This window comes from Microbacterium sp. LWH12-1.2 (assembly GCF_040675825.1).
Classification (GTDB): domain Bacteria; phylum Actinomycetota; class Actinomycetes; order Actinomycetales; family Microbacteriaceae; genus Microbacterium.
The window spans coordinates 1186341-1241767 of record NZ_JBEGIJ010000001.1 but is presented as its reverse complement, the minus strand read 5'-3'; the positions used below and the strand labels follow the sequence as shown (position 1 = coordinate 1241767).

Annotated in this window: 54 protein-coding genes, 1 tRNA gene and 1 pseudogene (2 of these 56 cut by a window edge); 27 read left to right on the top strand and 29 right to left on the bottom strand. The window is 67.1% G+C overall.

Annotated elements, in window-relative coordinates:
- A protein-coding gene (gene tkt / locus MRBLWH12_RS05925) for a transketolase (RefSeq protein WP_363547134.1) crosses the window boundary here: on the bottom strand, nucleotides 1-1992 show its 5' portion. It extends 117 nt beyond the left edge of the window; only the first 1992 of its 2109 coding nucleotides appear in the window; its start codon is at nucleotides 1990-1992; the stop codon falls past the left edge of the window.
- Nucleotides 1993-2258: 266 nt separating this feature from the next.
- Here tkt and MRBLWH12_RS05920 point away from each other — a divergent pair, with 266 nt between their 5' ends.
- Entirely contained in the window at nucleotides 2259-3164 is a 906-nt protein-coding gene (locus MRBLWH12_RS05920; RefSeq protein WP_341974525.1) for a heme o synthase, read from the top strand.
- 110 nt (nucleotides 3165-3274) lie between these two features.
- On the opposite strand, the gene MRBLWH12_RS05915 is transcribed toward MRBLWH12_RS05920, so the two are convergent.
- The 3 genes from MRBLWH12_RS05915 to MRBLWH12_RS05905 all read right to left on the bottom strand — a co-directional run bounded on the left by MRBLWH12_RS05915 (nucleotide 3275) and on the right by MRBLWH12_RS05905 (nucleotide 5634).
- Nucleotides 3275-3952 carry an HAD family hydrolase gene (locus MRBLWH12_RS05915; protein WP_363547131.1) on the bottom strand — a complete coding sequence of 226 codons (678 nt, stop codon included), beginning with the start codon at nucleotides 3950-3952 and terminating at the stop codon, nucleotides 3275-3277.
- 55 nt (nucleotides 3953-4007) lie between these two features.
- On the bottom strand, nucleotides 4008-4442 hold the full coding sequence (locus MRBLWH12_RS05910) for a hypothetical protein (protein ID WP_363547128.1): 435 nt from the start codon (nucleotides 4440-4442) through the stop codon (nucleotides 4008-4010).
- A 73-nt stretch (nucleotides 4443-4515) separates the two neighbouring features.
- Nucleotides 4516-5634, bottom strand: a complete 1119-nt coding sequence (locus MRBLWH12_RS05905) for a COX15/CtaA family protein (RefSeq protein WP_363547125.1) — start codon at nucleotides 5632-5634, stop codon at nucleotides 4516-4518.
- Nucleotides 5635-5867: 233 nt separating this feature from the next.
- Between MRBLWH12_RS05905 and sufB the strand changes: the two genes are divergently transcribed.
- Genes sufB through MRBLWH12_RS05870 form a run of 7 tightly spaced genes read left to right on the top strand, consistent with a single transcriptional unit; the run spans nucleotide 5868 to nucleotide 12458 of the window.
- A complete protein-coding gene (sufB, locus tag MRBLWH12_RS05900) occupies nucleotides 5868-7286 on the top strand; it encodes a Fe-S cluster assembly protein SufB (protein ID WP_341974529.1) in 1419 nt (472 codons plus the stop codon).
- Complete coding sequence (gene sufD, locus MRBLWH12_RS05895) at nucleotides 7287-8492, top strand: Fe-S cluster assembly protein SufD (RefSeq protein ID WP_363547121.1); 1206 nt, start codon at nucleotides 7287-7289, stop codon at nucleotides 8490-8492. It abuts the gene before it with no gap.
- On the top strand, nucleotides 8489-8815 hold the full coding sequence (locus MRBLWH12_RS05890) for a non-heme iron oxygenase ferredoxin subunit (protein WP_341974531.1): 327 nt from the start codon (nucleotides 8489-8491) through the stop codon (nucleotides 8813-8815). Before sufD ends, MRBLWH12_RS05890 begins: the two co-directional genes overlap by 4 nt.
- Nucleotides 8816-9586 carry a Fe-S cluster assembly ATPase SufC gene (gene sufC, locus MRBLWH12_RS05885; RefSeq protein WP_341974532.1) on the top strand — a complete coding sequence of 257 codons (771 nt, stop codon included), beginning with the start codon at nucleotides 8816-8818 and terminating at the stop codon, nucleotides 9584-9586.
- Between the two features lie 9 nt (nucleotides 9587-9595).
- On the top strand, nucleotides 9596-9925 hold the full coding sequence (locus MRBLWH12_RS05880) for a metal-sulfur cluster assembly factor (RefSeq protein ID WP_341974533.1): 330 nt from the start codon (nucleotides 9596-9598) through the stop codon (nucleotides 9923-9925).
- A gap of 2 nt (nucleotides 9926-9927) precedes the next feature.
- A complete protein-coding gene (locus MRBLWH12_RS05875) occupies nucleotides 9928-11082 on the top strand; it encodes a MalY/PatB family protein (protein WP_363547117.1) in 1155 nt (384 codons plus the stop codon).
- A complete protein-coding gene (locus MRBLWH12_RS05870; RefSeq protein WP_363547114.1) occupies nucleotides 11079-12458 on the top strand; it encodes an MFS transporter in 1380 nt (459 codons plus the stop codon). The genes MRBLWH12_RS05875 and MRBLWH12_RS05870 overlap by 4 nt, the downstream gene beginning before the upstream one ends.
- Here the strand turns inward: MRBLWH12_RS05870 and MRBLWH12_RS05865 are convergent.
- A complete protein-coding gene (locus MRBLWH12_RS05865) occupies nucleotides 12394-12990 on the bottom strand; it encodes a TetR family transcriptional regulator (protein WP_363547111.1) in 597 nt (198 codons plus the stop codon). The two genes, MRBLWH12_RS05870 and MRBLWH12_RS05865, sit on opposite strands and share 65 nt — an antisense overlap.
- 104 nt (nucleotides 12991-13094) lie before the next feature.
- Here MRBLWH12_RS05865 and MRBLWH12_RS05860 point away from each other — a divergent pair, with 104 nt between their 5' ends.
- The 3 genes from MRBLWH12_RS05860 to MRBLWH12_RS05850 are packed head-to-tail and all read left to right on the top strand — an operon-like array spanning nucleotide 13095 to nucleotide 14954.
- Nucleotides 13095-13682 carry a biotin transporter BioY gene (locus tag MRBLWH12_RS05860; RefSeq protein WP_363547108.1) on the top strand — a complete coding sequence of 196 codons (588 nt, stop codon included), beginning with the start codon at nucleotides 13095-13097 and terminating at the stop codon, nucleotides 13680-13682.
- Complete coding sequence (locus MRBLWH12_RS05855) at nucleotides 13672-14364, top strand: energy-coupling factor ABC transporter ATP-binding protein (RefSeq protein WP_341974538.1); 693 nt, start codon at nucleotides 13672-13674, stop codon at nucleotides 14362-14364. The genes MRBLWH12_RS05860 and MRBLWH12_RS05855 overlap by 11 nt, the downstream gene beginning before the upstream one ends.
- Nucleotides 14361-14954 (top strand): energy-coupling factor transporter transmembrane protein EcfT, encoded by a 594-nt coding sequence (locus tag MRBLWH12_RS05850; RefSeq protein WP_363551309.1) that lies wholly within the window; start codon nucleotides 14361-14363, stop codon nucleotides 14952-14954. The genes MRBLWH12_RS05855 and MRBLWH12_RS05850 overlap by 4 nt, the downstream gene beginning before the upstream one ends.
- A gap of 189 nt (nucleotides 14955-15143) precedes the next feature.
- Here MRBLWH12_RS05850 and MRBLWH12_RS05845 read toward each other — a convergent pair.
- From MRBLWH12_RS05845 to MRBLWH12_RS05825, 5 genes and pseudogenes are all read right to left on the bottom strand, one after another.
- A pseudogene (locus MRBLWH12_RS05845) lies at nucleotides 15144-16223 on the bottom strand (acyltransferase family protein); the annotation flags it as partial.
- Between the two features lie 97 nt (nucleotides 16224-16320).
- Entirely contained in the window at nucleotides 16321-16992 is a 672-nt protein-coding gene (locus tag MRBLWH12_RS05840; protein ID WP_341974539.1) for a response regulator transcription factor, read from the bottom strand.
- Nucleotides 16964-18229, bottom strand: a complete 1266-nt coding sequence (locus tag MRBLWH12_RS05835; protein ID WP_363547105.1) for a sensor histidine kinase — start codon at nucleotides 18227-18229, stop codon at nucleotides 16964-16966. The genes MRBLWH12_RS05840 and MRBLWH12_RS05835 overlap by 29 nt, the downstream gene beginning before the upstream one ends.
- A gap of 5 nt (nucleotides 18230-18234) precedes the next feature.
- Nucleotides 18235-18849, bottom strand: coding sequence for a DedA family protein (locus MRBLWH12_RS05830; protein ID WP_363547103.1), 615 nt, complete (start codon nucleotides 18847-18849; stop codon nucleotides 18235-18237).
- A 57-nt stretch (nucleotides 18850-18906) separates the two neighbouring features.
- Nucleotides 18907-19068, bottom strand: coding sequence for a hypothetical protein (locus MRBLWH12_RS05825; RefSeq protein ID WP_363551405.1), 162 nt, complete (start codon nucleotides 19066-19068; stop codon nucleotides 18907-18909).
- Here MRBLWH12_RS05825 and MRBLWH12_RS05820 point away from each other — a divergent pair.
- The 3 genes from MRBLWH12_RS05820 (at nucleotide 19021) to MRBLWH12_RS05810 (ending at nucleotide 21445) form a co-directional block, all read left to right on the top strand.
- Nucleotides 19021-19263: a hypothetical protein gene (locus MRBLWH12_RS05820; protein WP_363547100.1), complete on the top strand. Its 243-nt coding sequence runs from the start codon at nucleotides 19021-19023 to the stop codon at nucleotides 19261-19263. The two genes, MRBLWH12_RS05825 and MRBLWH12_RS05820, sit on opposite strands and share 48 nt — an antisense overlap.
- A gap of 75 nt (nucleotides 19264-19338) precedes the next feature.
- A complete protein-coding gene (locus MRBLWH12_RS05815) occupies nucleotides 19339-20937 on the top strand; it encodes an ABC-F family ATP-binding cassette domain-containing protein (protein ID WP_363547097.1) in 1599 nt (532 codons plus the stop codon).
- A 79-nt stretch (nucleotides 20938-21016) separates the two neighbouring features.
- Nucleotides 21017-21445: a cupin domain-containing protein gene (locus MRBLWH12_RS05810; protein ID WP_341974544.1), complete on the top strand. Its 429-nt coding sequence runs from the start codon at nucleotides 21017-21019 to the stop codon at nucleotides 21443-21445.
- A 55-nt stretch (nucleotides 21446-21500) separates the two neighbouring features.
- Here the strand turns inward: MRBLWH12_RS05810 and MRBLWH12_RS05805 are convergent, their stop codons facing one another.
- From MRBLWH12_RS05805 to MRBLWH12_RS05790, 4 genes are read right to left on the bottom strand one after another with little or no spacing between them, the layout of a single operon-like run.
- Nucleotides 21501-22319 (bottom strand): SURF1 family protein, encoded by an 819-nt coding sequence (locus tag MRBLWH12_RS05805; RefSeq protein ID WP_363547094.1) that lies wholly within the window; start codon nucleotides 22317-22319, stop codon nucleotides 21501-21503.
- Nucleotides 22316-22525, bottom strand: coding sequence for a hypothetical protein (locus MRBLWH12_RS05800; protein WP_414684936.1), 210 nt, complete (start codon nucleotides 22523-22525; stop codon nucleotides 22316-22318). The genes MRBLWH12_RS05805 and MRBLWH12_RS05800 overlap by 4 nt, the downstream gene beginning before the upstream one ends.
- The gene (locus tag MRBLWH12_RS05795) at nucleotides 22522-22869 is read right to left on the bottom strand and encodes a DUF3099 domain-containing protein (protein ID WP_363547091.1); all 348 of its coding nucleotides are present in this window, start codon (nucleotides 22867-22869) and stop codon (nucleotides 22522-22524) included. Before MRBLWH12_RS05795 ends, MRBLWH12_RS05800 begins: the two co-directional genes overlap by 4 nt.
- A gap of 39 nt (nucleotides 22870-22908) precedes the next feature.
- Nucleotides 22909-23562: a DUF4190 domain-containing protein gene (locus MRBLWH12_RS05790; protein ID WP_363547088.1), complete on the bottom strand. Its 654-nt coding sequence runs from the start codon at nucleotides 23560-23562 to the stop codon at nucleotides 22909-22911.
- A gap of 139 nt (nucleotides 23563-23701) precedes the next feature.
- Between MRBLWH12_RS05790 and MRBLWH12_RS05785 the strand changes: the two genes are divergently transcribed.
- A complete protein-coding gene (locus tag MRBLWH12_RS05785) occupies nucleotides 23702-24412 on the top strand; it encodes a beta-ketoacyl-ACP reductase (protein WP_045280106.1) in 711 nt (236 codons plus the stop codon).
- A gap of 39 nt (nucleotides 24413-24451) precedes the next feature.
- Here MRBLWH12_RS05785 and MRBLWH12_RS05780 read toward each other — a convergent pair whose 3' ends face one another.
- The 4 genes from MRBLWH12_RS05780 to glgC all read right to left on the bottom strand — a co-directional run bounded on the left by MRBLWH12_RS05780 (nucleotide 24452) and on the right by glgC (nucleotide 32851).
- Entirely contained in the window at nucleotides 24452-25147 is a 696-nt protein-coding gene (locus MRBLWH12_RS05780; protein WP_363547084.1) for an alpha/beta fold hydrolase, read from the bottom strand.
- A 22-nt stretch (nucleotides 25148-25169) separates the two neighbouring features.
- On the bottom strand, nucleotides 25170-30659 hold the full coding sequence (locus tag MRBLWH12_RS05775) for a glycosyl hydrolase family 8 (protein ID WP_363547081.1): 5490 nt from the start codon (nucleotides 30657-30659) through the stop codon (nucleotides 25170-25172).
- A gap of 280 nt (nucleotides 30660-30939) precedes the next feature.
- Entirely contained in the window at nucleotides 30940-31575 is a 636-nt protein-coding gene (serB, locus tag MRBLWH12_RS05770) for a phosphoserine phosphatase SerB (protein ID WP_363547078.1), read from the bottom strand.
- Between the two features lie 31 nt (nucleotides 31576-31606).
- A complete protein-coding gene (gene glgC, locus MRBLWH12_RS05765) occupies nucleotides 31607-32851 on the bottom strand; it encodes a glucose-1-phosphate adenylyltransferase (protein ID WP_363547076.1) in 1245 nt (414 codons plus the stop codon).
- 46 nt (nucleotides 32852-32897) lie between these two features.
- On the opposite strand from glgC, the gene glgA reads away from it, so the two are divergent.
- The 3 genes from glgA (at nucleotide 32898) to MRBLWH12_RS05750 (ending at nucleotide 35250) form a co-directional block, all read left to right on the top strand.
- Nucleotides 32898-34082, top strand: coding sequence for a glycogen synthase (gene glgA / locus MRBLWH12_RS05760; protein ID WP_363547073.1), 1185 nt, complete (start codon nucleotides 32898-32900; stop codon nucleotides 34080-34082).
- 17 nt (nucleotides 34083-34099) lie between these two features.
- The gene (locus MRBLWH12_RS05755; RefSeq protein ID WP_341974555.1) at nucleotides 34100-34885 is read left to right on the top strand and encodes an ABC transporter ATP-binding protein; all 786 of its coding nucleotides are present in this window, start codon (nucleotides 34100-34102) and stop codon (nucleotides 34883-34885) included.
- A 110-nt stretch (nucleotides 34886-34995) separates the two neighbouring features.
- Nucleotides 34996-35250: a type B 50S ribosomal protein L31 gene (locus tag MRBLWH12_RS05750; protein WP_341974556.1), complete on the top strand. Its 255-nt coding sequence runs from the start codon at nucleotides 34996-34998 to the stop codon at nucleotides 35248-35250.
- 54 nt (nucleotides 35251-35304) lie between these two features.
- On the opposite strand, the gene MRBLWH12_RS05745 is transcribed toward MRBLWH12_RS05750, so the two are convergent.
- The 3 genes from MRBLWH12_RS05745 to MRBLWH12_RS05735 all read right to left on the bottom strand — a co-directional run bounded on the left by MRBLWH12_RS05745 (nucleotide 35305) and on the right by MRBLWH12_RS05735 (nucleotide 38939).
- A complete protein-coding gene (locus tag MRBLWH12_RS05745; RefSeq protein WP_363547069.1) occupies nucleotides 35305-35586 on the bottom strand; it encodes a hypothetical protein in 282 nt (93 codons plus the stop codon).
- 55 nt (nucleotides 35587-35641) lie between these two features.
- On the bottom strand, nucleotides 35642-36865 hold the full coding sequence (locus MRBLWH12_RS05740; protein ID WP_363551308.1) for an alpha/beta fold hydrolase: 1224 nt from the start codon (nucleotides 36863-36865) through the stop codon (nucleotides 35642-35644).
- A gap of 70 nt (nucleotides 36866-36935) precedes the next feature.
- A complete protein-coding gene (locus MRBLWH12_RS05735; protein WP_363547066.1) occupies nucleotides 36936-38939 on the bottom strand; it encodes a DUF262 domain-containing protein in 2004 nt (667 codons plus the stop codon).
- Between the two features lie 175 nt (nucleotides 38940-39114).
- Between MRBLWH12_RS05735 and MRBLWH12_RS05730 the strand changes: the two genes are divergently transcribed.
- Nucleotides 39115-39888, top strand: coding sequence for a hypothetical protein (locus MRBLWH12_RS05730; protein WP_363547063.1), 774 nt, complete (start codon nucleotides 39115-39117; stop codon nucleotides 39886-39888).
- Nucleotides 39889-40059: 171 nt separating this feature from the next.
- Nucleotides 40060-40563, top strand: coding sequence for a DUF3145 domain-containing protein (locus MRBLWH12_RS05725; protein ID WP_341974560.1), 504 nt, complete (start codon nucleotides 40060-40062; stop codon nucleotides 40561-40563).
- A gap of 153 nt (nucleotides 40564-40716) precedes the next feature.
- Here the strand turns inward: MRBLWH12_RS05725 and MRBLWH12_RS05720 are convergent, their stop codons facing one another.
- Nucleotides 40717-42120 carry a PLP-dependent aminotransferase family protein gene (locus MRBLWH12_RS05720; protein ID WP_363547060.1) on the bottom strand — a complete coding sequence of 468 codons (1404 nt, stop codon included), beginning with the start codon at nucleotides 42118-42120 and terminating at the stop codon, nucleotides 40717-40719.
- A gap of 95 nt (nucleotides 42121-42215) precedes the next feature.
- On the opposite strand from MRBLWH12_RS05720, the gene MRBLWH12_RS05715 reads away from it, so the two are divergent.
- Nucleotides 42216-42881, top strand: a complete 666-nt coding sequence (locus MRBLWH12_RS05715; protein WP_363547057.1) for a YczE/YyaS/YitT family protein — start codon at nucleotides 42216-42218, stop codon at nucleotides 42879-42881.
- Between the two features lie 69 nt (nucleotides 42882-42950).
- Here the strand turns inward: MRBLWH12_RS05715 and MRBLWH12_RS05710 are convergent, their stop codons facing one another.
- From MRBLWH12_RS05710 to aceE, 6 genes are all read right to left on the bottom strand, one after another.
- A complete protein-coding gene (locus MRBLWH12_RS05710) occupies nucleotides 42951-44189 on the bottom strand; it encodes a beta-ketoacyl-[acyl-carrier-protein] synthase family protein (RefSeq protein ID WP_341974564.1) in 1239 nt (412 codons plus the stop codon).
- Nucleotides 44190-44286: 97 nt separating this feature from the next.
- On the bottom strand, nucleotides 44287-44535 hold the full coding sequence (locus MRBLWH12_RS05705; RefSeq protein WP_102192880.1) for an acyl carrier protein: 249 nt from the start codon (nucleotides 44533-44535) through the stop codon (nucleotides 44287-44289).
- Between the two features lie 67 nt (nucleotides 44536-44602).
- A complete protein-coding gene (locus tag MRBLWH12_RS05700; RefSeq protein ID WP_341974566.1) occupies nucleotides 44603-45604 on the bottom strand; it encodes a beta-ketoacyl-ACP synthase III in 1002 nt (333 codons plus the stop codon).
- Entirely contained in the window at nucleotides 45601-46521 is a 921-nt protein-coding gene (locus MRBLWH12_RS05695) for an ACP S-malonyltransferase (RefSeq protein ID WP_363547052.1), read from the bottom strand. Before MRBLWH12_RS05695 ends, MRBLWH12_RS05700 begins: the two co-directional genes overlap by 4 nt.
- 94 nt (nucleotides 46522-46615) lie before the next feature.
- Nucleotides 46616-47818, bottom strand: coding sequence for a PucR family transcriptional regulator (locus MRBLWH12_RS05690; RefSeq protein WP_341978407.1), 1203 nt, complete (start codon nucleotides 47816-47818; stop codon nucleotides 46616-46618).
- A 31-nt stretch (nucleotides 47819-47849) separates the two neighbouring features.
- Nucleotides 47850-50576: a pyruvate dehydrogenase (acetyl-transferring), homodimeric type gene (gene aceE, locus MRBLWH12_RS05685; RefSeq protein WP_363547049.1), complete on the bottom strand. Its 2727-nt coding sequence runs from the start codon at nucleotides 50574-50576 to the stop codon at nucleotides 47850-47852.
- A 153-nt stretch (nucleotides 50577-50729) separates the two neighbouring features.
- Between aceE and MRBLWH12_RS05680 the strand changes: the two genes are divergently transcribed.
- The 3 genes from MRBLWH12_RS05680 (at nucleotide 50730) to MRBLWH12_RS05670 (ending at nucleotide 52352) form a co-directional block, all read left to right on the top strand.
- Nucleotides 50730-50805: transfer RNA gene (locus MRBLWH12_RS05680), tRNA-Val, on the top strand.
- Between the two features lie 73 nt (nucleotides 50806-50878).
- Nucleotides 50879-51445 (top strand): hypothetical protein, encoded by a 567-nt coding sequence (locus MRBLWH12_RS05675; protein WP_363547046.1) that lies wholly within the window; start codon nucleotides 50879-50881, stop codon nucleotides 51443-51445.
- Between the two features lie 19 nt (nucleotides 51446-51464).
- Nucleotides 51465-52352, top strand: coding sequence for a TIGR01777 family oxidoreductase (locus MRBLWH12_RS05670; RefSeq protein ID WP_363547043.1), 888 nt, complete (start codon nucleotides 51465-51467; stop codon nucleotides 52350-52352).
- A 17-nt stretch (nucleotides 52353-52369) separates the two neighbouring features.
- Here MRBLWH12_RS05670 and MRBLWH12_RS05665 read toward each other — a convergent pair whose 3' ends face one another.
- Complete coding sequence (locus tag MRBLWH12_RS05665; RefSeq protein ID WP_363547040.1) at nucleotides 52370-53221, bottom strand: aldo/keto reductase; 852 nt, start codon at nucleotides 53219-53221, stop codon at nucleotides 52370-52372.
- Nucleotides 53222-53264: 43 nt separating this feature from the next.
- Between MRBLWH12_RS05665 and MRBLWH12_RS05660 the strand changes: the two genes are divergently transcribed.
- The 3 genes from MRBLWH12_RS05660 to MRBLWH12_RS05650 all read left to right on the top strand — a co-directional run.
- Nucleotides 53265-53687: a YchJ family protein gene (locus MRBLWH12_RS05660; RefSeq protein WP_363547037.1), complete on the top strand. Its 423-nt coding sequence runs from the start codon at nucleotides 53265-53267 to the stop codon at nucleotides 53685-53687.
- Complete coding sequence (locus MRBLWH12_RS05655) at nucleotides 53684-54415, top strand: zinc ribbon domain-containing protein (RefSeq protein WP_363547034.1); 732 nt, start codon at nucleotides 53684-53686, stop codon at nucleotides 54413-54415. The genes MRBLWH12_RS05660 and MRBLWH12_RS05655 overlap by 4 nt, the downstream gene beginning before the upstream one ends.
- Nucleotides 54416-54485: 70 nt before the next feature.
- A protein-coding gene (locus tag MRBLWH12_RS05650; RefSeq protein ID WP_363547031.1) for a bifunctional 3'-5' exonuclease/DNA polymerase crosses the window boundary here: on the top strand, nucleotides 54486-55427 show its 5' portion. 714 nt of this gene lie beyond the right edge of the window; 942 of the gene's 1656 nt are visible here — the first part of the coding sequence; it begins with the start codon at nucleotides 54486-54488; its stop codon lies beyond the right edge, outside the window.

Below are 55427 nucleotides of genomic sequence, written 5' to 3'. Positions count from 1 at the left end.
GTCGATGCCGACGGAGCGTCCACGGTCTCCGACGATGCCGCGCCAGCTGAGCACGGAACCCGCCTCGACCGACACGCGAGCCGTCACCGATGCCGGGAGCACGCTCTCGCGGTACGCCTCATCCTGTTCGTCGAACCATTCCAGAGACGGAGCGGACACGACGCGGACGTTCACGCCCTCCGCGGCCAGCGCGGTGCGTGCGTTGACGGCGAGCTGGACCTCGGAGCCGGTGGCGATGATGATGACGTCAGGAGTGCCGTTCGGTGCCTCGGCGAGGACATAAGCACCCTTGACGGCGTTGGATGCCGCGGCGAAGGTCTCGCCGGTGGCTGCACCGTTGCCGCGCTCGAAGACCGGGATGTTCTGACGCGTGAGCGCGATGCCCGAGGGCCCCGCCTGACGACGCAGCATCTCGAGCCAGGTGACCGAAGTCTCGTTGGCGTCGGCCGGGCGGACGACCGTGAAGTTCGGGATGGCACGAAGAGTCGCGATCTGCTCGACCGGCTGGTGCGTCGGGCCGTCCTCGCCGAGCGCGACCGAGTCGTGCGTCCAGACGAAGATGCTCGGCACGTTCATCAGAGCCGCGAGGCGCACCGCCGGGCGCATGTAGTCACTGAAGATGAGGAACGTACCACCGAAGGCGCGGGTCGGACCGTGCAGCACGATGCCGTTGATGATCGCGCCCATCGCGTGCTCGCGGATGCCGAAATGCAGCACTCGGCCGTACGGGGAGCCGGACCACTCGTGGGTCGACCACTCCGCAGGGATGAAGGACTTCGAGTCCTTGATCGTGGTGAGGTTCGACTCGGCGAGATCCGCCGATCCACCCCACAGCTCGGGGAGCTGAGCGGCGAGGGCGTTGATGACCTGACCGGATGCGGCGCGAGTGGAGACGTCCTTGCCCGGCTCGAAGACCGGCAGGGCCGAGGTGATGTCGGTGGGCAGCTCGCCCGCCTCCAGGCGGTCCAGCAGTGCCTTGCGCTCGGGGTTCGCGGCGGCCCAGGCGTCGAACGACTCCTCCCAGGCGGCGCGAGCCTCGGCGGCACGGGCGGCGAGACCGCGAGTGTGCGCGATGACGTCGTCGGCGACGGCGAAATGCTCTTCGGGGTTGAAGCCGAGCACCTTCTTGGTCGCGGCGAGTTCGTCGGCGCCGAGAGCGGAGCCGTGGATCTTGCCGGAGTTCTGCTTGCCGGGCGACGGCCATCCGATGATCGTCTTCAGGATGATCAGCGACGGCTTGTCGGTCTCGCCCTTGGCTGCCTCGATCGCCGCGAACAGTTCGGCGACGTCTTCGACGTACTCGCCGGTCTTCTTCCAGTCGACGACCTGGACCTGCCAGCCGTACGACTCGTAGCGCTTCGCGACGTCCTCGGTGAAGGCGACGTTCGTGTCGTCCTCGATCGAGATCTGGTTGGAGTCGTAGATCGCGATGAGGTTGCCGAGCTGCTGGTGACCCGCGAGCGACGAAGCCTCGCTGGTGATGCCCTCCTGCAGGTCGCCGTCGCCGGCGATCACGTAGATGAAGTGGTCGAACGGGCTGGTGCCGGCTGCGGCCTGCGGATCGAACAGACCGCGCTCGTACCGTGCGGCATAGGCGAAGCCCACGGCCGAGGCGAGACCCTGGCCGAGCGGACCCGTCGTGATCTCGACGCCCTTGGTGTGCCCGTACTCCGGGTGACCGGGAGTGAGCGAACCCCAGGTGCGCAGCGACTTGAGATCGTCGAGCTCGAGACCGAAGCCGCCGAGGTAGAGCTCGACGTACTGGGTGAGGGAGGAGTGACCGGCCGAGAGGATGAACCGATCGCGTCCGAGCCAGTCAGTGTCGCTCGGGTCGTGGCGCAGCACGCGCTGGTACAGCAGGTACGCCGCAGGTGCCAGGCTCATCGCGGTGCCGGGGTGGCCGTTTCCGACCTTCTCCACGGCGTCCGCGGCCAGGAGTCGCGCGGTATCCACCGCGCGCCGATCGATCTCATCCCACTGCAATTCCGACACGATGAAGCCCTTCTCCAACAGTTCGAGAGCGCCCGGAAAGCAGAATCGCGGTCCGCATCGTTACGGAGGAGGTGTCATGAGCGCCGGGCGCGCGAGTGGTTTCAGCATAGCGCTGTGCGTCGTTGCGTTACCCCGTCTTACGACGCTTCACAACGATGGAAAGCGCAATGTGAGACGGGTGGCTCGAGGCGGGAAGCGGCCGCCGCGTGCCCTAGACTGAAAGGGCTGTCGTGACGTGTGCGGAGGAGGCGATCGAGATCTCGACGATGTCTGATCAGACCGTGGTGAAGCAGTCCTTCGGTCGCACCGTCAGGGCCTACGTCGCCCTGACAAAGCCGCGTGTGCTCGAGCTGTTGCTGGTCTCCACCGTGCCGGTGATGTTCCTCGCACAGGGCGGACTGCCGAACATGTGGCTCGTGCTCGCCACCGTGATCGGCGGCTCGATGAGCGCCGGATCCGCAGCGGCATTCAACATGTATCTCGATCGCGACATCGACGCGCACATGCATCGCACCGAGAACCGTCCGCTCGTGACCGGCGAGATCTCGCCGCGCGGCGCACTGATCTTCTCGTGGACGCTCGCCGTCGCATCCACCGTTTGGCTCCTGCTCACGACCAACTGGCTCGCGGCGACGCTCTCGGCCGTCGCGATCTTCTTCTATGTCGTCATCTACACGATGATCCTCAAGCGCCGCACCGAGCAGAACATCGTCTGGGGCGGCATCGCCGGCTGCTTCCCCGTCCTCATCGGCTGGTCGGCGGTGACCGGATCTCTGGACTGGCCGGCGTTCGTGCTGTTCCTGCTGATCTTCCTGTGGACGCCGCCGCACTACTGGCCGCTGTCGATGAAGTACAAGGATGACTACGAAGACGTCGACGTCCCGATGCTCGGGGTGACGCGCAACGCTTCGCAGGTCGGGCTGCAGGTCATCCTCTACGCATGGGCGACGGTCGCCTGTTCGCTGCTCCTCGTGCCGATCGCCGACATGGGGCTGGTGTACACCGTCTCGGCGCTGGTGTTCGGCGGCTGGTTCATCTACGAGTCGCACCGTCTCTACAACCGGGCAGTGCACGGGACCGAGCCGCGCCCGATGCGCGTCTTCCATGCCTCGATCACGTACCTGACGTTGATCTTCGTTGCCGTCGCGATCGACCCCCTGCTCCCGTTCTGACCCCCTGCGCTCGCATCGACCTCGCAGATCTGCGTCTTCTTCGCAGGGATTCCCGCGATTCCTGCGAAGAAGTCGCTGTTCTGCGAAGAACCCGCTGAGCAGCGTCCGGGTCAGCGAGTGAATGCGACGTCGTCGAGCGTCTGCACGCGATCGGGAGCGGGATCGTGCCGCCCGTTGCGATCGAGCAGCACGGCGCGCATCCCGGACATCAGCGCTCCCTCGTAGTCGGCCTCATACGAATCACCGATCATGAGTGATGCGCGCGATACGACGCCGAGCTGCTCGAGAACGGTGGCATAGGCGCGCGGATCGGGCTTTCCCGCCGGTAGATCGGAGGAGCAGACGATCAGGTCGATCTCCGCGTCCAGCGCGAACCTGTCCAGCTTCTGCAACTGCTGGGTGCGGTCGCCGTTCGTGAGTACGGCCACCGCCAGCCCGGCGTCTCTCGCCCGCCGTAGAGCCGGGATCGCGTCGTCGAACAACCGCCACCCGGCCTCGTAGCGGCCGAGATAGCCCTCGAAGACGGCGGATGCCTCAGCATCCGTCATCGCCTGTCCCAGGAACTCCCGTACGCGTTCTCGGCGCTGGCCCTGGAAGCTGATCTCGCGCGCCTGCCATCGGCGATAGTGCTTGGTGGCGATCCGCCGCCAGCGCTCGGCGACATCGTCTTCTTGGATGCCGTGATCCGCCGCCCAGGCGATGGATGCCGCATCCGCTGCGGACTCCTGATCGAGGAGCGTCCCGTCCAGGTCGAAGACGGCTGCGGCGAGCGGGGCGAGAGCTGTCACGCGCCTCAGACTAGCGTCGGGGACGGGCGGCGCCTGTCCGGCGCCGCCCGTCGGGTCATCGGGTGACAGCCGGCTCTGCGACCGGGGCCGATTCGGTCTCGGCATCGTCTGCGGAATCTGCGGAATCTGCGGTATCTGCAGCGCCGTCCGCGCTCTCCGCAGCGTCGGCTTCAGGCTCGGAAGCCACGTCGGCTGGTGCAGCGACGTCGACGACTTCAGCGACCGGTGCCGGAGCAGGCAGCAGCGCCTTCGCCGCGGCCAGTACCAGCGCGAGCAGAATGCCGATCACTCCGGCGCCGAGCAGAGCGGCGCCCACGAGGACGATCGACGGTCCGACGTAGACCTCGACGTTCGTCGCTGTGCCATCGAGCAGCCTCGTGGTCATCGTGCCGATCTGCCCGGTGATGAGCCAAGCGCCGATCGCGGCAGAAGCGACGGAGAGGATCAGAAGAAGCCAATAGGCGAGGTTGCGCGTCAGTGATGTGTTCATGACAGCGAGCCTGGCCGACGCTCTGATGTGTCGCGCGTGTGCCGGCTATGTGCCGGCTATGCATCGGATCGTGTTACGCGGCGTCGACCGCCGCTGGTCGCTTGAGACGCAGTACCACGACCGTGTAGGCGGCAGCGGACAGCGACGCGAGCACCATGTGGACGCCCACGAGCAGCGGTGGCAGTCCGTCGCGCGCCTGCCACACGCCGACGCCGACCTGCACCGCGATCGCGATGACGAGCACCAGAAGCCAGCAGCGCGGCTCGAGGCGAAGGACCCACGCGGAGATCGTCAGCACTGTCACCAGCCCGGCCAGGATGTACCCGGGCCAGGAGTGCACATGGGCGAGCACGGTCGCATCGAAGCCGTGGCGCAGCACATCGGCGTCGCCGGAGTGCGGGCCGGACGCGGTGGTGAGAACGCCGAAGAGGATTGTCATCGCCAGCGCGAGCCCGGTCACGTGGCTGAGCACGGCGAACCAGATCGGCACTGCTCGTTCTCGGGGACCCGGGGTCGCGTACATCCGCACCAGGAACGCGGCCGTCGCGCAGACGAGCAGCAACGAGGAGGTGTAGTGGAAGCCGACGATGAACGGATTCAGGCCTGTGAGCACCGTGATGCCGCCGACGAACGCCTGGGCGACCACGCCGACGGCCGTGATCCACGCCAAGGCCACGAGATCGCGTCGTCTTGTCGTGGTGCGGATCGAGAACACCGCCGCCGCGATGCATACGAGAAGAAGGGTGGCGGATGCGGCAGGGAAGGCGGGGAGGTTCAGCGGCGAAGCGATGGCGTAGACCGCGCCGGCGGCGACAAGCCCTCCCGCGGCGAACCACAGCGCGGTGTTGAGGGGGCGCTTTCCGCCGACCGCCTGCAGCACGTAGAGGACGACGGCCACAGCGAGGAGCCCCACGACACCGGTCATCGTGCGGTTGCCGAATTCGATCACCCCGTGGATGCCCTGCTCCGGAGTGGGGACGAGCGAGTCGGGGGTGCACAGCGGCCACTCCGAGCACCCGAGCCCTGAGCCGGTGAGTCGCACAGCGCCGCCGGTGCCGATGATGATGACCTCGGTGAGGAACGACAGCCATGCGAGAACCCGGATTGTCCTGCTGAACGGCACGTGACCGGGTACGGAGTGCGCATCCCGGCTCGTTGCGTCCGTGGCACGGGGGGTCGTGGTCTCGGGCATAAGTCCTCCGGACCGCGGTGGACGTTACGGGGCACGGCCCGGCGTCCAGGCGGAACCTGTAGAATCGGATTGTTGTGATGAGCGCTGACCGCGCTGAAGCATCGTCAACAGTTTAGGCGCGATGGATGCGCCGGTGATGAGGGCCCACCAGCGGCACCAGCTCCCGCAGACTCGACGGGGATCAGGTGTGCCGGGGCGGATGACACCGTTGGGACCTAAGAGGAGAGTGTGTGATGTCGGATGTTCTGATCGACCGCCCGGAGCTTGACGGTCTGGGGGTGTACGAGTTCGGATGGCACGACGCGGACGCCGCGGGTGCCATTGCGAAACGCGGAATCTCCGAAGAGGTCGTCCGCGGGATCTCGGGGCTCAAGAACGAGCCCGAGTGGATGCTGAAGACCCGCCTGAAGGGCTATCAGCTCTTCGGCCGCAAGCCGATGCCGACCTGGGGCGCCGACCTCAGTGAGATCGACTTCGACAACATCAAGTACTTCGTCCGCTCGACGGAGAAGCAGGCGCAGTCCTGGGAAGATCTTCCGGCAGAGATCCGCGAGACCTACGAGCGTCTCGGCATTCCGGAGGCCGAGCGTCAGCGTCTCGTCGCCGGCGTCGCCGCGCAGTACGAGTCCGAGGTCGTCTACCACCAGATCCGCGAGGATCTGGAGCAGCAGGGCGTCATCTTCATGGACACCGACACCGCTCTCCGTGAGCACCCCGAATTCTTCGAGGAGTACTTCGGCAGCGTGATCCCGGCCGGCGACAACAAGTTCGCTGCCTTGAACACGGCCGTCTGGTCGGGCGGTTCCTTCGTGTACGTGCCCAAGGGCGTTCACGTCGAGATCCCGCTGCAGGCGTACTTCCGGATCAACACCGAGAACATGGGCCAGTTCGAGCGGACCCTGATCATCGCCGACGAGGACAGCTACGTCCACTACATCGAGGGCTGCACCGCGCCGATCTACAAGTCGGACTCTCTGCACTCGGCCGTCGTCGAGATCATCGTGAAGAAGAACGCCCGCGTTCGCTACACGACGATCCAGAACTGGTCGAACAACGTCTACAACCTCGTCACCAAGCGTGCGGTCGCCCACGAGGGTGCCACCATGGAATGGGTCGACGGCAACATCGGCTCCAAGGTGACGATGAAGTACCCGTCGATCTACCTCATGGGCGAGCACGCCAAGGGCGAGACCCTGTCTGTCGCCTTCGCAGGCCCCGGCCAGCACCAGGATGCCGGCGCGAAGATGATCCACATGGCTCCGTACACGCAGTCGTCGATCGTCTCGAAGTCGATCGCCCGTGGCGGCGGTCGTGCCGGGTACCGCGGTGAGGTGCGAGTGGACGCCAATGCGCACCACTCCGCGAACACCGTGCGGTGTGACGCGCTCCTGATCGACACCAAGTCGCGCTCCGACACCTACCCGGCGATCGACATCCGCGTCGACGACGTGCAGCTCGGTCACGAGGCGACGGTCTCGAAGGTCAGCGAAGAGCAGCTGTTCTATCTGCAGTCCCGGGGCATGCCCGAGGACGAGGCGATGGCGATGATCGTGCGCGGCTTCATCGAGCCGATCGCACGCGAGCTGCCGATGGAGTACGCGATGGAACTGAACAAGCTCATCGAGATGGGCATGGAAGGCAGTGTCGGCTAGATGACGGCTCCGACGACAGCGCCCGCTGAGGCGCAGCACACGAACGCGCACGTGGACCCGGCAGCTCAGGTCTTCGCTACGGGATTCGTTCCTGTGCAGACCAGATCCGAGCGTCCGCACTCGTTCGAACCGGCGGACTTCGGTGCGCCCAGCGGCCGCGAGGTCAACTGGAAGCACACTCCGGTCGCCCGACTCACGTCGCTGTTCGCCGTCGCGGGCGAGAACGACGGCGTGAGCTACGACTTCGGTTCGGCGGAGCAGTACGTCTCCGATCCGCTCGCCGCCGGCACCGCGCCTCGAGGCGATTTCTTCCGCCCGGAAGACATCGTCTCGGCTGTGGCATGGCAGGGTTCGCCTCAGGCGACCCACATTCGCATCCCGAGCGAGGTCGAGGTCGCCGAGCCTCTTCTCGTCACGATCACCGGCCACGGCGCCGAGCGTCGCGCTGACGCGCACATCGTGATCGAGGCGATGCCGCACAGCTCCGCAACGGTCGTCCTGCAGCACACCGGTTCTGCGCAGTACGCGCAGAACGTCGAGATCATCGCTCGTGACGGGTCGAAGCTCACCGTGATCAGCCTGCAGCAGTGGCAGGATGACGCGGTCCACATGGCGTCTCACCAGGCCCGTGTCGATGCCGACGCCACGTTGAAGCACTTCGTGTTCACGTTCGGCGGCGGGGTCGTCCGGGTCAACCCGAACATCGAGCTCGCCGGTACCGGCTCGGAGGGGTACCTCAACGGACTCTCCTACGCAGACGCAGGGCAGCACTTCGAGAGCCAGGTCTTCCTTCACCACAAGGGCGCCCACACCACCGGTGACGTGCTCTACAAGGGCGCGTTGCAGGGCGCGGGTGCGCACAGCGTGTGGATCGGTGATGTTCTCATCGGTCCGGACGCGACCGGAACCGACTCCTACGAGGCCAACCGCAACCTGGTGCTCACCGAGGGTGCGCGCGCCGACTCGATCCCGAACCTCGAGATCCAGACCGGTGACATCCAGGGAGCCGGTCACGCGAGTGCGACCGGTCGTTTCGACGACGAGCAGCTTTTCTACCTGCAGGCCCGCGGCATCACCGAGGAAGAGGCGCGGCGACTCGTCGTGCTCGGCTTCCTCACCGACATCGTGCAGCGCCTCGGCATCCCGGCGCTCGAAGCCGAACTGCTGGCCGCGATCGAGGCTGAACTCGCGGCGGTGACCGCATGAGCGCTCATCGCGTCTGCGCCGTCTCCGAGCTGGAGCAGGACACCCCGATCCGCGTCGAACCCGATGGCGTCCCGATCACCGTGATCAAGGACTCCGAAGGCGTCGTCCACGCGATCGGCGACACCTGCACGCACGGCGAGATCTCGCTCGCCGAGGGCTTCGTCGAGGGTGACACCGTGGAGTGCTGGGCCCATGGCTCGGCGTTCTCGATGCTCACCGGCCGGCCCCAGAACCTCCCTGCGTATGAGCCCGTTCCGGTCTACGTCGTCGAGATCGACGGCGACGACGTGCTCATCGACCCGACTGTGATTAAGGAAGTCTGAATGTCTGTTCTCGAGATCCGCGACCTGTATGTGACGGTCGAGACCGAGGCGGGAACCACCCCGATCCTCAATGGAATCACCCTGACGATGAACACGGGTGAGACCCACGCGATCATGGGGCCGAACGGCTCCGGCAAGTCCACGCTCGCGTACACGATCGCCGGCCACCCCAAGTACACGGTCGCCAGCGGATCCATCACGTTCGACGGCGAGGACGTCCTGGCGATGAGCGTCGACGAGCGCGCACGTGCGGGACTCTTCCTCGCGATGCAGTACCCCGTCGAGATCCCCGGTGTCACGGTGACGAACTTCCTGCGCACCGCCAAGACGGCGCTCGACGGCGAGGCTCCGGCCATCCGCGGCTGGACCAAGGACGTCAAGCAGGCGATGACGAACCTGCGCATGGACCCGAAGTTCGCGCAGCGCAACGTCAACGAGGGCTTCTCCGGTGGCGAGAAGAAGCGTCACGAGATCCTTCAGCTCGAGGTCCTCAAGCCGAAGTTCGCGGTGCTCGACGAGACCGATTCCGGCCTCGACGTCGACGCGCTCAAGATCGTCTCAGAGGGCGTCAACCGTGCCAAGGAGTCGACCGGTCTCGGTGTGCTGCTCATCACGCACTACACGCGCATCCTCCGTTACATCCGTCCCGACTACGTGCACGTCGTCGTCGCTGGGCGCATCGTCGAGGAAGGCGGCCCCGAGCTCGCCGACCGCCTCGAGAACGAGGGATACGACCGTTTCCTCGACCCCGCAGCACCCATCGAGGCGTAGGCTGACCGTATGACCGCGACGCTCACCGATGCGAAGTACGACGAGGTCACCGAGGCTCTCAAGGACGTCATGGACCCCGAGCTCGGGATCAACGTCGTCGACCTGGGACTCATCTACGACCTGGCCTGGGATGACGAGAACGACGCCCTCGTCATCCACATGACGCTGACCAGCGCCGGCTGCCCGCTCACCGATGTGCTCGAGGATCAGACCGCGCAGGCGCTGGACAAGGTCGTCGACCGGTTCCGCATCAACTGGGTCTGGATGCCGCCGTGGGGTCCGGAGAAGATCACCGACGACGGGCGCGACATGATGCGCGCCCTCGGCTTCGCGATCTGAGGATGCTGGAGGTCACAGCGCTCCCGCTGGCCGAGCTCCGCGCACGCACCAGCGAGAAGTGGCGTGAGTACCCCGACGACGTGCTGCCGCTGTTCGTCGCCGAGACGGACTTCCCGCTCGCGCCCGCGATCACCGCCGCACTGCAACGCGCTGTTGCGGCGGGGGACACCGGGTATGTGGCCTCCCGCACCCCGCTCGCCGACTCGTACGCCGCCTTCGCGCGGCGCCGGTTCGGCTGGGATCCGGATCCCGGCCGGATGCGCAGCACAGCCGACGTCAGCATGGGCATCGTCGAGATCCTTCGCCGCGTCGTCGCACCGGGGGAGCGCGTCATCGTCACGACGCCGGTGTACCCGCCGTTCTTCGAGCTCGTGACCGAGGCCGGCGGTGTGGTCGAGCGCGTCCCGCTGCGCGACACCGGGACCGGGTGGGAGCTCGATGTCGACGGCATCCGCTCGGCGCTCGATGACGGCGCACGCGCGATCCTGCTCTGCAATCCGCACAATCCGACCGGCACCGTGCACAGCCGGGATTCTCTCGCCGCTCTCGCTGCTCTCGCCGACGAGTACGGGGTCGCTGTCGTCTCCGATGAGATTCATGCCCCTCTCGTTCAGCCGGGCACCGCGTTCACGCCCTTCCTCTCGGTGAACGATGCCGCTCGACGCGTCGGCTACGCGGTCGTCAGCGCGAGCAAGGCGTTCAACCTCGCCGGGCTCAAGTGCGCTCTGATGGTCACGGCCTCGGAAGAGACCACTGCGATCGTTCGCCGTCTCCCGGTCGAAGTGGAATGGCGCACCGGCCAGTTCGGTCTGCTCGCGGCGGTCGCGGCGTTCTCCGAGGAGAGCGATGTCTGGCTCGACGGACTGCTCCATACGCTCGATCGGAATCGCCGGCTTCTCGCGGATCTTCTGGCCGAGCACCTCCCTGGTGCGCGCTATCGGATCCCGGACGCCGGCTACCTCGCCTGGATCGATCTGACGGCTCTCGGCTGGGGCGACAACCCGGCACGTCGCATCCTGCAGGACGCGAAGGTCGCTCTGCACTACGGGCCGGCGTTCGGAACCGAGGGTGCAGGGCATGTGCGTCTGAATTTCGGGACCAGCCCCGAGATCATCACCGACGCCATCGAGCGCATCGCGGCGCTCGTCGGCCGGTGAGCGCCACGCAGGTCGCCGCATCGATCTGGGACCGCCAGCGCCTCGGTATCACCGTCGGTTCCGTCGTCCTGATCTTCCTCGCGGCCATCGAGGCGCTCGCAGTGACCACCGTCATGCCGATCGTCAGCGTCGATCTGGACGGGGAGGCGCTGTTCGCTGTCGCCTTCTCCGGCACGCTCGCGACCGGAGTGATCGGCATGGTCGCCGCAGGGGCGTGGAGCGACCGCACGGGCCCCCGGGTGCCGTTGTACACGGCGGTCGTACTGTTCATCATCGGTCTGGTCGTCTCCGGCTTCGCGCCCGACATGTACACCTTCATCGTGGGGCGCCTCATCCAGGGCCTGGGCGCCGGCGGGCAGACCGTGGCGCTCTACGTCGTGGTGGCAAGGGTGTACCCGCCCGAGCTGCACGGCAGGATCTTCGCGGCGTACGCCGCGGCCTGGGTCGTGCCGTCGATGATCGGGCCGTTCTTGGCCGGTGCGGTGGCCGAGTTCCTGCACTGGCGGTGGGCCTTCCTCGGAGTCGCGGTGCTCACGGTGCTCGCGTTCGTCCTCGTTATGGCGCGGCTGCGCAACGTCTCGCTGAGTTCGTCCGATCCGGCCGATGAAGCGGCGCAGACCCCGCGCGGGGGATCGATCGGTGTGCGGATGCTGCGCGCCGTGATCGTCGCCGTCGCGGCTGTGGCCGTCGGCTTCGCGGCCGAGGCTCGTCCGGCGATCGGTTGGCCGATCGCGCTCGGAGCGCTCGTCGTCCTCGGTTTCGCGATTCTGCCGCTGCTGCCGCCCGGGGCGTTGCGGGCCAGGCGCGGCCTGCCCAGCGTGATCCTGATGCGGGGTCTCGCGGCGGGGGCATTCTTCGCGGCCGAGGCTTATGTGCCGAAGCTCTTGATGGACCGCTTCGAATTCAGCCCGACCTTCGCGGGACTCGCCCTCACCATCGCCGCACTGGCATGGTCGAGCGCTTCCGCGCTGCAGGGGCGCTACGGAGACCGGCTCGGCAGCACCCGCATCGTGGTCATCAGCGTCCCGCTGCTGCTCGTGGCCGTGCTCAGCATTCTCGTCGTCTCCGTCACCGGCGCAATGCCCTGGCTCGCGGTGATCGGCTGGGGTTTCGCAGGCGCGGGCATGGGGTTGCTCTACCCGAAGTTGACGGTGCTCACCCTCGCGTACTCGACGTCCGCGAACGAGGGGTTCAACTCCTCCGCGCTCTCGATTTCGGATTCCACGGGTTCGGCCGTCACGATCGCCCTGGCCGGACTGCTGTTCCTTGCACTTCCATTCGGAGCCTCGGGGTTCCCCGTCGTCTACGTGTTCACGGCTGTGCTGCTGCTGGTCGCCCTGATTCCAGGGCTTCGGCTGGGTGACGGGTCGCGCTGAGAGACTCGAAGGCGCGAATGCCGGCCTCGAAGACGTCGACGGAATGGGCGGTCGGATCCGCGCCATCGGCGTCGATCGCACCGATGCTCTGCGCATGCATGCGTTGCTGCAGGAGCATCGCGTGACCGAGGATGAACTCGAAGGCCGCATCGGCGAACGGCCCCGCGTCGCCGCCGTTGTCGCCGATTGAGGCCGCAAGCGCCGCCTGTGCGCGTCGGGTGCCCAGGCGCAGCGCGTACGTGCTCATGACAACTTCGGCGCCGTCGCGGTAGGCGAGTAGTGCGTCGCGGATCGCGCGGGCCGTGGGAGCGAGCGCGAGCGCGGGGTCAGGATCAGGGACGGCACTGAGGATGCGGTCGGCGACCGCGGCCAGCAGCTGCTGCTTATTCGGGAAATGCCAGTACAGGGCGCTCGCCTGCACATCGAGTTCGGCCGCGAGACGGCGCATCGACAGGTCGGGAAGTCCGACATCGTCGAGCAGCTGCAGCGCGCAGGCGACGACGCTCTGGCGGTCGTGTCGTGCGGGGCTCATCCCATCAGTATACTGAACGGCGTTCAAGTGAACAGTGTTCAGGTGCTTCGACGGGCTCAGCAACCGAGTCGACGAGCGCAGGAACCCCGTCGAGAGGAAACTCCATGTCCGAGCAGCGTGGCGACATCGGTCGCGATCTGGCCCGTATCGCGATCTTCGCAGCCCTCATCGTCGTTCTCGGAATGGCGACGATCCCGATTCCGGGTGGCGTGCCCATCACCGCGCAGACCCTCGGAGTCATGCTCGCCGGCGCTGTGCTGGGTCCGCGACGCGCCCCGCTCGCCGTCCTGCTCGTGCTCGTGCTCGCCGCCATCGGCCTGCCCGTGCTCGCGGGCGGTCGCGGCGGTCTCGGTGTGTTCTTCGGTCCTTCGGCGGGGTACCTGATCGGCTGGATCGCGGGTGCGCTCGTCGTCGGACTCATCGTGCACGGCGGAAGGATCACCTGGTGGCGCACGGCGCTGGGAACGGTCGTGGGCGGCATCCTCGTCGTGTACCTCTTCGGCATCCCGGTGACGGCCCTCGTCCTGGGTCTGGATCTGGGGCCGGCGGCGCTGGCGAGCACCGTCTTCCTGCCCGGCGACCTGCTGAAGGCCGGCGCGGCCACTGCGCTCACGCTCGCGCTTCGGCGCGCCTACCCTCCCGCATTCGGCATCCGCACCCTCGATCAGGCCGCACCGGCACGTGTCGCCTGACACACTGCTCGGCACCGTCACGCTCGCACACGTCTCGGTGCAGCGCGAGGGACGTGCGATCCTCAGCGACGTATCCGTCGAGCTCGCCGCTCGACGGATCGCCGTGATCGGGGCGAACGGATCCGGAAAGTCCACGTTCGCTCGGTTGTTGAACGGGCTCATCGCGCCCTCCGCGGGAACCGTCACGGTGCATGGACTGGACGCCGTGCGGGAGCGACGGGAGCTGCGCCGCCGGGTGGGCTTCGTCTTCTCGAATCCGGAGGCGCAGATCCTGATGCCGACGCCGGCCGAGGATCTGGCGCTGTCCCTGCGGGGCCGGGATCGTGCGGAGATCGCGCATCGCGTCCGTGAGGCGCTGAACGCCCACGGGCTGGCCGAGCACGCGGACGCACCCGCTTCTGCGCTCTCCGGAGGGCAGAAGCAGATGCTGGCGCTGGCCTCCGTGCTGATCACAGAACCCGAGCTCATCGTGGCCGACGAGCCCACGACTCTCCTTGACCTGCGCAACGCGAAGCGGATCGGTGATCTGCTTCTCGCGCAGCCCGCGCAGGTGGTGCTCGTCACCCACGATCTCGATCTCGCCGCCCGGTGCGACGCCGCGGTCCTGTTCGAGGAGGGCCGAGTCGTCGACGAGGGAGATCCTGCGGAGATCATCGAGACCTACCGCAGGGTGTGCGGATGATCCTGCTGTACCGGCTGGGATCCAGCGTCCTGCATCGGTCACCGGCTGGCGTGAAGCTCGCGCTCTTCGCGTCGGTGGCTCTCGCGCTGTCGCTGTATCCGCACGACGTCTGGAGCATCGCCGCCGTGCTCGTCGCGGTGTGCGGGCTCTACGCCGTCGCCCGCTTTCCCGTGCGCGTTCTCGCCGTGGAGGCGTGGCGGCTGCGATGGATCGTATTGCTCCTCGGTGTGGCGCTGACGGTTTTCGTCTCGCCAGTGACGGCCTGGGTCAATACCGGACGAGTCGTCGCCCTCGTGCTGCTCGCCAGCCTGCTCACGCTCACCACACGAATGGCCGACCTGCTCGCCGTGCTGCACCGAATGCTCCGCCCGCTCGGAAGGATCGGCATCGACGCCGATTCCGTGGCGATGACGATATCGCTCACCATCACCATGATCCCGGTGGTGACGGGGTTCGCCGATCGTGTGCGGGATGCGCAGGATGCGCGAGGCGTGCGTCTCGGTGTGCGTTCCGTCGTTCCGCTGCTGGTCATCACTCTCCGACACGCGGACGACGTCGGAGACGCCCTCGCCGCCAGAGGACTCGCCTGACACCCCGCGCCGGGAGAGCCGCAGGGACAGGACGATCAGGGCGACGGCGATGCCGGCGGTGACGACGGACGTCCCGAAGACGAGCAGCATCAGGACGGCACTCAGCCCGATCAGCGTGGCGATCGAGAGGCGCCGCGCGGAGTCGTGCGCCCGCGGGGCGGCTGCGGTCTCGAAGCGGGTGAACGCGATCGCCACCAGGGCGGTCAGAGCCAAAGCCAGGGCGAGCCAGAGCGGTCGTCCGAGCCACCAGCCCGCGCTGTCGAGATCGGGAAGGGCGACGCCGGTCACGATCGCACCGACCGCCGAGAGCCCGGCCATCGCGAGCAGCACCGGCATGTGCCAGAGGTAGATGGTCATGGTGCGTCGGGTGACAAAAGCGGTGAACGCCGCCACGTGGGGCCGACGGCTGAGCTGCTGGAGGCGATCGCGATACAGCGAGACGAGCGCAATGTGTACGACGCCGACGAGCAGCAGAGCAGCCGTGGGCGGGTTGATGTTCGCCACGAGGTCGGGGGAGTACACCCCGAAGAGGAACGTACCGATGAGGATCGCGAGGGCGCCGGCGGCTGCCAGGGCGCGGGTGCGTCTGGGCAGCGCATCGATGCTGCCGTCGGCGAAGAAGAAACCGAGTTGCTGCAGGGTCAGCCAGACGAAGGCGAGATTCAGAAACCCGAGCCCATCGATTCCGCTGGCCTGACGCAGCGCGTCGACGGCGACCGCGGTCGACGCGAGCACGCCGATGGCGAGGAACGGGGCACGCTCGTGAGCGGCGGCGAACAGGGGAAGCAGAGCCTGGCAGAGCAGGAACACTCCGAGGAACCACAGCGGTTGACCGTACCGGAAGCCGGCGGTCGCGATGAGGTCGGCGGGTACTCCGACAACGGCCAGAAGAGCGAGGAGCGCGCCGACGATACCGATGGTGAACATCGCTGGGCGCAGCAGCCGATGCAGGCGTCCGGCCACGAATCCGGTGGCGGTGCCGCCGCGGTTCTTCGTGCGGCGGTAGGCGATGAGGCCGGAGAATCCGCCGATGATGAAGAACAGCGGCATCACCTGGAGAATCCAGCTCAGTGGTGTGATCCACCAGGTCCCGTCGCTCGCGTTCTCGAAGACGGGCCCCGCATCTGTGACCGTGACGCCGACCATGATGGCGTGCAGAAGGACGACGCCGACGACGCAGAGGGCGCGGATGAAGTCGATGCCGGTGTCGCGAAGCCCTTTCACGGGGCGTGCTGATACGGCGATCTGCGGCGCCTGGACGGTGGCCATGAGTCCTCCTCGGGAACGGTGTCCCAGGAGACTATGGAGCGGGTGTCCAGCGCAGCATCAACCGGCGGTGTCGTCTCTGCCCCTACCAGGGGGTGATTCAGGAGCTCGGCTCGACCAGACCGGTGTCGTAGGCGAGGATCACGGCGTGCACGCGATCGCGGAGATCGAGCTTGGCGAGGACCTTGCCGACGTGCGTCTTCACGGTCTGTTCGGCGATGAAGAGCTCTTTGGCGATCTCGCCGTTGGACTTGCCCTGGCCGATGAGCACCAGTACCTCGCGTTCGCGTTCGGTCAGGCCGTTCAACACGGTTTCGGAGCGCGGAGACCGTGGCCGGTGACCGGCGAACTGCTCGATCATCCGCCGGGTCACGCTCGGCGCAAGCAGGGCGTCACCGCCGGCGACGACCCGCACCGCGTGCACGAGCTCTTCCGGCAACGCATCCTTCAGCATGAAGCCGCTGGCTCCCGCTTGGAGGGCATCGTAGACATAGTCGTCGATGTCGAACGTGGTGAGCATCAGGATCCGCGGCACGTGTGCCGCGGGGTATGACGGCCCGAGGATGCGACGGGTCGCCTCGATGCCGTCGAGTTCCGGCATCCGCACGTCCATGAGGATGACATCCGGGTCCAGGCGCGCCGACAGCGTGACGGCTTCGAGGCCGTTGGATGCTTGACCCGTGACCTGGATGCCCTCGTGGGCGTCGAGGAGCGCGGCGAACCCGGCGCGCACCATGGCCTGGTCATCGGCGATGAGGACGCTGATCGTCACGAATTCTCCTTGTCGGATCGAGGTTCTCGGTGGTGAGTGGCAGTGTGGCTTCGACGATCCATCCGCCGTCGGCATCGGGCCCGGCAGAGAATGCACCGCCGAGGATCTCGGCGCGTTCGCGCATGCCGCGCAGGCCGTGCCCGCTACCGGGTTCGGCGGGGACCGTCGTCCGAGCCGAGTTCTGCACTCGGATGTGCACGGCATCGGCGTCGATGCGCACACGCACCGAGATGGTGGTGCCGGGCGCATGGCGGACGGCATTGCTCATCGCCTCCTGGACGATGCGGAAGGCGGCGATCTGCACACTGGGAGCGACGGAGGACGCTTCACCGGCGACGATCTCCAAGCCGACCTCGACGCCTGCCCGACGGATGCTGTCGACGAGCGCCGGGATATCGTCGATGCCCTGTTGCGGAGCGAGTTCGATCGACTGATCCTCGGTACGCAGCACCCCGAGCATTCGCCGCATCTCGGTGAGCGACGCGCGTGCCGTCGCCGCGATGTCCTCGAACTCGGCAGCGGCCTGTTCGCTGATGGTGGGCAGGCGGTAGCGCGCCGTGGACGCCTGCACTTGGATCACCGACATGCTGTGCGCGATGACATCATGCAACTCGCGAGCGATGCGGGTGCGCTCCTCGATGAGGGCCCGACGCGCCTCTTCGAGCGCGCTGTGCTCGCGCTCCCTGGTCAGCTCGGCGTCGACGCGGGCACGCGCGGCGACGAGCGTCGCGATGAGGAACATCGCGACAGCGAGGGAGGCCGTCACGATCATGTCGGCGGTGGCACTGGAGGCGATGCCCGGTGTCGTGATGATGTCGGGGCGCAACAACGGGGCGGTGAGGGAGGACAGCAGACCGATCACCAGGGGCGCGGCACCCAGACGGGCGCCGTGCACGAACGTCACGACGCCGACGAAGAGCACGAAGGTGATCAGGGCAGGCACGGACCAGGGCCAGGGCGAGGCAGTGGCCAGCTCGGGGACGACGAACAGCGGAAGCGCGAATGCCGCGCTGCAGAACAGCGCGATCGCCCTCCGCGGGCGCGAGATCGCAAGAAGCGGTGCCGAGCAGAGCGCACCGCCGAGGATGAATGTCAGAGGCAACGGCGTGCCGTAGAGCACGGTCTGCACCGGCACCAGAACTGCGAGCAGCGCGACGAGTGCCGCGCACAGCAACACGGTGGCGTTGCGGCGGCTGATCCGGGGAGAGCGTCTGGTGCGCTGCCGGCGATTCGCCATGACGTTCATCCTGCCAGTTGCGGCACAGCGACGCGCCGACGTCGCGCTGCTACCCGATCGACGGTGAACCCGATCAGGAGCGCGAGAACGACACCGATGGCAGCGCTGAGGAGAGGTTGATCCTTGACCCAGGAACCTGCGAAGAGGCCGATCCCGACGCTGAAAATGCTCCAGCTCGCGCCTGCGAGAAGACTCAGGGGGATGAAGCGCCGCCACGCGAAGTCCAACGCCCCGGCCGACATGTTCACGGCGACGCGTCCCACCGGGATGTAGCGGGCGCCGAGGATCAGAGTGGCGCTGCGATCGTCGAGCGCACGTTGCGCGTGGACGAATGCAGCGGCGACGCGGGGGCGCCGCATCCATGCGAATCGCCGGGTGCCCAGTCGGCGTCCGATCGCGTAGGCGATGTTGTCGCCGATCGCTGCGCCGACAGCGGCGACGGCGCAGAGGAGTGCGATGTTGACGCCGCCGCTGGACGCTCCGACGGCAGCGGCAGCGACCAGCACCGTCTCACTCGGAATCGGCGGGAAGAAGCCGTCGATGATCGCCACCACGAGCATGATCAGGTAGAGCCAGGGTGAGGTGACGGTCTGCATGATGAGCTCGTTGATAACATCCACCCGAGAAGATTAGGAAGCAGGTGGCGGATGCGGCATCCCTCCGCGGTATCGTCCGTGTCAGCCTCCGGAGGTATATCCGCCGAGTCGATCACCGAGCTCGGGACGGTTCGTGTGCGGGGTCTGCTCGTCGACGAGCAGACCCGATGTGCGCACTATCACAGCGAGCTCGACGTGATCGCTCTGCTCTTCCACTGCTGCGAGGAGTGGTTTCCGTGTCATCTGTGCCATGAGGCGATCGCCGATCATCCTTCACGACCATGGCCGGCGACCGCTCGGACCACGGAAGCCGTGGTCTGCGGCGTGTGCTGCTCCCGCCTCCGCATCGAGGATTATCTGCGCGTCGATGAGTGCCCGACCTGCGACGCGGAATTCAACCCCGGTTGTCGTCTGCACCGGTCGCTCTACTTCGACTGAACGCCCAGCCAGCGCAATCTATACTGAGAGGCTGGCCCTTCGGCCGCATCCTCCCTGACGAACGGACAACCTGCTGTGCTTGCCGTGCACGACCTCGAGATTCGCGTGGGCGCCCGCCTCCTCATGGAGCACGTCTCGTTCCGTGTCGGCGACGGCGACAAGATCGGCCTCGTCGGCCGCAACGGCGCGGGCAAGACCACGCTGACCAAAGTGCTCGCCGGCGATGTGCTGCCCTCAGGAGGCCGCGTCGACCGTTCCGGTGAGCTCGGCTACCTGCCGCAGGATCCGCGTTCCGGCAACCCGGAAGACCTCGCGCGCACGCGCATCCTCGACGCCCGCGGTCTCGGACAACTGAACCTCGGCATGACCGAGGCAGCGTCCGCGATGGGCTCGGATGACCCCGAGGTGGCCGCGAAGGCGATGAAGCGGTACGCGCGTCTGACCGAGCAGTTCGAGGCGCAGGGCGGCTACGCGGCAGAGGCTGAGGCGGCATCCATCGCCAACAACCTCTCGCTGCCGGACCGCATCCTCGACCAGCCGCTCTCCACGCTGTCGGGCGGTCAGCGTCGACGCATCGAGCTGGCCCGCATTCTCTTCTCCGACGCCGAGACGATGATTCTCGATGAGCCGACGAACCACCTCGACGCCGACAGCGTCGTGTGGCTGCGCGAGTTCCTCAAGGGATACAAGGGCGGACTGATCGTGATCAGTCACGATGTGGAGCTGGTGGGGGAGACCGTCAACCGGGTGTTCTACCTCGACGCGAACCGCCAGAGCATCGACACGTACAACATGAACTGGAAGAACTACCTGCGCCAGCGGGTGGCCGACGAGGAACGCCGCAAGAAGGAGCGCGCGAACGCCGAGAAGAAGGCGACCACGCTGCAGCAGCAGGCCGCCCGCTTCGGGGCGAAGGCCTCGAAGGCGGCCGCAGCGCACCAGATGGTGGCACGCGCCGAGAAGCTCCTCGCCGGCCTCGATGAGGTTCGTCAGGTCGACCGGGTCGCGAAGCTCCGCTTCCCGAAGCCCGCGCCCTGCGGCAAGACGCCGATGATGGCAACCGGCCTCTCGAAGTCGTACGGTTCGCTGGAGATCTTCACCGACGTCGACCTCGCGATCGACCGCGGCTCCAAGGTCGTCGTACTGGGCCTCAACGGCGCCGGCAAGACCACCCTGCTGCGCATGCTCGCGGGCGTCGACCAGCCGGACACCGGACAGCTCGAGCCCGGGCACGGCCTGAAGGTCGGCTATTACGCCCAGGAGCACGAGAACCTCGACGTGTCGCGGTCGGTACTCCAGAACATGGTGTCCGCTGCTCCGCACATCACGGAGACCGAGGCGCGACGAGTGCTCGGATCGTTCCTGTTCACCGGCGACGATGTTCTCAAGCCCGCCGGCGTGCTCTCCGGTGGCGAGAAGACCCGTCTGTCGCTGGCGACGCTGGTCGTGTCATCCGCGAACCTGCTGCTGCTCGACGAGCCGACGAACAACCTCGACCCGGCGTCGCGTGAAGAGATCCTGGATGCGCTCGCGCACTATGAGGGCGCCGTCGTGCTCGTCTCGCACGACCCGGGCGCGGTGCAGTCCCTGAACCCCGAGCGCGTGCTCATCCTGCCCGACGGTGTCGAGGACATCTGGAGCCAGGAATACCAGGACCTCATCGAGCTCGCGTAGCCCGCAGTTAGCCCCTCGTCGGGCGACCCTCCCTCCTTCAAGTCCTGGCAGACTCGGAAGCGAGCGAAGGAGAGCAGCGATGAACGCGTATCAGGTGGTCGAGATCGGCGCCCTCGATGAATGGCGAGGTCACTTCGGGGGGTTCGATGAGGCGCGATCGCGCGACGGCCGGAGGGTCGTCGATCATGAACTGACGATGCAGTACATCGGGATGACCGCGAACGCGCTCGCACCGGGGGAGCAGGCCGGCTACTGGCACACGCACTCGCGCGTCGAAGAACTGTACGTCTTCCTCGGCGGGCGCGGACAGATGGGTCTGGATGACGACGTCGTCGAGGTCGGCCCCGGCACGGTCATCCGCGTGGGCCAGGGCGCATGGCGCACCTGGCGGGCATTGCCCGAGAGCCCAGAAGAGCTGCGCTGGCTCTGCATCCGCGCCGGCGGTGAGGAGCTGCCGCACATGCCGAACGACGGCACGCGCAACCCCGAGCGGGAAATGCCCTGGTGACGTCACCCTCTGAGCTGCCGTAGTTCTCGGGGGACATCGCGCTCGTGGGACGAGGTCAGTGGACCCCGGCGTCCAGAAGCTCGTCTTCGGTGTCGGCGTCGTGGTCGCGGCGGCGGGGATGCTTCGCAGGCGCCGGAGCCCCCTCGAGATCCTCGCGGTGCTTCACGATCTCGGTGCGGATGATGTAGCCGATGAAGACGAAGCCCATCAGCGCGAACAGGATCCACTGGATGGCGTAGGAGAGGTGAGGGCCGGGGTCGTCGGTGGGGGAGTCGAACCCGCTGGGCGCCACTTCCGGCGCCGGGTCCTCACTGACCAGCTGGCCATACGCCTCGGTGATGACGTCCCCGTCGACGAGTTTCGCCACCGTCGGCAGGTGGATCGTCGGTACCTGCCCCGTCGGCGCGCCTCGGCCCGATGCGGGAAGCGGCTCGCCCGGCCGCAACCGCACGATCACTTCGACCTCGCCCGATGGCGGAGCCGGCACAGTGTCTGGCGCCTCACCATCGCCCGGCGGAACCCAGCCACGATCCACGATGAACACGCGTCCATCCGCATCCCGGAACGGAACCAGCACTTCGAAGGCGCTCGTGCCGCCGTGCGGGCGATTGCGGACCAGTAGCTGGTCCTCGGCGAGGTACTCGCCGCTCAGGATCACCGGATGCCATTGGTCCTCGGGGTCCAGTACGCCGTCGTCGCCGATCAGCTGGGCGAGGGGCACCGGTGAGGCATCGTAGTTCCGCTCGACGAGTTCGATCTGCTCCTCGCGCGACTCATTGCGGTCGAACTGCCAGTTCGAGAGGAACGCGCACCCGACCGCGAAGCCGATCGCGATGAGGACATAGACACCCCAGCGCAGAATCCGTTCCCTCATGCGGGCACACCGTCGCGGACTGTCACCGGGAAGTCCCGAGCGGCCAGGTAGTCGCGCAGGAACGTGACGTGCTCATCGCAGGCGAGCCAGATCTTCTCCCGATCGGCGGCGTGGATGCGCGGATTGCGCCACACCACCTGGTGGGTCGCGGCGACCCGGCAGCCCGCTCGAGAGCACTCCGGCGCGGTCATGGCCGATCCGGTCATGGCCGATCCTCGCGGGTCTCGTGGATCGTCACGATCTGAGGGTCCGCCGGCGGGACGGTCGGCTCGGGCGCCGCGCTCTCCAGTTGCTGCACTGGTGACTCGGCGCGCGTCTCGGTGCTGTCGCTGCCCGCATTGGCGAACACGACGGCGATGTAGGGCAGTACAGCCGCAGCGATCGCGAAGACCCACGTGTACCAGCCATAGGGCTGCACCAGCACCATCAGTGCGAAACAGGCGATCCGGATCGACATCGTGAGCGCATAGCGGCGGACACGATGAGCGACCTCATCCTGCGGCGACAGCGGCAGGGAGGTGACAGCAGGGGCGTGTCGTTCGGCCTTCACGATGACTCCAGCCTACGCCGATGCGAGCGGCGTGGACTGCTACGAGTTGAGGATGAACGGCAGGCTGAACGCACCGAAGAAGATGAGGCTGAGCAGTGACATCACAATCGACAGAACCAGGAAGGCGATGACCACGTAGCCGAGAATGAGGCCGGCGAACGCCAGGCCGCGCCCACCGAGCCCTGGGTTCTTCTTGGTCTGGCCGAGTGCCATGTGTCCTGTGATCACAGCTACCACCGAGGCGAGCATCGGAATGAACAGCCAGCTCAGCAGGAGCCCGGCCAGGCCGCACACCAGTGACGTGATCGCGAGTCCGCTGGTCGGCCGAGCGGGCGCGTAGGTCGCAGGCATCGGAGTGCCGTACACCGGGTAGCCGCCGGGCTGTGCGGGCGGGCCCGGAACGCCATAGTTCTGCTGCTGGCCAGGGTACGCCTGCGGAGCGGCAGGGTAGGAGGGTGCTGCGCCCGAATACGCCTGCGGGGCGGGAGGGTACGACGGTGCGGCACCGGGGTACGCCTGCGTCGGTGCCGCAGGATACGCCTGCGGAGGTTGTGCCGGCTGTGCGACCGGGTAGACCGGAGCGGCGGCAGGCGCCGGGGCGGGCCACACGGGAGCCGGAGCCGCCGGTGCGGCAGCGGGTGGCGTCAGGGACGGGTCCTCCGCGGGCGAAGTGGGGGTGCTGTTGTCGCTCACAGTGATGCCTTTCGTCCTGCACAGCGTTTCAGCCGTGGATGGATCTGTCAAACGTTTCGCGGGTGTCGGTCGCGGCATCCTCGATAGGATCGTTCTCGGCTCGGCCGCCCGGAAGCCGCCGCCAGATCAGGAGTGGAACATGAGTGCTCAGCGCGTCGTCCTCGTCACCGGAGGCAACCGCGGCATCGGCCGGGCGATCGCCGAGCGATTCGTCCGCGATGGATACCGCGTGGCGGTCACCGCACGCAGCGGCGAGGGCCCTGAGGGCACACTCACGGTGCGCGCAGACGTCACGGATGCTGCAGCTCTCGACGCCGCGTTCACCGAAGTGGAGCAGCAGCTCGGACCGGTCGAGATCGTCGTGGCGAACGCCGGCATCACGAAGGACACTCTGCTGCTGCGGATGAGCGAGGATGACTTCGACAGCGTCGTGGCGACGAACCTGGGCGGCACCTTCCGCGTCGTCAAGCGCGCATCCAAGGGCATGCTCCGCGCCCGCTTCGGCCGGGTCATCCTGATCTCCAGTGTCGTGGGGCTGTACGGCTCGGCCGGCCAGGTGAACTACTCCGCCTCGAAGAGCGCTCTCGTCGGCTTCGCACGTTCACTGACGCGCGAGCTCGGCGGTCGAGGCATTACGGCGAACGTCGTCGCTCCGGGATTCATCGAGACCGACATGACGGCAGAGCTCCCCGAGGAGACACAGAAGCAGTACAAGGCCAACATCCCCGCCGGTCGCTTCGCGACGCCCGACGAGGTCGCCGGCGTCGTCACCTGGCTCGCCGGCGACGACGCAGGCTACATCTCGGGTGCGGTCATCCCGGTTGACGGCGGCCTCGGAATGGGCCACTGACCGCAGGCCTGGCTGTGACCAGCGGGCGAGCGGCCGCGCTCAGGCGGTCAATGCCGCGTTGATCAGCTCGGCGAGACGCTCCGGGGCCGAGAACTGCGGCCAGTGCCCGGAGTCGATCCGTACGACCTCCACGCTCTCGATCGCCCGGAACTCCTCGCCGTACGGACCCCAGTTGTCGAGTTCCGACTCCAGCGTCTCCTGATCGAGGCTGCCCATGAGCAGCGTCGCCGGTACTCCGAACCGCGCCCGGTTTCCGAGCACGATCGGATCGGTGGGCACGCGTGCCGGCACGCTTCCGGTGAGTGGCACGGTTCGTGCGCGAGTCGGTTCGTCGAGGTCCTCGACGTCCTCGTCGGGGAAGAAGTCCCAGCCCGGGAACGGGATGACGCCATCGACCACCTCGAACTCGCTGATCCCCACGCCGGCGGGCGGCGGCACCGTGTCGACGAAGATGACTCTCACGACACGCTCGGGCCGCGCATCCACAGCGCCCCAGGCGACGTTGCCGCCGCCACTGTGGCCGACGACGACGACCGGTCCGGAGACGGCGTCGATCGCGCTGACAGCCGCCGAGATCCAATCGGCGATGCCGATGTCACTCGACGCAGCCGCGCCAGCGCCGACACCCGGCATCGTGAGCGCATGCACACGGTGACCCGCACGCTCGAGATCGGGGATGACGTCGTTCCAGCTGGATGCATCGAGCCAGAGGCCGGGGATGAGGATGAGATTCATGGCCCCGACCATACCCGTCACATCAGACGTTGCTCCGACTCCGTCCGGCGCGACCTCGCCTCCGCATGGTCAGGGCCAGGCCACCGGCGGCGAGCAGCAGGACGCCGCCGATCAACAGGCCGACCGGCGCGTCGCCACCCGTCGTCGCAAGCCCGTCCCCGGGGCGGGGCGTCGGCGTCGTCGGCGTTTCGCCGCCCCCGGACTTCGGCGTCGTCGCCGACGCGATCGGGCTCGGGGACGACTCGCGACCCTGAACGTCGATCGCGGTCACGTAGTAGCCGTAGGTCGTCCCCGCCGTGAGCCCGGAGTCTCGGAAGGAGGTGCCTTCGGCCACGCTCGTGACGGCCGCGCCGTCCCGGTAGATCCGGTAGCCGATCACGGTCGCGCCGTTCGTCGCCGCCGAGAAGAGCGCGCCGCCGGTCGCTGTCCAGGACACCTCGACGGAGTCGGGCGCGAGCGCCGTCGCCGTCACATCGGCAGGAGGTGCAGGAGGCGTCTCGGAACGGGGGAGACCGACGCCGGTCGGCGACCACCAGTTGCCGGAGACGACGATCATCGAGAGCATCCGGATGCTGTCACCGAAGTAGGTCGTCACGGGATCGGCCGTGTTGACCTGCCAGAGGCTGTCCAGCCACGCCTGGTCGCCGCCGTCGAGCATCGCGCTCACCGTGAACGGCGAGGCGAACGCGAGGTCGAAGCCGTCCTCGATGGGTGCGCCGTCGAGGAGGTATCCCTGGTCGATCGTCGTCGGGTCGCCGCCGGTCGACGACGCGATCCACGCGTTCATCGCGGCGAGCTGCTCCTTGGTGCGGTCGTCGCCCGTGAGGAGGTAGTCCGTTCCGAGACGCCACGGTACGCGGCTCGCGTTCCAGTTGTATGCGCCGTCGAACTCGCTCTCGAGGAACTCGGGATCAGCGGGCCGGTAGCCGTCGCCGTCCTTGAAGGCGAAGTCCGGCAGCAGGCCCGTCGTCGGGCTGTGGTCCGTGAACAGCTGACTCGAGACGGCGTGCGTCTTGTCTGCGATGGTCGTCCAGCGCTCGTTCCCGCTCGCGGCCGCGAAGTCCTTGAAGTGCTGGATCATGAAGTCCGATGTGCGGGTACCGCGGCCGTACACCGCTTCGTCCTTCGTCCAGTCGCCCAGGAGGACGACGTTCTCGCTCGGGTGGATCGCGCTGTTCAGGATGGCGTCGATGATGCGCTGGGCGTCGCCCAGATAGTCGAACTCGCCGCCGCTGCCCCATTGCTGGTCGGCCATGAGGAGGGCATAGGCCATGTCCAGGTCGCCGTCGGTAGCGGCGTCGTCACCGAACCAGCCCCAATCCGGGTTCTCCGGATCGAACGTGAGCGTGTTGACGATCGCGGTGCCGTCGTCGCGCTGCTGCCAGGCCATGAGGTTCGGATCCATGCTGCTGGGGTGCGCCTTGGAGAACCGCAGCAGGCTGTCGAAGTACTTCTTGGCATCAGGGTCGTGTCCGGCCATGATCGCGGTGATCAGCATGCCGTAGCCGTTCGACTCGGACGTGGTCACCGCATCCGGCGTCTCCTCACCCGCTTCACCGTTGCCGTTGTAGTAGACGTAGTACTCGTCATCCTCGTACGGGTTCTGTGTCAGGTACGCATCCTTCCAGGCGTCGTAGAGGCCTGCGACGGTGGCGTCGAGCTCGGCCTGGGAGGCGCTCGGCTTCAGCGTGCCCGCCGCGTACTCCGTGTGCTGACCGAACGGTCGCTGCGGGTCCGAGGTCGTCGGATTCTGCGGCGTCGACGCCTGACGGGGCGTGGCCTTCTCGGACTCGTTTCCTGCGGCATCGTAGGCACTCACCGTGTACTCGTAGGTCGTTCCGGGAGTCAGACCCTTGTCGGCGAAGGTGGTTGTGGTGGTGCGAGCGATCAGCTCGCCGTCACGGAACACCTTGTATCCGGTCACGCCGACGGCGTCCGTCGACGGCAGCCAGCTCAGGTCGATCTGGAACTGCGACGGGATCCGAATGCTGAGGCCGACTGGCGCCGTCGGCGCCTTCTCGTCGTCGCCCGCGCGGGGCGGGACCACGGCCACCGGAGCCGAGTTGTCCTTCGTGCCGACCGCCTTGATGACGAACTCGTAGCGCACGGTCGGGTCATCGGACAACGGCTGCGCGAAGGTGTACTCGGTACGGCCGGGCTCCGCGGGGATATACGCGCTCCAGTTGGTGCCGACCTTGTCGTCCTTCTCGTAGATGCGGTAGCCGCGCACCGGCTCCTCCGATGCGGCGGGCGCCTTCCATGCGAAGTTCGCCTTGCCGTCGGCAATCGTGAGGCTCGCATCGCGGACAGGGTCCGGCGTGCCGTCGGTGCGGGTGATGGCGTATTCGTCGAAGAGACGCACTCCGTTGTCGCCCGCTGACTCATCGGACTTCGCGGCCGTGTAGGCCTTGAACGAGAGGGTGTCGTCGGTGACCGAGAAGTCGACGAACATCTTCTTCTCAGGCTGCTCATTGATCGCGGCGAATGACGTGTCGCAACCCTCGGGCGTCTCGTAGAACTTGTTGCCGAGCGCGTTCGGCATCAAGTACAGGATGCCGTTGGGATCGGTGACGTCGTACTGGACGACGATGTTGCCGTTCTCGTCGGTGATGGTGTCGACAGGCTTTCCGTCGAGCATCTGGTGAGAGCGCATGTACATGTGGTCGTGTGCTTCGAAGACGACGTCGACGCCGGTCTCCTGGAACACCGGGACGAGCACCTTCTCGTAGAAGGCCACGCGGTCGGCCTCCCAGTTGCAGACGTTCTCGCCGGCGGAGTACACGCCCTTGTGGAGGGAGACGAACTTCCAGCGCGCATCCGTCTCAGCGACGGTGCGGCGCAGCCAGTCGAGCTGGTTGGCGAACTCCGTGTCGATCCGACCGATGTTGCCGTCGTCGTCGAGGAAGCCGCCGTACTGGGAGTTGAACTGCATGAAGAGCGAGTTGCCGTATTCGAAGGAGTAGACGGAGCCGTCATGGGCGCCGGTGCCGGAGTCCTTCGGCGTGTTGAAGTGGTTGTAGAAGTTGTTGTTGGGCAGGGTGCCGGAGTCCTCGACCTCATGTCCGCCGAGCACGGGGACGTAGGGCACGTGAGCGAGCTGGTCGGCTGCGCTGTCGAGCATCCACTGCCACTGCTCTTCGAGGTCGCCGTTGTCGACGAGGTCGCCGTTCACGAGGATGAACTTCGGGTCGTCGATCGTGTCGATCGCCTTGACGAAGGTGTCTTTCCACTCGAGGAAGTTCGACAGGTCGGACGCCTGGGAGTCGGCGCTGAAGATGAAGTGGAAGGGCTCTTCCTTGGCCGTGTCCGTGGTGAAGGTGCCGATCTTTCCCCAGCCGTTCGCGCTGCCGTCGCCGACACGGTAGACGTATTTCGTTCCGGGGGTGAGGTCTTCGGCGGTCACGCGGTGGCTCGAGAACTTCGTGGTGCGGCGAGCCTCGCGGTCGTCGGCGGTCACGAACGTGTCGATGACCTCGGACGTGCCGTCGAACTCGATCACCCCGTCGGTCGGGAAGCCCTCACCGTGCTGGTTGTCGGCCGGTGCGAGCTGCACCTTCGTGTCGGTGACCTGCGGAGGTGTGTACCAGGCGAACCCCATAGTGGTACGCGGGTCGCCGTTGATGTTCATCGAGAAGGTGCTGGGGGTCTTGACCACGGTACTGAAGCTCCAGCTGATGTCCTGTGCGGGGGTGACGCCATCGGTGGCGGCGACCGCAGACGCTGCGACCGAGACCGTGTAGCGATGCCCGAATCCGAATGCGTCGTGCGCAATGCGCAGCGTGTCGTCTTCGACGGTGGCGACGACGCCGTCGGCGGCTGCGCCCGTCTCGTCCACGATCCGGATGCCGGCCGCGTCGATGATCTTGATCTTCTTGTTGAATCGCACCTCGACCGGGACGTCACGGGCGATGGTGGCAGAGCCGTCCGCCGGTGTGGAGAGCACATCGAAGGTGGGCATCACCGTCGGTGTGCCGTCGACGCGATCGCCGGTGATGCGGATGTTCCGAATGAAGCTGTCTCCGTATCCGCCGACCGTCTCGTTATCCGTGGTGTTGGAGGGTGAGTTCGATGTCATGATCCAGCGGACGTAGAGCGTCTGCGCGCCCGAGGCCGCAGCAGGGAGTGCGACGTTCTTCACCAGGCAGGTGTCTTCCGGGCAGGCGAAGGTGTGGGTTGCGGTCTTGATGGTCGTGCCGGGGACCTCGGTCCAGGTCTTGCGGTCGGTGCTCATCTCGACGACGAAGTCTCGCGGTCCTGATCCGGAGGCGCTGTGCTCCGAGGCGACGGCGATGTTCTCGAATCCGGTCGTGGAGAGCGCGGCGAGCCAGTACTTGGTGCGCATGCCACCGCTCCAACCCTGGGCGGAGATCGCGTTGCCCCGGTCGGCGTGGAAGCCGTACTCGCCGTTCGTTCCCACGCTGGTCAGCGCGGAGTGATCGGCATAGGCCCCGTCGGTCGCCCAGAAGACGCCCTTGTCGTCGTCATCGTCGAAGACCCACTCGGCGACGGAGTCCTTCTGCACAGCGGCTGTGCTGAAGGACCAGGTGATGTCGGCGGTCGGAGCGATCTGATCGTCCGTTCCGGCGATGGCCGTCTTCGGGATGGTGACCGTGTACGTGCGGCCGGGGGCGAATGCGTCGTGCTGTACGGTGACGGTCGATCCGTCTGCGGTGAGGTCGACACCGCTCACCGTTGCGCCCTCGCCGTCGACGATCGACGCCGTGGCTCCCTGCTGCACGGCTACGGACTTGTTGAACTTCACCGAGACGGGAGCATCAGCAGGGACGGTCTCGGCATTCTGCAGGGGGCTGAGTGTGATGGCCGTCGTGGGCTTCTCCACCGGGTCGCCCGTGGGGATGCCGGATACCGAGACGTCTCTGATCCGGCTGGAGCCGGTCGCGCCGACGGTCTCGCCGCTCACGCTCGTCGTGGAGGTGGTGACCCAGCGGATCGCGACCTCGTCTTTGTCGGCGGCGGAAGCGGGCAGGGGGAGTGACGACGTGGTCCCCGTTGCGAAGTCGCCGCTGACGGCGAGAGTGCCACCGGCGACGTCTTGCCACGTCAGCTGACCGTCGGTGCTCACCTGTACGGCGAAGTCGCGAGGACCGGAGCCGCTGGAGCGCTGTTGGGAGCTGACGGTGAGGTCCGTGTAGCCGCGAGTGGAGAGGAGGACCAGCCAGGACTTGCTTCCGGCGCCATCGTTCCACCCCTGGTAGCGGACGGATCCCTCCGCCTCATCGTGGGTATACGCGGTGAGCGGGTCGGTGGTGACCGGTCGCAGGCTCGCCGAGGGCTCGGTGCCGCCGGTCGCACTGAACACGTTGGCGCCGACGCTGGAGTCGACGACGACGGGAGCGGTGGTGAACTGCCACTGCGCCACGTGTTCGGGCACGGCGGCCTGGGCGGCCGGAACGGTGAAAGCCGCGACCATCAGAGCGGTCGCAGCGGCCGCGATGGCCCTGACGAGCGGGCGTGCACGATTCGCGGTCAGCGTCGGGTGCGGAGACGTCATCGAGAGTCCTTCATGTTCTGGCCGTCTGACACGACCGCTCAAGCGAATGCGGAGATCGTTTGAAAACATGATTTACGATCTGCTCGAATGCTATCCACACGACACGAGGCGGGTCAATGCGCAGGAGCGGGTCTTCCGGAGAATTCACCCGATTGCGCGTCGCGCGCACCGGATGTTCATCACCTGTGGTCGAGAGACCCGGAAGGGGCCCCATCGTGACGGACGTCTCCGGGAGCTCGGTTCGGCGGGAGCCGGTTCTCGGGGCCCGCGACTGAAGGGGCTAGGGGAGCAGTGGGATGACTTCGGAAAGATCCTGGTCGCGGATGACCAGACTGGCCGCGGCGCGGACTGCGGGCTTCGCATTGAAGGCGATTCCGAGGCCGGCGACCGTCATCATCTGAAGGTCGTTCGCGCCGTCGCCGATCGCCAGCGTGGCGTGCGGGGCGACGCCGAGTTCGGCAGCCCATTCCTGCAGAGAAGCGGCCTTCGCCGCAGCATCCACGATCTCGCCGTCGACCGCCCCGGTGAGCACGCCGTCGACGACGTCCAGCCGGTTGGCGCGCCAGCGATCCACTCCGAGCGACGGCGCCACGTGATCGAGGATCTCGTGGAATCCGCCGGAGACGACACCGACGACGCCGCCGCGCTTATGGACGGCTGCGGTCAGTTCACGCACACCTGGAGTGGGTTCGATGCGTGCCAGGACACGTGCGAACGCCTCCACGGGGACTCCGGCGAGTGCCGCGACGCGCGACCTCAGGCTCTCCGCGAAGTCGACCTCACCGCGCATCGCCGCCTCGGTCGCCGCCTGCACCTCTGCGCCGCGACCTGCTTCGTCGGCGAGCAATTCGATCACCTCGTTGCGGATGAGGGTGGAATCGGCATCGAGGACGACGAGGAAGCGCGCGGAGGTCACCCGATCGAGCGTAGTGCCAACACGGCCCGACTCAGCGTTCGATGAAGACGCCCTTGCCGACCACCGTGATCCCGGAATCGGTGACCGTGAAACCGCGCGCAAGGTCGCGTTCGCGATCGACGCCGACCGTGGCGCCGTCGGCCAGCACGACGTTCTTGTCGAGGATCGCTCGGTGCACCCGCGCCCCCGAGCCGACCTGGACGTGGTCGAACACCACGGAGTCCGTGATCGTCGAGCCGCCGGCCGCGAGCGTCCAAGGACCCACAACGCTGCGTTCCAGATGCGTTCCGGAGAGCACAGATCCCAAAGACACGATGGAATCGATCGCGTTACCGATCCGCCCGACGGAGTCGCGCACGAACTTCGCTGGCGGTGAATTGACGGCCTGCGAGTGGATCGGCCAGTCCATGTTGTACAGGTTGAAGATCGGCAGCGCCGAGATGAGGTCCATGTGGGCATCGAAGAACGAGTCGATCGTACCGACATCGCGCCAGTAGGAGCGGTCGCGCGGCGAGGACCCAGGAACGTCGTTCTGCTTCATGTCGTAGAAGCCGGCTTCGCCGCGATCCACGAAGTAGGGGACGATGTCGCCGCCCATGTCGTGTCCGGAAGTCGGTGATTCGCCGTCGACTTCGACCGCCTCGATGAGGGCGTCGGCATCGAAGATGTAGTTACCCATCGACGCCAGCACCTCGTGCGGCGAATCCGGAAGACCAACGGCATCGGAGGGCTTCTCCAGGAACCGCTTGATGCGCCCGGCATCCTCGGGATCCGTGTCGATCACGCCGAATTGGTTGGCCATGGCGAGAGGCTGGCGGATGCCGGCGACCGTCGCCTTCGCGCCCGATTCGATGTGCGCATCCAGCATCTGCTGGAAGTCCATCCGGTACACGTGATCGGCACCGATCACGACGACGATGTCGGGCTTCTCGTCGCTGATGAGGTTGAGGCTCTGCAGAATCGCATCGGCGGAACCGGAGAACCAGCGTTTGCCCAGTCGTTGCTGAGCCGGAACGGAAGTCACATACGAATCCAGCAGGGCCGACATCCGCCACGTCTGCGAGATGTGTCGGTCGAGGCTGTGGGATTTGTACTGCGTCAGGACGACGATCTGACGTAGCCCGGAATTGATCAGGTTCGAGATCGCGAAATCGATCAATCGGTACTGTCCGCCGAACGGCACTGCCGGCTTGGCGCGATCGGCCGTGAGTGGCATGAGGCGCTTGCCCTCGCCGCCGGCGAGGATGATCCCGAAGACCTTCTTTGGAGCGGACATGGCTCCACCCTAGAGGGCAAAACCCGTCGTGTACTAGCGTTCGATCATGCGAGTTGAGATGATCACCAAGGAGTATCCGCCTGCGATCTATGGCGGTGCCGGCGTGCATGTCGCGGAGCTCGTTGCCGCGCTTCGAGAGAGCATCGATGTGCGTGTTCGCGCCTTCGGTGAAAAGCGCGACGAAGCCGACACCTATGCGTATGGCACGCCGACGGAACTGGCCGACACGAATGCGGCTCTGCAGACTCTGGGCACCGATCTGGAGATCGTGGCGGCCATCGAGCACGCGGATGTCGTGCACAGCCACACCTGGTACGCGAACTTCGCCGGTCACCTCGCCTCCCAGCTGCACGGCATTCCTCACGTGTTGACCGCTCACAGCCTGGAGCCGCTCCGCCCCTGGAAGGCGGAGCAACTCGGTGGCGGTTACGCCGTGTCCAGCGGCATCGAGAAGCTGGCATACGAGAACGCTGCGGCCGTCATCGCCGTGAGCGCCGGGATGCGGGCAGACATCCTGCGCAGCTACCCGAATGTCGACCCGGCGAGGGTGCGGGTGATCCACAACGGCATCGACGTCGAGCGTTGGCACCCCGTGCACGACACCGACTTCCTGAAGAGCGTCGGCATGGATCCGGATCGGCCTTCGGTCGTCTTCGTCGGACGCATCACCAGGCAGAAAGGTCTTCCGTATCTGCTGCAGGCGGCTCGACGGCTGCCGCCGGAGGTTCAGCTCGTCCTGTGCGCCGGGGCGCCGGACACACCGGAGATCATGGCCGAGGTGCAGGAGGGCGTCCGACTGCTCCAGGAGACTCGCGACGGCGTGATCTGGATCGAGAAGATGCTTCCGCGGGAGCAGCTCTCCGCCATCCTCACGGCGGCGACCACGTTCGTCTGCCCGTCCGTCTACGAGCCGCTGGGCATCGTCAATCTCGAGGCGATGGCGTGCGGGGCAGCCGTCGTCGGCACGGCGACGGGCGGCATCCCCGAGGTCGTCGCAGACGGAATCACCGGTCGCCTGGTGCCAATCGAGCAGGTGCAGGACGGCACCGGCACTCCGGTCGATCCGGAGCGTTATGTCGCGGACCTCGCGGCGGTGCTCACCGAAGTGGTCTCGGATTCGGAGCGGGCGAAGGCGTATGGGGAGGCCGGGCGCGAGCGCGCTCGAACGGACTTCAGCTGGGCCGCGATCGCCGACACCACGCGCGCGCTCTACGCGGAGCTCACCTCCTGAGCCGATAGGCTGGCGGTATGCCGATCGCTCTGGACCTCACCGACGTCGTCGTGCGCCGCGAGGGGCGCAACATCATCGATCACGTGACCTGGCAGGTCACCGATGATCAGCGATGGGTGATCCTCGGACCGAACGGGGCGGGCAAGACGACCCTGCTCCAGCTCGCCGACACGCTCATGCACCCGACCTCCGGAACCGTCACGGTGCTGGGGGAGACCCTGGGCCGCACCGACGTGTTCGAGGTGCGTCCGCGCATCGGCTTCGCGTCATCCGCGATGGCCAAGCGGGTCCCGCGCGACGAGACAGTGCTGAACGCCGTGCTCACCGCCGCGTACTCGGTGCTTGGACGCTGGAACGAGAACTACGAGGACATCGATGAGCGCCGCGCACTGCGCGTTCTCGGCGACTGGCGTCTCGAGCACCTCGCCGACCGCACCTTCGGGACCCTGAGCGACGGCGAGCAGAAGCGCGTACAGATCGCGCGCGCGGTGATGACCGACCCCGAGCTCCTGCTCCTCGACGAGCCGACGGCGTCGCTCGACCTCGGTTCCCGGGAGGAGCTGCTCGCCCTGCTCAGCGGGTACGCGTCGTCTCCCACCACGCCTGCGATGCTCATGGTCACGCACCATGTCGAAGAGATCCCCGTCGGTTTCACACATGTGATGCTGCTGCGCGACGGTCAGGTCGTTTCGGCCGGTCCCGTCGCCGACACGCTCACCGCCGAAACGCTGACGGAGACCTTCGGCATGCCGATCACCCTCAGCAGCGAAGACGGTCGCTACGCCGCACGCGCGCAGTCCTGAGCTCGGGTTTCTGAGCTCGTCGAAGGACTGCTAGACTCGAACCTTGGTGCTCTCTGCACCGCAGACTTCCCGCGCCCTGGCACAATCCAGGGCACCAAGTAAGGAATCCCATGAAGACTGACATTCACCCCGACTACCAGGCTGTCGTGTTCCGCGACCTCGGTTCGGGCGAGACCTTCCTCACCCGCTCCACGGTGTCCAGCGACAAGACCATCGAACTCGAAGGCGTGGTCTACCCCGTCATCGACGTCGAGATCTCCTCGGCCTCGCACCCGTTCTACACGGGCAAGCAGCGCATCATGGACTCGGCCGGTCGCGTCGAGAAGTTCAACCAGCGCTTCAAGGGCTTCGGCGGCTCCAAGTAATCATTGCCGCGAAGGCCCCGTGCTCCTCGGAGCACGGGGCCTTCGTCGTCCCGTTCAGAGTTCGATCGTGATGCGGTCGCCTTCGATCTTGCTCGGCGGGTCGCCAGGAGAAGGGGCGGGGGCGGTGCGTTTCGTCTGCCGGTCGCGCTCCATGCCCGCCTCGTAGGCCGACGGCATCCAGATCGCGTCGAACGATCCGCCGAACCCGCCGCCCGTGCCGTCGTACTTCTCTTCGACCGGTTTCTTCGAGAGAGTGCGGACGATAGCGAACACGATCAGGCCGGGTCCCATGCCAGCGACCACGGCGACGTAGAGCCAACCGACCACGTCCTTCATGAGGCCACCGTACGCCGCTCGCACCGCCGTGGCATCCCCGGTGCGAGGGATCTGATCACCGGATGCGCCGGTCCTGCACGAGGTCGATGAGGTGCGAGAGCACGGGGCCGGAACGCAGACCGTTGTGCTCGTGCTCGCTGGTGACCCACAGACGTACGCCGGGCAGCAGCCGCGCCGTTTCCAGCGAGTACTCCATCGGCACGTAGACGTCGTTCACATAGACGGCAGCGGCGCCGGTGGCATCGGATGCCGCGATCGCCGTGGCGTCGTACACGCGCGGCCACTCGAACTCGGCGAGCTCCAGAGCGACGTCACGCCACGGCTGGAAGGCCGGCACGGTCTCGGTCCATTCGCGGCGGATGTGCTCGCCGGTGAACAGCGTCGGGTCGGCGGCGAAGTCGCTCGGCTCGGTGCGCTCGGCCGACCAGCGAGTGGCGTGACCGTCGGCATAGCTGGATTCGTGAAACGCGAAATACAGCGGATTGCGGCCGGTGTACGGCATCGCATGCATCAGATCGTGGCGGAACGCATTCGATCCGGGGTCGAGCTCCAGCAACGACCAGACGGTCTGCCAGCCCTCGTTCGTTCCCAGCGCCGAGCCAAGGGAACGCAGGCGTGACACCGAGACGATCTCGCCGTCCGGAAGGGTGATCCGCCCGGCATCCGCGTGGTCGACCAGGCGGCGCATCGCATCGCGGTGCTCAGGGAACCGCCGGTAGTACTGCTCGGATGCTGCGCGCATCTTGTCGTAGCAGAGCGCATAGGTGTCATCGGGATGCCGGCCGATGGCGCTCAGGCCCCCGGTGATGAAGACGTGCTCGAGGGATGCGGCGTCGGTGGAGAGGTAGGCGAGAGTCGTGAATCCGCCGAAGGACTGACCCAGCACGGTCCAGGTCGCAGCCCCCAGGTGCTGTCGCATCGCCTCGCAGTCGCGCACGATCGAGTCCGCGCGCAGATGAGTCAGATACTCGGCCACCGCCGCGCTGCCCTGCTCGAGGTCGGCATCGCTCACGGGGGTCGAGCGTCCGGTACCGCGCTGATCCAGCAGGACCACGCGGTAGTGGGCCAGAGCCTCGTCGAGCCACGCCGGCGACGTGGAGGAATGGAAGGGTCGCGGAGCCTCGAATCCGGGCCCGCCCTGGAGGAACACCAGATACGGGAGGGCCTCTCCGCCGTCGCGCGACACCACAGAGGCGAAGACGTCGATCGTGCGGCTGTCGGCCGGATCCGACCAGACCAGAGGGACGGTGAGCGTGTGCTCTTCGATGGTCAGGTCCATAATGCGACGGGCAACGGTGCTCACACTTCGAGCATATCGTCGGCCGAGCGCGCGCATTCGTCCGAGGAACCTACATCACGTCGGCGATGTAGGAGTACTTGACGAAGACCTCGGGCGCGAGTCCGGACTCCTCGAGCACTCCCTGCACCGCGCTCATCATGTAGTTGGAGTCCCAGCCCATGTAGAGGAAATGCGACTCGTCGAGCTCATCCCACTGTCCCTTCCATGCCATCGCGTCGTAGATCGGCCCGCCGTGGCGCGCGCAGTACGCCACCGCCGCTTCTCTGGTGTCGGTCCAGGCTCTGCGGAGCACCCGGTTGAAGAGGTGCTTGACGTCGAAGACCTCCCAGCGTTCGCCGCGGTACTCCACGTAATCGAACTCCCGGTCCCATCCGGCGGGCCATCCACGCCTGCGGACGGCATCGAGAATCGGGGTCAGGCCGTCGTCGTCGATCTCGGGGAGTTCCGGGCGCGCCCAGATCTGCAAGAGCTCTGCAGTGAGCTGCACGGTACGCCCCGTGATCGCCGCAGTGCCCCAGGAAGCGACCCCTCCGAGTTCTCGGGTCGCGGGCACCGAACTGCGCGCATAGGCCTCGGCCCGCTTGACGGGGTACGACGCTCCGAACACCCTCTGTGCGAGCGGCTGCTCGAGAAGCGTGAGGTTTCCGAGAGTCGGTGCGAGCGCGCGATGGCTGTTCTGCTCGTCGTCGGTGAACTCGCTCCACGGTCGGACGCCGTCACCGGACCAGGAATCGCCCGGCGCCGCCGGCGCGATGTGCTCGACGTCGTAATCCGCGGGATCGTCGACGCCTTCGAGTCGGCCCAGCACGTAGGCGGCGTACGGGAGCTCGCTGTACTTCAGCACGGCGCTCACTCGCTCGTCCGAGGGGGTGATCCGGGAGAAGGCGCGCATCAGCGACTCGCGGCCCTCGATGCGCGCGCGGCACAGCCGGGCGATGAGGCGCTCGTTCGGCAGGTTCACCAGGGTTCGTCGCAGGTAGAGGGCCTGAATCCACTCCAGCGTCCGGATCAGCTCGTCGCGACCGACGACTCCGCGGACGTAGTCGCTGTAGACGTTCATCACCAGCGGGTACCCGGCGCGGCCGAACGTGTTCACGTACCGAAGCTGCCGGGCGACCTCGGGATCGTGCTCCAGCGAAGGATCCAGCAGGATGCCGTAGATCTCCGCGTAGTGCCGCCAGATCCCGGCATCCGCCTGGAGGTGCTCGAGGTCGACACGAGGGAACGACTGCCGGAACGCGCTGTACACGCCGTGCTCGCCGCTCGCTGCGACTTCGCGTCCGGTGGTCATGACCAGGTAGTGCCGCCAGAACGCACCGATCGCCTGACCGGTGTGCTGCTCGATCGGCAACCAGAAGCGTTCCTCGACGTCGAGCTGCTCGGTGTGCGTGAGTCCCATCAGGATGTAGTTGTGGATGAGTTCGTGATCCCGGAGCGGCTCACCCGTGGAGTTCAGGCTCTCGAAGATCTGCTGAGCGTTCGCGGCGGTTCCGAGAGTGATCGAGACGTGCTCGAGCTTCTGCAGCCCACGCCAGATCTGCGGCACGTCTTCGACGTGCACCTGACTGCGGAAGAAGGCGTAGTTGTCGTCGAAGCGCGACTCGCGATCGGTATCGCCCCGGCGGTCCAGCACCACCGACTCGTACAGCTCGGCCCAGGCATCGTGTGGACGCAGTTTGGTGCGCGAGGGGTCGTCCTGCCGGACCAGCACGCGCTCGAGTTCGGCGGCCAGCGCCGGATCGGAGCCCTTGATCGAGTGGTGGAGGGCCGCGACCAGAAGCATCACGGTGGTGATGCGCTGCTGGCCATCGATGAGGATCAGGTCGGTCTCGGCATCCGCCGGGCTCTCGGCAGAGAGGATGGAGCCGATGAAATGCCGATGCGCGTCGTCTTCGCCTGCCACTGCACGGATGTCGGTGAGCAGCTGCTCGCAACCGCCGATGTCCCATCGGTACTGCCTCTGATACACCGGCACGACGATCGTCGTGGAGCCCGCTGCGAGCCATTCGATCGTGTTGACTGCTGTCGCCTCGACGTTGGTCGCAGTGCTCATGCTGGTGTCTCGTCCTCCCGTAGTGCCGGGCGCCGAGGACTCGCCTGGTGCCCCGATCAGTCTATTCGCTTGTGCACGGCGACCTCCGGGGAACGCGCGGGCTTCGCTGTTAGGCTTGCCTTATCAGGGCCTGTTAAAACGTGCTGGCCCCCGATGAAAGGACATGATTCAGATCATGGGTTACATCAAATCCGCTGCCCTCGAAGAAAAGGGCTTCGTCGTACTCGACAGCTACAACCAGGACCTCGACCCCAAAGAGTGGCTGGACATCGAGTACAACGACTGGAAGTCATCCGGCGATACGCGTTTCGCGCCGCTCGCCAGCGCCTTCGGCGACATCGAGTGCAACGGCTTCTGGAACCACAAGCCGCCGCGCACCGACAAGGACGGCGTCTGGATCGACTCGCAGGTCGCCAAGGCCCCGAACCTGGCGCGCCGCGCACAGGAGCCGGGCGCGAACGTCGGCCGTTGCCGGGTCATCGAACTGCAGCCGACTCCCTACGGTGAGTGCCTCTACAACCTGCACCAGGACGACAACAACCGTCTGAACCCGGACGGCACCGGCTGGGTCGTGCGCGGTTTCTTCAACCTCACCGATGACAAGGACAGCTTCTTCGTCCTGCGTGAGAACCGCACCGATCCGAGCATCGAGTACCGCATTGCCCTCCCGGCCGGCGCGCAGCTGATCATCGACACGCAGCGCCTCTGGCACGCGGCGACCCACGTCGGCACCGAGCCGCGCTACAACCTGATCACCTCGTGGACGTCCGGCCCCGAGCTCGACGCCTACATCGAGAAGTACAACGGCACCGACGACGTCCCCAATGTCGAGGTTCCGCAGGAGGTCCTCGAGGCCGGTTACATCGAGCAGGCACGCAAGGATGCCGCCCGCGCCGCCTACTACGCGGCGAAGGGCCAGCAGGTGAAGCTCGCGATGAGCGAGGCCTGACCCTCGTTCTGCACTCGGAAGCCCCGGTCGCGAGACCGGGGCTTCCGTCGTATGAATCACATGCTTGTGATTTCCGCCCGACTGGGCGAGAATGGGCGCATAACCGCATATTCTCGCCACTTCGTTGGCTCAGGTCGTTGGGGAAGACGCACCTGATGAAACGGAGAGATCATGGCGACGGCTTACGCACGCGGAGTGGTGTATATCCACTCCGCACCACGCGCGCTCTGCCCGCACCTCGAATGGGCGGTGGGTCGCGCTATTGGTAGAGCAGTGAACTTCGACTGGGCTGAGCAGCCCGTCCTCGAAGGCGCCCAGCGCGCGGAGTTCTACTGGGACGGCCCTGTCGGCACGGGCGCTGTGCTCGCGACGGCCATCCGCGGCTGGGAGCATCTGCGCTTCGAAGTCACCGAGGACCCCACCCCGCGCAGTGACGGCGGACGCTGGTTGCACACGCCAGACCTCGGCATCCACTACGCGCAGACCGATGCAGCCGGCAACATCGTCATCGGGGAAGACCGCATCCGGTATGCGATGGAGATCGCCGCCGGCAGCGCGATCGAACTCCAGCGTGAGCTCGATGTCGCCCTCGGCTCCGTGTGGGACGAAGAACTGGAGCCGTTCCGCCACGCCAGCGACGATGCACGCGTCGTCTGGCTCCACAAAGTGGGCTAGTCCCGCGACAGCGATGGACTGGCCCCAAGACTCGGGGCGGGGGAGGCGTGAGTATCGGATGCCGGTGAATCATCCCGGACGCTGAGAAATCGTATCCCCACTCCGCATGATGAGGACCCCGCCCCAGAAGGGGCGGGGTCCTCATCATCGTCATCAGACCACTGCCGTGCGGGGCAATTCCCCGATCGCCGTCGCATCGCTCTGAGAGATGTGATCCCAGGCGAGGTGAAGCCGCTCCATGGCTTCTGCAGCCTGCTTCGGGGGAAACGAGATCGGGATCCTCACCTTGCGCTCGAGAACACCGCCTGTTGCGAAGCGAGGGCCGGGCGGCAGGATCAGCTGGCGATCGCGGGCTGCGAGAGACAACGCCGTCGACACAGGCGCCCCGAGGTCCACCCACGCCGAGAGTCCACCCGGTGTGCGTGGCATCCGGATCCCGTCGAAACCCTCCAGGGCATCAGCCACAGCGGCTCGCCCCGCGCTCAGCCGCGCGCGGACATGGGCCTTCAGCGACGGCAGGTCGGTCAGCAGCTCTGCCGCGATGCACTGCTCCAGCAACGCGGTGCCGAGGTCGTAGGAGGAGCGCACGGCCAGGAGGCGGGCGACGAGGCGTCGATCTGCGCGGATCCAGCCGATGCGCAGACCGCCCCACGCCAGCTTCGACATCGATCCGATCGTGATGATGTCGGGGCTGAACGCAGCTATCGGCTTCGGGGACCAACCCCGGTCGATGTCGAGTTCCGCTGTCGTCTCGTCGACGATCAGGAGCGTTCCCGCGCTGCGTGCGGTCGTCGCGATGACCTCTCTCGCAGCATCCGTCATCGTGGCCCCGGTGGGGTTGTGGAAGTCGGGGATCAGATACGCCGCCTGCGGCCTGGCGCTGAGGAGGATGTCCGTGACGTGCCCCGCGTCCCACCCGTCGACCTCCACGGGTGTGGCCTGCATGCGATATCCGTGGCGACGGAGGGCCTCGATCGCGTGGGGGAACGTCGGCTGTTCGATGAGCGCACGGTCGCCGCGCCGCCCGATCGTCGTCAGTACGAGGTTGAGAGCGTGCATGGCGCCGGCCGTGATGACGATCTCGTCCGATGAGGTGGGCGCGCCGCGTTCCGTGAAGCGCCGTGCCACGGCCTCGCGCAGTTCGGGTAGCCCCTGCAGGAGATATCCGCTCGATCCCCGGAGCGCCGCCAGTTGAGGCAGCGAGCGGACGGTCGCATCGTAGAGACCCGGAGTCGAATCCATCGAGGCGATGGACATGTCGATCGCCTCGTCGCCGACGGCCGGGCCAGGTGAGAGATGGCTGCCAGGAAGGGGGACCCGCGTGCCACCGCCATGAACGCGGTCCACGTAGCGTTCGACGTCGAGCGTGTCGTACGCGCGGGTGATCGTGGATCGAGATCGGCGCAGTTCCAGGGCGAGAGAGCGCTCACTGGGCAGTCGTTCTCCCACGGTCAGGCGCCCGTCGAGGATCAGCGCGCGGATCTGATCCGACAGACGCGACGCGCTGGACCCTGCTACGTGCTGCGCGCCCAGCAGCTCGACCAATCGTGATCCCATGCCTACAGTCTGCCGGAAAGTGGCACGAGATGATCAGACCACTTTGCATCGAGTGGTCCGGGAATCGTCACCCCCAAGAGCGGCACGATAGGAGAATGCTCTTGCGTACCGTCTTCCTTCCTGTCGTCGCCAGCAGCCGGCGCGACCTCGTCGAGAGGATCCTCCAGCTCCTGGTCGGACTCTTCCTCTATGGAGTCGCGCTCGGACTGATGCTCCGTGGTGGCATCGGCGTCGCGCCGTGGGACGTGCTCTCCTTGGGCATCTCCGGTCAGACCGGACTCGGGTACGGACTCATCACGAATCTCGTCGCCGTCGCAGTTCTTCTGCTGTGGATCCCGCTGCGCCAACGCCTCGGTCTGGGAACGGTGCTCAACGCCCTTCTCGTCGGCCCGAGCGCCGATCTCACGCTGTGGCTGCTCCCGCCGGTGCCCTCGGTGTGGGTCGGGGCGCCGCTCTTCGTTCTCGGACTCGTGCTGCTCGCGTTCGCCACCGGGCTCTACATCGCCGCGAGCTTCGGTCCCGGCCCGCGTGACGGGTTGATGACCGGACTCGTCCGGGTCACCGGGTGGAAGGTGTGGATCGTGCGCACGTTGATCGAAGGCAGCGTCCTCCTCGTCGGCTTCCTGCTGGGCGGCCCCGTGGGCGTCGGCACGGTGCTCTTCGCCCTGGGCGTCGGGCCGCTCATCGGATGGTTCCTGCCGAGGATCACCCGGCTCGGCGAGCAACGATCGCGTCGGCTCGTTCCCGCTGATTCGTACTGAGACCGACGACGGCAAGAACGACGAAGGCCCCGGGAGCGATTCCCGGGGCCTTCGTCGTATGCACGTCGGTCAGTCGGCGCTCGCGAACGCGACGACGGCGTTGTGGCCGCCGAAGCCGAACGAGTTGCTGATGGCGAGCTGCGGGCCGTCGCCCAGAGGCTGCGCTTCTCCGGACAGACGGAACGGAACGGCAGGGTCCTGTTCGGTCATGTTGATCGTCGGCGGTGCGACACGATCGCGAAGAGCGAGGATCGTGAAGATGGCCTCCAGCGCGCCTGTTCCGCCGAGGAGGTGGCCGGTGGAGGCCTTGGTCGCCGAGACCGGGATCTCGTCGATCCGGTCGCCGAACACGCGCTTCAGCGCGACGTACTCGTTCGGGTCACCGACGGGCGTCGAGGTCGCGTGGGCGTTGATGTGAGTCACCTGGTCGGCGCTGGCTCCGGCCTCTTCCAGAGCCTGCGTGACGGCGCGCGCCGCGCCCCAGCCCTCGGGGTCGTTGCCGGTGATGTGGTACGAATCGGCCGTGATGCCGCCGCCGACGAGGTAGGCGTAGATCTTCGCGCCGCGCGCCTTGGCGTGCTCTTCGGTCTCGAGGATCAGCACGGCGGCGCCTTCGCCCATGACGAAGCCGTCACGGTCGATCGCACCGGGGCGCGAGGCGGTCGCGGGGTCATCATTGCGGCGCGAGAGGGCCTGCGCCGAAGCGAAGGACGCCATCGTGATCGGGTGGATCGCCGACTCGGCGCCACCGGCGATCACGACGTCCGCGAGACCGTCCTGAAGATGGTGGAAAGCATGGATGAGCGACTCGGTGCTGGAGGCGCAGGCGCTGACCACGGTCTGCGCGTACGCGCGGGCATGGAACTGCAGCGACAGGTTGCCGGCTGCGGCGTTCGCCATCAGCATCGGGACCGTCAGCGGCATCACGCGTCGGGGGCCCTTCTCCCTGAGCGTGTCCCAGGCGTCCAGCAGCGTCCACAGTCCGCCGATGCCGGTGGCGAAGTCGACGCCGAGACGCTCTGGCGCGACTTCGGGGGATCCGGCGTCTTCCCACGCCTCGCGGGCGGCGATCAGCGCGAACTGGGAAGACGGGTCCAGGCGCTTGGCCTCGTGGCGGGGGAGGATCTCCTCCGGACGCACCATCGCCTCGGCCGCGAAGGTGACCGGAAGCTCATACTTCTGCACCCAGTCGTGCTCGAGGGTGCGGGTGCCGGACATCCCGGCGAGCAGGTTGGTCCAGTTCTCCGGTGCCGTACCGCCGATGGCGGAGGTGGCGCCGATGCCGGTGACGACGATGCGCTTGGTCATGGGGGTGTGGTTCCTTGTCGAACGGGTGTCGAGCGGATGTCGAGGGGAGGCAGGAAGGATGCCACCCCGCGCAGGGCGGAGGTGGCATCCTGCAGTATTACTCCTGGCCCGCGACGATGAAGTTCACAGCATCGCCGACGGTCTTGAGGTTCTTGACCTCGTCGTCGGGGATGGTGACGCCGAACTTCTCCTCGGCATTGACGACGATCGTCATCATCGAGATCGAGTCGATGTCGAGGTCGTCGGTGAACGACTTCTCGAGTGCGACCTCGTCTGCGGAGATGCCGGTCTCGTCGGTGATGAGCTCTGCGAGGCCAGCGAGGACCTCATCGTTGGTGAAAGCCATGTGGTCTTCCTCTTTCTTGCGGGTTGTATTCGGAACCGTGGAACAGTCTAGAGAAGGTCGGGCGTTCTCAGGGGAGGACGACGACCTGTGCGGCGAACACGAGTCCGGCGCCGAAGCCGATCTGCAGCGCCAACCCGCCGGACAGCTCGGGGTGCTCGGCCATCAGGCGGTGGCTCGCCAGCGGGATGGAGGCCGCCGAGGTGTTGCCCGTCGTCTCGATGTCGCGCGCGATGACCGTGGTCTCCGGCAGCTTCAGCTGCTTGGCGAACTCGTCGATGATGCGCAGGTTGGCCTGATGCGGGATGAAGGCTGCAAGGTCGGATGCCTCGATCCCGGCCTTCTCCAGCGCCTGGCGGGCGACCTTCGCCATCTCCCACACCGCCCAGCGGAACACCGTTGGTCCTTCTTGACGCAGGGTGGGCCATGGCGCGACGCCGTCGCGGAAGTCCGTGAGGGTGTGGTTCATGCCGACGGCATCCGCCTTGGAGCCGTCGGACCCCCATACGGCCGGGGCGATTCCCGGTGTGTCGCTGGGGCCGATGAGGGCGGCGCCGGCGCCGTCGCCGAGGAGGAACGAAATGCTGCGATCGGTCGGGTCGACCACGTCGGACAGCTTCTCGGTGCCGATGACCAGGGCATAGCGAGCGGCCCCGGCCCGGATGAGCGCGTCGGCCTGCGTCACTGCGTAGGCGTAACCGGCGCACGCGGCGTTGATGTCATAGGCGGCCGCCGGGTTCGATCCGACGCGATCAGCGACGATGGCGGACACCGAGGGAGTCTGCTTGGGGTTGCTGATGGTGGCGACGATCACCAGGTCGATCTGGTCGGCGGGAACTCCGGCCTTCTCGATCGCCTCCGTCGCAGCGGCGGTCGCGAGATCGATCGCATCGGTCTCCTTGACCGCACGGGTGCGCGTGATGATGCCGGTGCGCTGCTGGATCCACTCGTCGCTGGAATCGATCGGGCCGACGAGGTCGTCGTTCGGCACGGCGATCTCGCCGCGAGCCGCGCCGAAGGAGTAGATCCGCGTGAACGCGGGACCCGTGATCTGAGTCAGCGTCGGGCTCATGCGGCTTCTCCATTCAGCAGCGCGACGGCCGCATCGAGGTCTTCGGGGGTCTTCACGGCGACCGTCGGCACACCGCGCAGGCCGCGCTTGGCGAGGCCCGTCAGGGCGCCGGCGGGCGCGAGTTCGATGAGTCCGGTGATGCCCTGCTCGGCGAACGACGCCATGCACAGATCCCAGCGCACCGGCGAGGAGACCTGATCGACGAGGTAGTCGAGAGCCTGGGCGCCGCTGTTGACCACGGAACCGTCTCGATTCGTCCAGAGAGTGATCTGGGGATCGACGGGCGTGACCGTGTCTACGGCATCGCGGAGGGCGGCGACGGCCGATGCCATGTACGCGGTGTGGAACGCGCCAGCGACCTGCAGCGCAATGACGCGGGTTCCCTTCACCGGCTCCGCGGCGAGAGCGGCGAGCGCGGGGAGGGCGCCGGCGACGACGAGTTGGCCACCGCCGTTGTAGTTCGCGGGGGACAGGTCCAGTTCGGCGAGTCGTTCCAGCACGGCCTGTTCGTCGCCACCGAGGACGGCGCTCATGCCGGTCGGGGTCTGGGCGGCGGCATCCGCCATCGCACGGCCGCGGATGCCGACCAGACGCATTCCGGTCTCGGCGGAGAGAACCCCGCTGCCGACGAGTGCGGCGATCTCTCCGACCGAGTGACCGGCGATGCCGTCGGCCGAACGTCCGGCGCGGGCGGCCAGGGCGTCTGCGGCGATCAGTGATGCCGCGACGATGAGCGGCTGTGCGACGCGCGTGTCACGAATCGTGTCGGCATCCGAGACGGTGCCGTGCTCGTGCAGATCGACGCCGGCGGCTTCGGAATAGCCGGCGAGGCGCTCGGCCGCACCGTCCAACTCGAGCCACGGAGAGAGGAAACCGGGGGTCTGCGAACCCTGACCTGGGCATACGACGACAATCACACCCCCAGTCTGCCAATGATCGGGGGCGAGCGGTGGATGATCCATCACAAGATTGCGAGAAACCCTTGTGTGTGGCGCACAGTACCCGCGGGTCTCAGCGCGGAGTGCGGCGCAACCCGGGACGGCGCCGTACTTGATCGGCGGCGCCGATGGAACCGAGGATCAGTGCGGTCTGCAGGATCAACGCCTCGCGCGGCCCCGTGGCGTCCCAGCCGATGACCTCGCTGACGCGCTTGAGACGGTACCGGACCGTGTTCGGATGCACGAACAGCTCGCGGGCCGTCGCCTCGAGGGAGCGGCCGTTGTCGAGGTAGCTCCACAGGGTGGTCACGAGGTCGGTCGAATGCGCCTGCAGCGGGCGGAAGATGCGTTCGATCAAGGTCTGCTTCGCGAGCGGGTCGCCGGCGAGGGCGCGCTCGGGGAGCAGATCGTCGGCCTCGACCGGGCGCGGGGCGCTCCGCCAGGCACGGGCCACCGCGAAACCGGCGAGTGCGGCGCGAGCGCTCTGGCTGGCATCCACGAGAGCGGCGACAGCGGGGCCGAGCACGACGTAACCAGGGCCGAACAACGGCTCCAGGCGGGCGGCGATCTCCAGGAACGCCAGCTCGTCGTCTTCTTCCTCGTTTTCGTGCCCCGCGATGCGCGCGCGACCGAGCACGAGGACGAGACGGGAACCCTGCACCCCGATCAGCACGTCGACAGCGAGCTTCCTGGCGGTTCGGCGCACCTGGTCGACGTCGAACTGCGGAGGAGTCGTGCCCACGAGGACGGCGACCTCTCCGTGACCGTGCCAGCCGAGAGCGGCGATCCGGCTGGGCAGCTCCTCATCGGCTTCACCGGTGAGGATCGAGTCGACGACCAGCGCTTCGAGGCGGGCGTCCCAGAGCCCGCGGGCTTCCGCGGCGCGGGCGTACACGTCGGCGGCGGCGAAAGCGACGTCGCGTGAATACAGCAGGATCGCCTCACGGATGCTGTCGCCCCTGCCGGCGACGCGCTCCTCGGTGACTTCGACCGTCACGCGGATCAGCTGCAGCGTCTGCTGAAGGCTGACGCTGCGCAACAGCTCCCGCGGCGCCGCGGCGAAGATGTCCGCCGCGATCCAGGGGGTCGAGGTCGGGTCGTCGTACCACTGGATGAACGACGTGATGCCGGCCTGAGCCACCAGCCCGACCGCAGAGCGGCGGGCCGGTGGCATGTCGGCGTACCACGGGAGGGTGTCCTCGAGCCGCTTGATCGTCACCGAGGCGATGTCGCCGGAGATCCGGCGCAGCCAGGTGAGAGTTGCGGCCTTGTCCATGGCCGTGCGGGACGAACCTGTCACCGAGAGCTCAGCTCTCGCCGCCCGCGTTGCCGCTGGTCCCGGCGTTCACGTCGTGCAGTCGATACTTCTCGATGGCCTGAGCGGCGAGCGAACGATCGACGACGCCGTCGTCAGCAAGCGACTGCAGCGTGCGCACCACGATCGACGGGCCGTCGATCTTGAAGAAGCGACGCGCTGCCGCGCGCGTGTCGGAGAAGCCGAACGTGTCGGCTCCGAGCGTCGCGTACCGCTGCGGCACCCACGGGCGGATCTGATCCTGCACGGCGTGCATGAAGTCGCTGACCGCGACGACCGGTCCCTGAGCATCCCGCAGCTTCTCGGTGAGGTAGGCCGTCCGCGGCTGCTCGTTCGGGTACAGGAAGTTGTGCTCGTCGGCGGCGAGGCCGTCGCGGCGCAGCTCGGTCCACGACGTGACCGACCAGACGTCTGCGACGACACCCCAGTCGTTCTTCAACAGCTCCTGGGCTTCGAGCGCCCACGGCAGACCGACGCCGGAGGCGAGCAGCTGCGCGCGGTGTCCTTCGCCGGTGCCCTCGGAGACGCGGTGGATGCCGCGGACGATGCCGTCGACATCGACGTTCTCCGGCTCAACCGGCTGAACGATCGGCTCGTTGTAGAGAGTGATGTAGTACATCACGTTCGGGTCGGGGTGGTTCCCGCCGTACATGCGCTCGAGTCCGGTACGCACGATGTGCGCGATCTCGTAGCCGTACGCCGGGTCGTAGGAGACCGTGGCGGGGTTCGTCGAGGCGAGCAGGTGCGAGTGCCCGTCCGCGTGCTGCAGCCCCTCACCGGTGAGCGTCGTGCGGCCGGCAGTGGCGCCCATGATGAATCCGCGGGCCATCTGGTCGGCAGCAGCCCACTGGGCGTCGCCGGTGCGCTGGAAGCCGAACATCGAGTAGAAGATGTAGATCGGGATCAGCGGCTCGCCGTGCGTGGCGTACGACGTTCCGGTCGCGGTGAAGGCGGCGAGAGCGCCCGCTTCGTTGATGCCGACGTGGATGATCTGTCCCTGCGGGCTCTCCTTGTAGGCGAGGAGCAGCTCACGGTCGACCGACGTGTAGTGCTGGCCGTTCGGGTTGTAGATCTTCGCCGTCGGGAAGTACGCGTCCATGCCGAAGGTGCGTGCCTCGTCCGGGATGATCGGCACGATGCGGTGGCCGAAGTCCTTGGACCGCAGGAGGTCCTTCAGCAGTCGGACGAACGCCATCGTCGTGGCGATCTCCTGCGAGCCGGAGCCCTTCTTGGGGAGGGCGTACGCGGAGTCATCCGGAAGCGACAGCCCGACATGCGTGGAGCGGCGCTCCGGCAGGTATCCGCCGAGGTTCTTGCGTCGTTCCAGCATGTACTGGATGGTCTCGTCCTGAGCGCCCGGGTTGTAGTACGGGGGCAGGTACGGGTTCTCCTCGAGCTGCGCATCCGTGATCGGGATGTGCATCGTGTCGCGGAACGTCTTGAGGTTGTCCAGCGTCATCTTCTTCATCTGATGGGTCGCGTTGCGGCCCTCGAAGTGCGGACCCAGGCCGTAGCCCTTGACCGTCTTCGCCAGGATGACGGTCGGCTGGCCCTTGTGCTCGACGGCGGCCTTGTACGCGGCGTACACCTTGCGGTAGTCGTGGCCACCGCGCTTGAGCTGCCAGATCTGGTCATCGGTGTAGTCCTTGACCAGGGCGGCAGCGCGCTCGTCACGGCCGAAGAAGTGCTCGCGGATGTAGGCGCCGGACTCCGTCTTGAAGGTCTGGTAGTCGCCGTCCGGAGTGACGTTCATGATGTTCAGCAGCGCACCCTCGGTGTCGCGTGCGAGCAGATCATCCCATTCGCGGCCCCAGACCACCTTGATGACGTTCCAGCCGGCGCCGCGGAAGAACGACTCCAGCTCCTGGACGATCTTGCCGTTGCCGCGGACCGGGCCGTCGAGGCGCTGCAGGTTGCAGTTGATCACGAAGTTCAGGTTGTCCAGGCCCTCGTTTGCGGCGACCTGGAGCTGACCACGGCTCTCGACCTCGTCCATCTCGCCGTCGCCGAGGAACGCCCACACCTGAGATGCGGAGGTGTCCTTGATGCCGCGGTTCTCCAGGTACTTGTTCGACATGGCCTGGTAGATCGCGTTGATCGGGCCGAGGCCCATCGACACGGTCGGGAACTGCCAGTAGTCCGACATCTGGCGCGGGTGCGGGTAGGACGGGATGCCGAACGGCGCGCGGGACTGCTCCTGACGGAAACCGTCGAGGTTGTCCTCGCTCAGCCGGCCCTCGAGGAAAGAGCGGGCGTAGATTCCGGGGGAGGCGTGACCCTGGACGAAGATCTGGTCTGCGCCGCCGGGGTTGTCCGCACCGCGGAAGAAGTGGTTGAAGCCGACCTCGTAGAGCGCGGCCGACGATGCGTAGGTGGAGATGTGGCCGCCGACGCCGATGCCGGGACGCTGCGCGCGGTGCACCATGACAGCGGCGTTCCAGCGCATCCAGGCGCGGTAGCGGCGCTCGACGTCTTCATCGCCGGGGAAGTCGGGCTCGTTCTCCGAGGCGATGGTGTTGATGTAGTCCGTGGTCGGGACCATCGGCACGTTGAGGTGCAGCTCCTTCGAGCGCTTGAGAAGGCTGAGCATGATCTCGCGGCCACGTCCGTGGCCCTTCGAGTCCACCAGCTCGTCGAGCGACTGCTGCCACTCACCGGTCTCTTCCGGATCGCTGTCGAGGGGGCCCTGGGAGTACGGATCCTGGTCGTGGACGGTCACGGTGGAGCCTTTCGTCAAGCTGGCGGTTCTCGCCGGGAAACGGGAAGCGACGCGGGGGAGTCTTGTCGACTCGACACAACGCACGCCGGAATCAGCCTAGCCCTCTTCTACGACGACGCGGATCACTGTGGCATGGATAGACTGATCGGGTCAGGGCCTTTAGCTCAGCTGGTAGAGCGCCACGTTTACACCGTGGATGTCGTCGGTTCGATCCCGGCAGGGCCCACCACAGTTCCTCGTTGCACTGAGATCGCCTGCTCCGCCGGGAGTGCGGACAGAGCTGCACCTGCGAGGATCGAACGGTGACTGAAATCCCGCTCTGGCTCCGACCGACTTCCGCAGGCTGGCGTGTCGTCGTGGACGACGACCGTACGCATATGGACGTGCTGGACCCCGCCGGTGCCCGACAGGCTCGCGTGCCGATCAAACCGACGGAGACCTTCACCGGACCCTTCGCCGACAGGATGAACTCCACGACGAACAAGGCGTTCGAAGACAACGGGCCGCAGCTCACGTTCGCCCGAAGACCTGTGCCGTTCGACCTGACCGGCAGCGGTGACACCGGAACTCTGACGCCGGGTGCGGCGGACGGGAAGCGTTCGACCAAGAGCATCGTGATCGAGCTCCGAGGCCGGCACTACGTCTTGCGCCACACCTCGAGCAGCAAGGCCGACGTGCTCCGCGACGGCTCCCTGATCGTCACGTTCTCGAAGGGACGTCAGAACGGCGTGCATCAGTACCTGCGCACCGACCTCATCGACCTGGATGCGACGGACGAGATCGCCCTCACCATCTTCGAGAAGCTGGGTCGCCCAGGCCGCGCCGGGGCGATATCCGACTTCTTCACTGCCCTGTCGAACCTGTCCTGACGTACCGGGAGGAAGCACCATGAAACGACGCATTGTCATCAGCGGAGCATCCGGCCTGATCGGCTCCGCGCTCTCAGACTCGTTGCGCGCCGACGGCGCGGAAGTGACGACACTCGTGCGTCGCCCACCGCGTGATGATTCCGAAGTCCAGTGGGCACCGGGGGAGCATCCGCTCCACGCCGATGTCCTCGCCGGGGCTGACGCCGTCGTCGCGTTCGGTGGCGCCAGCGTCGGTCGACTGCCGTGGACGCGGGCTTACCGGCGAGAACTCGTCCGCTCCCGCCTGCAGGCCACTGGCTCGCTCGCCACCGCGTTGCGCGCCCTGGGAGCCGATGCTCCGGCTTTCGTCTCCGCGTCTGCCGTGGGCTATTACGGCTCGGCGCCGAGCGCCGTTCTCGACGAGAGCTCTGCGGCCGGCGACACCTTCCTCGCGAAGCTCTGCGTCCGCTGGGAGGATGAGGCACGGCGCGCGGGCGACGACGTCAGTGTCGCCCTGTTGCGCACCGCACCCGTCATCCACCCACGCGGCGTGCTCAAGCCCCTGATCACTCTCACCAGGCTCGGCATCTCCGGCCCGCTTGGGACGGGCACCCAGGTCTGGCCGTGGATCTCGCTCGATGACGAGGTGCGGGCGATCCGGCACGTCATCGACGAGCAGCTGGACGGACCGGTCAACCTGACGGGACCCACAGCAGCCACCGCGAACGACATCGGACGCGCCCTGGCCCGAAAGATGAATCGGCGGTTCTGGCTGCCCGCTCCCGCGTGGGCGCTACGTTTCGGACTCGGAGCGGCCGCGGATTCTCTGCTTCTCTCCGACGCCGACGTGCGACCGGCCGCTCTTGAGGAGTCGGGCTTCCGCTTCACGCACGCGACAGCGCAGGAGGCCGTCGACGCCGCGGTCTGACGACGGTCGACGGCCTGCTACGACTCCTCGTGCGTCGCCGGGTCCCCGTTGAACAGTCGTCCGTCAGGCCTGCCCAGCGCCGTGATCGCCGCGACCTCGGCATCGTCGAGGACGACGGCTGCCGCGGCGAGGTTCGCGACCTGGTGCTCCACCGAGGAGGCCTTCGGAATCGCCACCGTGCCCCGTGCGATGTGCCACGCGAGCACGGCCTGAGCAGGGCTGATGCCGTGCGCCGAGGCGATCTCCCCGATGATCGGCTCGGCGAGTACGTCTTGACCTCGCCCGATCGGACTCCATGCCTCGGTGAGGATTCCGCGTTCGCGGTGGTACGCGAGCTGCTCCTCCTGTGGGAAGTACGGATGCACCTCGATCTGATTCACAACGGGGCGGACCCCTGTCTCGTTCTCGATGCGCTCCAGGTGCTCCGGCAGGAAGTTGGACACGCCGATCTGGCGCACGGTGCCGCGTTCCTGGGCCTCCACGAGGGCCGTCCAGGCCTGCAGGTACTCGTCCTGCGCAGGATTCGGCCAGTGGATGAGATGCAGATCGGTGACGCCGACGCCGAGCCGGAAGCGGCTCTCTTCGACACTCGTGCGGGCACGCGCTGCGGGGTGGTGCCGACCGGGGAGTTTCGTGGTGACGATGATCTCGCCTCGGTCCACTCCGGAATCCCTGACGCCCTGACCGACGGCGCCTTCGTTCTCGTAGTTGAAGGCGGAGTCGACGAGTCGGTAACCGGCGTCGAGGGCGCCGGCCACTGCGGCCGCACCGGCTTCGCCGTTCAAGCGGTATGTCCCGAGGCCGATCGCGGGGAGAGCGAAGCCGTTGTGGGCGGCGAACAGGGGGACGGTGACGGGCTGAGTGCTCACGGTGCTCCTTCGAGGCGGACTGGCTTCAGCGTACGCTGGGGCGATGGTCTCAGCAGGTGACGTTGCCCCAGATGACCGCTGCCCCTGCTTCTCGGGAGATCTCTATCGCGGATGCTGCGGTCCACTGCTGGAAGGCTCATCCGCCCCGACGGCTGTCCGCCTGATGCGCTCGCGCTATACGGCCTTCGCGGTCGGCGATGCCGAGTACCTCCTGGCGACCTGGCATCCGTCCACGAGACCGCTACGCGTCGAGATCGACGACGAATTGGTCTGGCGCCGGCTCGTCGTCCTGGAAACGGTCGAGGGCGGACCGTTCGACCGGGAAGGCGTCGTCGAGTTCGAGGCGCTCTGGCGACAGGGCGACGAACGCGGGGTGATGCACGAGCGCAGCCGGTTCGTGCGGGAAGACCGTCGCTGGCTGTACGTCGACGGCGATGTCGCGCCAGCGACTAAGTTGGAAGGGTGAACGCAGCCCCGGAACACCAGCGCATCCTGCTCGACGTCGCCGACCTCGATCGGCGCATCGCGCAGGCCGAGCGTGCGCGTACCCAGCCGACGCAGTCCGGGCGGATCAGTGAACTCGCCGCACTCCGTCAGGAGCAGTTGCGAGACCTCACGGCCCTCACCGGAACACGTGAAGATGCACGTACCGAACTCGTCCGGCTGGAGGCCGACGTCAAGGTGGCCGAGCAGCGTCGCGCACGTGATGCGGATCGGCTCGCCGCCTCGGCGAACTCCAAGGAGGCGCAGGCTCTCGAGCATGAGCTCGCCAGCCTGGCCAAGCGGCTCAGCGACCTCGAAGACGCCGAGCTCGACGTGATGGGCCGCGTCGAGGATGCAGATGCCGCCGTCGCGGCGCAGCAGGCACTCATCGATGCGACCACCGCCGAGGGCACTGAGCTCACGGTGCAGGCAAAGGCCGACATCGCGGCGGCGACCGAGCTGATCGCCCAGCTCGGACGCGATCGCGCTGCCGTCACGGCGCCGCTCCCGGCCGACCTCCTCGCCGAGTACACGCGGCGCTCCGCGAAGACCGCCGGAGCGGGACTGCTCACCCGAGGCACCTGCGAAGGATGCCGCATGGTGCTCTCCAGCACCGATCTGAACGACATCCGCCGCGCCGCGTCCGACGCCGTGATCTCCTGCCCCGAGTGCGGCTGCATCCTGGTGCGTACCGAAGAATCCGGCCTGTGATCTTCCGCCGGGGCGCTCGACGGCGGTGACCGCCACGCCTCGACCGGCTCCAGAACGCCGGATCGCTCTCGTGGAGACCGCACCGAACGCGTTCCTGGCGATCGAGGTCGACGAGCTCGGCGTCGAGACGAGCTGTGTGCCGCTGGACGCGACCGGTCTCATCGACTGGGTCCGAGAGGTCGAGGCTGCGCAGACGCCGCGCTGGATTCTGCGCAGCGCCAGACAGATCTATCCGCGACTCCTCGAGGCCGGCGTACGCCTCGCCCGCACGCACGACCTGATGCTGTGCCACGCCATCCTCCGGGACACGGCGTCGGTGGAGCATCCGCTGCCGCCGTCCCCGGACTGGGTGCCCCGCGAACTCGTCGTCGAGGCGCCGGCGCTGTTCGACGTGGACGAGCGCTCGGCTGGCGACCCGGTCACCGAACTCCTCGACCAGTACCGTGCGCAGCGTCGAGTCATCGGTGAGGCAGCCGACGGCCGGTTGACCCTCCTGTGCGCCGCGGAGTCGGCAGGCGGACTCGTCGCCGAAGAGATGCGCGCTGCGGGGCTGCCCTGGGACGTGGCCGCCCACGAGGCGATCCTCACCGAGACGCTCGGAGCCCGCCCGATCGCCGGCGGTCTGCCCAGCGGGATGGTCGCACTCGGCGAGAAGGTGCGGACGATCCTCGACGACCAGACGCTGCATCTGGACAGTCAGCCCAAGCTGCTCAGGGCGCTGCACCGGGTGGGCGTGCACGTGGAGTCAACGGGCCGATGGGAACTGGCCGAGCACGACCACCCCGTCATCGAGCCGCTGCTGGCGTACAAGAAGCTCTCGCGCCTGCTCAGCGCCAACGGGTGGTCGTGGCTGGCCGAGTGGGTGCACGACGGACGCTTTCGCCCCGTCTACATCACCGGCGGCGTCGTCACCGGCCGTTGGGCTTCATCGGGTGGCGGGGCGCTCCAGGTGCCGCGGAGTCTCCGGCCGGCGGTCAGGGCTGACCCCGGATGGATCCTGGTCGTCGCGGAC

Excerpts from the sequence above, each read along its gene's own strand:
- MRBLWH12_RS05920 (WP_341974525.1), top strand. The coding sequence starts at position 2,259 with ATGTCTGATCAGACCGTGGTGAAGCAGTCCTTCGGTCGCACCGTCAGG.
- MRBLWH12_RS05910 (WP_363547128.1), bottom strand. The coding sequence starts at position 4,442 with ATGAACACATCACTGACGCGCAACCTCGCCTATTGGCTTCTTCTGATC.
- MRBLWH12_RS05905 (WP_363547125.1), bottom strand. The coding sequence starts at position 5,634 with ATGCCCGAGACCACGACCCCCCGTGCCACGGACGCAACGAGCCGGGAT.
- sufB (WP_341974529.1), top strand. The coding sequence starts at position 5,868 with ATGTCGGATGTTCTGATCGACCGCCCGGAGCTTGACGGTCTGGGGGTG.
- sufD (WP_363547121.1), top strand. The coding sequence starts at position 7,287 with ATGACGGCTCCGACGACAGCGCCCGCTGAGGCGCAGCACACGAACGCG.
- MRBLWH12_RS05890 (WP_341974531.1), top strand. The coding sequence starts at position 8,489 with ATGAGCGCTCATCGCGTCTGCGCCGTCTCCGAGCTGGAGCAGGACACC.
- sufC (WP_341974532.1), top strand. The coding sequence starts at position 8,816 with ATGTCTGTTCTCGAGATCCGCGACCTGTATGTGACGGTCGAGACCGAG.
- MRBLWH12_RS05880 (WP_341974533.1), top strand. The coding sequence starts at position 9,596 with ATGACCGCGACGCTCACCGATGCGAAGTACGACGAGGTCACCGAGGCT.
- MRBLWH12_RS05875 (WP_363547117.1), top strand. The coding sequence starts at position 9,928 with ATGCTGGAGGTCACAGCGCTCCCGCTGGCCGAGCTCCGCGCACGCACC.
- MRBLWH12_RS05865 (WP_363547111.1), bottom strand. The coding sequence starts at position 12,990 with ATGAGCCCCGCACGACACGACCGCCAGAGCGTCGTCGCCTGCGCGCTG.
- MRBLWH12_RS05860 (WP_363547108.1), top strand. The coding sequence starts at position 13,095 with ATGTCCGAGCAGCGTGGCGACATCGGTCGCGATCTGGCCCGTATCGCG.
- MRBLWH12_RS05850 (WP_363551309.1), top strand. The coding sequence starts at position 14,361 with ATGATCCTGCTGTACCGGCTGGGATCCAGCGTCCTGCATCGGTCACCG.
- MRBLWH12_RS05835 (WP_363547105.1), bottom strand. The coding sequence starts at position 18,229 with ATGGCGAATCGCCGGCAGCGCACCAGACGCTCTCCCCGGATCAGCCGC.
- MRBLWH12_RS05825 (WP_363551405.1), bottom strand. The coding sequence starts at position 19,068 with ATGACACGGAAACCACTCCTCGCAGCAGTGGAAGAGCAGAGCGATCAC.
- MRBLWH12_RS05810 (WP_341974544.1), top strand. The coding sequence starts at position 21,017 with ATGAACGCGTATCAGGTGGTCGAGATCGGCGCCCTCGATGAATGGCGA.
- MRBLWH12_RS05805 (WP_363547094.1), bottom strand. The coding sequence starts at position 22,319 with ATGAGGGAACGGATTCTGCGCTGGGGTGTCTATGTCCTCATCGCGATC.
- MRBLWH12_RS05800 (WP_414684936.1), bottom strand. The coding sequence starts at position 22,525 with ATGACCGGATCGGCCATGACCGCGCCGGAGTGCTCTCGAGCGGGCTGC.
- MRBLWH12_RS05785 (WP_045280106.1), top strand. The coding sequence starts at position 23,702 with ATGAGTGCTCAGCGCGTCGTCCTCGTCACCGGAGGCAACCGCGGCATC.
- MRBLWH12_RS05780 (WP_363547084.1), bottom strand. The coding sequence starts at position 25,147 with ATGAATCTCATCCTCATCCCCGGCCTCTGGCTCGATGCATCCAGCTGG.
- MRBLWH12_RS05775 (WP_363547081.1), bottom strand. The coding sequence starts at position 30,659 with ATGACGTCTCCGCACCCGACGCTGACCGCGAATCGTGCACGCCCGCTC.
- glgC (WP_363547076.1), bottom strand. The coding sequence starts at position 32,851 with ATGTCCGCTCCAAAGAAGGTCTTCGGGATCATCCTCGCCGGCGGCGAG.
- glgA (WP_363547073.1), top strand. The coding sequence starts at position 32,898 with ATGCGAGTTGAGATGATCACCAAGGAGTATCCGCCTGCGATCTATGGC.
- MRBLWH12_RS05755 (WP_341974555.1), top strand. The coding sequence starts at position 34,100 with ATGCCGATCGCTCTGGACCTCACCGACGTCGTCGTGCGCCGCGAGGGG.
- MRBLWH12_RS05750 (WP_341974556.1), top strand. The coding sequence starts at position 34,996 with ATGAAGACTGACATTCACCCCGACTACCAGGCTGTCGTGTTCCGCGAC.
- MRBLWH12_RS05745 (WP_363547069.1), bottom strand. The coding sequence starts at position 35,586 with ATGAAGGACGTGGTCGGTTGGCTCTACGTCGCCGTGGTCGCTGGCATG.
- MRBLWH12_RS05740 (WP_363551308.1), bottom strand. The coding sequence starts at position 36,865 with ATGGACCTGACCATCGAAGAGCACACGCTCACCGTCCCTCTGGTCTGG.
- MRBLWH12_RS05735 (WP_363547066.1), bottom strand. The coding sequence starts at position 38,939 with ATGAGCACTGCGACCAACGTCGAGGCGACAGCAGTCAACACGATCGAA.
- MRBLWH12_RS05730 (WP_363547063.1), top strand. The coding sequence starts at position 39,115 with ATGGGTTACATCAAATCCGCTGCCCTCGAAGAAAAGGGCTTCGTCGTA.
- MRBLWH12_RS05725 (WP_341974560.1), top strand. The coding sequence starts at position 40,060 with ATGGCGACGGCTTACGCACGCGGAGTGGTGTATATCCACTCCGCACCA.
- MRBLWH12_RS05720 (WP_363547060.1), bottom strand. The coding sequence starts at position 42,120 with ATGGGATCACGATTGGTCGAGCTGCTGGGCGCGCAGCACGTAGCAGGG.
- MRBLWH12_RS05715 (WP_363547057.1), top strand. The coding sequence starts at position 42,216 with ATGCTCTTGCGTACCGTCTTCCTTCCTGTCGTCGCCAGCAGCCGGCGC.
- MRBLWH12_RS05710 (WP_341974564.1), bottom strand. The coding sequence starts at position 44,189 with ATGACCAAGCGCATCGTCGTCACCGGCATCGGCGCCACCTCCGCCATC.
- MRBLWH12_RS05705 (WP_102192880.1), bottom strand. The coding sequence starts at position 44,535 with ATGGCTTTCACCAACGATGAGGTCCTCGCTGGCCTCGCAGAGCTCATC.
- MRBLWH12_RS05700 (WP_341974566.1), bottom strand. The coding sequence starts at position 45,604 with ATGAGCCCGACGCTGACTCAGATCACGGGTCCCGCGTTCACGCGGATC.
- MRBLWH12_RS05690 (WP_341978407.1), bottom strand. The coding sequence starts at position 47,818 with ATGGACAAGGCCGCAACTCTCACCTGGCTGCGCCGGATCTCCGGCGAC.
- MRBLWH12_RS05670 (WP_363547043.1), top strand. The coding sequence starts at position 51,465 with ATGAAACGACGCATTGTCATCAGCGGAGCATCCGGCCTGATCGGCTCC.
- MRBLWH12_RS05660 (WP_363547037.1), top strand. The coding sequence starts at position 53,265 with ATGGTCTCAGCAGGTGACGTTGCCCCAGATGACCGCTGCCCCTGCTTC.